We start from the raw sequence: 55,236 nt of genomic DNA, 5'->3' as shown, positions 1-55,236 counted from the left end.
CGGCATCGAGACCGTCGAGGCGCCCATCCACATCTCCAACGTCGCGCTCGTCGACCCCGAGTCCAAGAAGCCCACGCGAGTCGGCTTCCGGACCGAGACGGTCGAGAAGGACGGGGTCTCCAAGACCGTCCGCGTGCGCTACGCCAAGAAGTCAGGTAAGGACCTCTAGCAATGACCGACACCGCCACCGCTGGCACGGCCGAGAGCACGCCGCTCCCGCGCCTCAAGCAGAAGTACCGCTCCGAGATCGTCAGCCAGCTGACCGCTGATCTCGGCTTCACGAACGTGCACCAGGTGCCCGGGCTCACGAAGATCGTCGTGAACATGGGCGTCGGCGACGCGGCCCGTGACGGCAAGATCATCGACGGCGCGGTCGCCGACCTCACCAAGATCACCGGCCAGAAGCCGCAGGTCACGAAGGCCCGCAAGTCGATCGCCCAGTTCAAGCTGCGTGAGGGCCAGGCCATCGGCACCCACGTGACGCTGCGCGGCGACCGCATGTGGGAGTTCCTCGACCGCCTGCTGTCCCTCGCCCTGCCGCGCATCCGCGACTTCCGCGGGCTCAGCCCGAAGCAGTTCGACGGCAACGGCAACTACACGTTCGGCCTCAACGAGCAGAGCATGTTCCACGAGATCGACCAGGACCGCATCGACCGGGTCCGCGGCATGGACATCACGGTCGTCACGACCGCTCGGACGGACGACGAGGGACGCGCGCTGCTCAAGGCGCTCGGCTTCCCGTTCCAGACGCCCGAGAACACGCCGTAGCCTCTTCGGAGACGCAGCACCAGCTCCACCCGCACGACCAGCACCACCGCACGATCGGCGCCGGGCACCTCCGCCCGGCGCCGCCACCACCACAGGTCGTCATCCGTGTCCGGATGAACGAAACCAGGCGAGAGAGGCACCACCAGATATGACAATGACCGACCCGGTCGCTGACATGCTGACCCGACTCCGGAACGCGAACTCCGCGCACCACGACACGGTCTCCATGCCGCACTCCAAGCTCAAGTCGCACATCGCCGACATCCTCAAGTCCGAGGGCTTCATCGCCGGCTGGGACGTCGCGGACGCCCGCGTCGGCCAGACGCTGACGCTCAGCCTCAAGTTCGGCCCCGACCGCCAGCGCTCCATCCGGGGCATCAAGCGCGTGTCGAAGCCCGGACTGCGCGTGTACGCGAAGTCCGCGGAGATCCCCCAGGTCCTCGGTGGCCTCGGGGTCGCCATCCTGTCCACCTCCTCGGGGCTCCTCACGGACCGCCAGGCTGCGAAGAAGGGCGTGGGTGGGGAAGTCCTCGCCTACGTGTGGTAACGCCATGTCACGTATCGGAAGACTCCCCATCGACGTCCCCGCAGGGGTCGACGTCGCCGTGGACGGCCAGCTCGTCACGGTGAAGGGCCCGAAGGGCGAGCTCAGCCTCACCATCGCGCAGCCCATCCGCGCCGAGGTCCAGGACGGGCAGGTGCTCGTCTCCCGTCCGGACGACGAGCGCGAGTCGCGTTCGCTCCACGGCCTCACGCGCAGCCTCATCGCGAACAACATCATCGGCGTCACCACCGGCTACACCAAGGGCCTCGAGATCGTCGGCACGGGTTACCGCGTCGCGGTCAAGGACAAGGGCGTCGAGTTCGCGCTCGGCTTCTCCCACCCCGTGTACGTCGAGGCGCCCGAGGGCATCAGCTTCACCGTCGAGGGCGTCAACAAGATGACCGTCATCGGCATCGACAAGCAGCTCGTCGGCGAGACGGCCGCCAACATCCGCAAGATTCGCAAGCCCGAGCCCTACAAGGGCAAGGGCGTCCGCTACGCCGGCGAGAACGTTCGCCGCAAGGCCGGAAAGAGTGGTAAGTGATCATGGCTCTCGGAGTTAGAGGAAAAAGCAAGTCCGCCGCCCGCGGCCGCAGGCACGCACGCCTGCGCAAGAAGGTCGAGGGCACCGAGCTGCGTCCGCGCCTGGTCGTCACCCGTTCGGCCCGCCACGTCTTCGTGCAGGTCGTCGATGACAGCCGTGGTCACACCGTCGCGTCCGCATCGACCCTCGAGGCCGACATGCGCACGTTCGACGGCGACAAGACCGCCAAGTCGCGCAAGGTCGGCGAGCTCGTCGCCGAGCGCGCCAAGGCGGCCGGCGTGGAGAGCGTCGTATTCGATCGTGGTGGCAACCGCTACGCAGGACGCGTCGCGGCCATCGCCGAAGGAGCTCGAGAGGGTGGTCTGAGCCTGTGAGCGCAGCCGAGAACAACAACAAGGAGCCCGAGGTCGTGGCAGTGGCGGAGACGCCCGTCGAGACCGCGGCGTCCACCGCACCCGCGCAGAACGAGGGCCGCGAGGGCCGTCGTGGCGGACGCGACCGGAACCAGGGCGGCCGCGACAGCCGCGGTGGCCGTGATGCCGACAAGAGCCAGTTCCTGGAGCGCGTCGTCACCATCAACCGCGTGTCCAAGGTCGTCAAGGGCGGTCGTCGCTTCAGCTTCACCGCGCTCGTGATCGTCGGAGACGGCAACGGACTGGTGGGCGTCGGCTACGGCAAGGCCCGCGAGGTCCCGACCGCCATCTCCAAGGGCGTCGAGGAGGCGAAGAAGAACTTCTTCCGCGTCCCCCGCATCGGCCTGACCATCCCGCACGCCGTGCAGGGTGAGGCCTCCGCCGGAGTCGTCCTCCTGCGTCCCGCGTCCGCGGGTACCGGCGTCATCGCCGGTGGCCCCGTCCGTGCGGTGCTCGAGTGCGCCGGCATCCACGACGTGCTGAGCAAGTCGCTCGGCTCGTCCAACACGATCAACATCGTGCACGCCACGGTGGAGGCGCTGCAGCAGCTCGAGGAGCCGCGCGCGGTCGCCGCCCGTCGTGGGCTCGAGCTGGAGCAGGTCGTCCCGGCCCGCATCCTGCGCGCCCAGCGTGCCGAGGCCGACGCGAAGGCAGGTGTCTGATGGCTCAGCTCCGAGTGACGCAGATCAAGTCCAAGATCAGCGAGAAGCAGAACCAGCGCGACACCCTGCGGAGCCTCGGGCTCCGTCGCATCGGTGCCGTGGTGGTCCGAGAGGACAACGCCCAGAACCGCGGCTACGTCAACACCGTCGCGCACCTGGTGAAGGTGGAGGAGATCGACTGATGGCTGAGAAGAACGAGTCGGCCGAGACGCCCGTGAAGGCGTCCAAGGCCGCACCCAAGAAGACCGCGAAGGCCCCGGCCGCCGCCGCTTCCGCCGAGACGACCACGGTCGGCTCGACGGAGACGGTCAAGCGCGACCAGGTCCTCAAGGTCCACCACCTCCGTCCCGCTGCCGGGGCCAAGAAGGCACGCCAGCGTGTCGGCCGCGGTGAGGGCTCGAAGGGCAAGACCGCGGGTCGCGGCACCAAGGGCACGAAGGCCCGCTACACGGTGCGCGTCGGCTTCGAGGGTGGGCAGATGCCGCTGCACATGCGCACCCCGAAGCTCCGCGGGTTCAAGAACCCGTTCCGCGTCGAGTACCAGGTCGTGAACCTGGAGAAGCTCGCCGCGCTCTACCCCGACGGCGGCGACGTCACCACGAGCGACCTGGTCGCCAAGGGTGCGGTCCGCAAGAACGAGAAGGTCAAGGTCCTCGGGGACGGCGACATCTCGGTTAAGCTGACCGTTGCCGTCGACAAGGTCTCCGGTTCCGCTGCGGAGAAGATCGTCGCAGCAGGCGGCTCCGTCAAGTAGCACTGCAGGACGCTCAGGAGGGGCGGTCGGGGAACCGACCGCCCCTACTGGCACCTGGGGCCGCATCGGGTCGGCCCGACCCCCGCCTCCCGGCGGACCCTCCACAGAAAGCAGGACACCCTCCGTGTTGAGCGCCGTCGTCAGGATCTTCCGCACCCCCGACCTGCGTCGCAAGATCGGGTTCACGCTGGGCATCATCGCCCTCTTCCGCCTGGGCTCCTTCATCCCCGCGCCGTTCGTCGACTTCGCCAACGTGCAGTCGTGCCTCGCCGCCAACCAGGGCACGTCGGGCCTCTACGAGCTCGTCAACCTCTTCAGCGGCGGCGCGCTGCTGAAGCTCTCCATCTTCGCGCTGGGGATCATGCCGTACATCACGGCGTCGATCATCGTCCAGCTGCTCCGCGTGGTCATCCCGCACTTCGACACCCTCTACAAGGAGGGCCAGTCCGGCCAGGCCAAGCTCACGCAGTACACGCGCTACCTCACGATCGCGCTCGCGGTGCTCCAGTCCACGACGCTCATCACCGTCGCGCGCAGCGGCGCGCTGTTCGGCCAGACCAACGTCAGCGCCTGCACGCAGCTCGTCACGAACGACGCCTGGTACGCGATCATGCTCATGGTCATCACCATGACCGCCGGCACCGGCCTCATCATGTGGATGGGCGAGCTCATCACGGAGCGCGGCATCGGCAACGGCATGTCGCTCCTCATCTTCACGTCGGTCGCCGCGGCGTTCCCGACCTCGCTCATCGCGATCCAGCAGAGCCGCGGCTGGGAGGTCTTCGCCCTCGTCATCCTGGTCGGCCTGCTGGTCGTCGCCGCCGTCGTCTACGTCGAGCAGTCGCAGCGCCGCATCCCCGTCCAGTACGCCAAGCGCATGGTCGGGCGCCGCACCTACGGCGGCAACAACACGTACATCCCCATCAAGGTGAACATGGCCGGCGTCGTGCCCGTCATCTTCGCGTCGTCGCTGCTGTACCTGCCCGCGCTCGTCGCGCAGTTCAACCAGCCGCCCGTCGGCCAGCCGCCGGCACCGTGGGTGCAGTGGATCACCGACAACCTCACCACGGGCGACCACCCGCTCTACATGGCGATGTACTTCCTGCTCATCGTCGGGTTCACGTACTTCTACGTCGCCATCACCTTCAACCCGGAGGAGGTCGCCGACAACATGAAGAAGTACGGCGGCTTCATCCCCGGGATCCGCGCCGGGCGTCCGACGGCCGAGTACCTCGACTACGTGCTCACGCGCATCACGCTGCCGGGCTCGCTGTACCTCGGCCTCATCGCGCTCCTGCCGCTCATCGCCCTGTCGCTCGTCGGCGCCAACCAGAACTTCCCGTTCGGCGGCGCGAGCATCCTCATCGTCGTGGGCGTCGGCCTCGAGACGGTGAAGCAGATCGACTCGCAGCTGCAGCAGCGGCACTACGAGGGGCTGCTCAAGTGACCCGGCTCCTCATCGTCGGCCCTCCCGGGGCCGGCAAGGGAACGCAGGCCACGCGCATCGCCGCCGAGTACGGCATCCCGGACGTCTCGACCGGCGACATCTTCCGCCAGAACATCAAGGACGGCACCGAGCTCGGGCAGCAGGTCCAGGCGCTCGTCGACGCGGGCAACTACGTGCCGGACGAGCTGACCAACAGCCTCGTCACGGCACGCCTCCAGGAGGACGACGCGCGCGAGGGCTTCCTGCTGGACGGCTACCCGCGCACGCTCGCCCAGGTCGCGTACCTCGAGGACCTGCTCCAGGGCTGGGGCCACCAGCTCGACGCCGTGATCCAGCTCGTCGCCGACGAGGAGGAGGTCGTGGCCCGGCTCACCCGGCGCGCGGCCGAGCAGGGGCGCGCCGACGACGGCGAGGACGAGATCCGGCACCGCCAGGAGGTGTACGTCCGCGAGACGAGCCCCCTCATCGCCGTGTACCGCGACCGCGGTCTGCTGATCGAGATCGACGGCCTCGGCGACGTCGACGAGGTGGCGGCGCGCATCCGCACGGCCCTCGCCGAGCGCGGCGTCCGCCCCGTCTCCGACGCGGGCCGCGCCTAGCCCGTGGGAGCGCTCCGCCGCACGCCCGGCATCTACAAGACGCCGGACGAGATCCGCCGCATGGTCGCTCCGGGCCTCGCGACCGCCGCGTCGCTCGACGCCGTGCGCGGGCTCATCGCGCCGGGCGTCACCACGGGCGAGCTCGACGCGGCCGCCGACGCCGCCATCCGCGCGCTCGGCGGGCACTCGAACTTCCAGCTCGTGCCCGGGTACCGCCACACGGTGTGCGTCTCCGTGAACGACGAGGTCGTGCACGGCATCCCGGGCGACCGCGTGCTGCAGCCCGGCGACATCGTCTCGGTGGACAGCGGCGCGGAGATCGACGGCTGGAACGGCGACTCGGCGATGACCGTGGTCGTGCCGGACCCCGCGAACCCGGATGTCGTGGAGGCGCGCGAGCGCCTGTCCCGCGTCACCGAGGACTCCCTGTGGGCCGGCATCGCCCGGCTCGCGACCGCGTCGCACCTCAACGAGGTGGGCGAGGCCGTCGAGGAGAGCGTGGAGGCGGCCGGCTCCTTCGGCATCGTCATGGACTACACGGGGCACGGCATCGGCCGCAGCATGCACGAGGATCCGCCGGTGTTCAACTACCGCGTGCGGGGCAAGGGCCCCGCGGTGAAGCCGGGGCTCGTCGTCGCGATCGAGCCCATGATCACCGACGGCGAGGCGGAGACGCGCGTGCTCGACGACGACTGGACCGTCGCGACCGTCGACGGCAGCATGGCGTCGCACTGGGAGCACTCGGTCGCGGTGCACGCGCGCGGCATCTGGGTGCTCACGCTCGCGGACGGCGGCGCCTCGCGCCTCGTGCCGCTCGGCGTCACGCCCGTCGCCCCCTGACACGCTGATCCGCTGACCGTCGGCGGGCCCCCGCTCCGCCCGCTCAGGTGTCCATGACGTGCACGAGCTCCTCGATGAAGGAGCCGTGCGACCCGGACGCCCGCATGATCGCCTGCACGTCCCGGTGGTCGGAGAAGACCTCGACGAACTGGTCGAAGACGTGCTGGAAGCTCGAGCGCCCGCTCGCGCTGAAGGCCACGAGCGCGACCACGTGCACGCGGTTGCCGCCCCACTGCATCGCCTCGTCGTTGACGACGATGGCGATGGCCGTGCGGTGGGCGGTCATGGCGAGCGAGTGCGGCACGGCGAGCGTGTCGGTGAAGGCCGTGGACGAGAGCCGCTCGCGCTCGATCGCGCCCTCGATGTACTCGGGCTCGATGATGCCCTGCTCGACCATCCGCCCGCCGAGCAGCCGGATCATCGCCTCCTCGTCGGGGGCGTGCAGGTCGCGGAAGAAGAGCGACTCGTCGAGGAAGCGCAGCAGGTCGTGCTTCATCGCGCTGCGACGCGCGAGCCGGCGGACGCGCGCGACAGCACGGCGGATCGCCTCGATGTCGTCGGGCGTCGGCAGCGGCTGCACCACCACGACGGCGTCGCCGGGCGGGCGGGATCCCGTGGCGTCGATGACGAGGTCGACCCCGAGCGCGTCGGCGTCCGCGTCGGTGCGCGTGATCACCGCGTCCACGCTGATGTCCGCGCCGAGCGCCTGCTCGATCCGCGAGCGCATGATCTGGTGCAGGTCGTAGTAGTTCGGGCAGACGAGCGCGCACGCGACCCGGTCGTCGCGGCGGGCGACGCGCTCCCGGTGCGAGCCCACGTGCAGCGCGATGTAGGCGATCTCGTCGTCGTTGATCGCGATGCCCCGGCGCCGCTGCACCTCGCTCGCGATGAAGACCGCGATCTCGTAGGTCATCGGGTAGGACGTCTTGATGGACCGGGCGAGCGGGTTGCGCGAGAACGAGCGGTCGGCGGCGCGGGCGACGAGGTTGCCGAGGTGCAGCGAGAAGCGCACCGTGAAGTCCTCGTCCTCGAGGTCGACCAGGTACTCCTGCTTCACGCGGCGCACGATGGCGCGCACCACGTCGAGGTCGCTCTCGACCACGTGGTCGCGCATCACGGTGGCGAGGGGCTGCTCGTTCCCGGGCGTGACGACGCGCGTGCGGACGAGGAGCGCGAGGTAGGCGACGTCGCCCGCGGGGACGGGCACGTCGAAGTGGGCGCCGAGGAGCCGGGCGAGCACGTCGCGGATCGCGAGGGCCGTGGGATCCGCGGCGGGGGAGCCGGCGTCGGCCGCGTCCGCGTCCACGTCGACTGCCTCGGCGTCGGACACCGCGCCGGCCGGTTCCGCGTCCGCCCGCCGCGGCGCCCGTGCCAGCCGGTCCACCGCGATCGCGACGTGCAGCAGCACGTTGTCGACGCCGTACTCGTTGACGAAGAAGCCGCGCTCCGTGAGCTCGCGGATGAGGTCGGTCTTGAAGGCGCGCAGCGAGTCGGAGGCGAACTCGCGCTGCACGCTCTCGAGCGGCAGGAACCCCTGCGCGCTCTCGTCGCGGAACATGCGCGACAGCAGCCGCCGGAAGTCGCGCTCGGACCCCGCGAGCACGACCGCGGATCCGGTGCGACGGAGCGCGAGCCCGGCGTCCTCCACGAGGGCGCGCACCTTGCGGAGGTCGGCCTCGATCGTGGACTCGCTCACGTGCAGCTCGTCGGCCAGCGCGAAGACGTCGAGGCCGGCGGGGGCGTCGCCCAGGCGGCGCACGAGCGCGTGCAGCCGGTCGCGCGGCGTGCCCTGCGCATCGCCCGACGCGCGGCTGCCCCGGTGCCGGGCGTAGCTGCCGGCGTCGATGCGGTAGCCGTCGGGGGAGGAGGCGATCGCCACCTCCGAGCGCTCGCGCACCGCGGCCACGTAGCTCCGGACGCTGCGGGTGGTGACGCCCAGCCGGTCGGCGAGCTCCCCGGCCTCGACCCAGCGATCCGCCGTGGACAGGTAGTCCAGCAGCCTCTCCTGGTTGTCGCTGAGCATGCGCGTCCTCCCCGCGGCCGGGCGGATCCCGGGATCGAGGGGACGGGCGCGGCTCGCGTGCACGGTCGAGTCAACCATCCCCGGGTGCCGAGGGCGGTCCTCGCGGCCGCCCCGCCACCGGTCTTCCTACCGGGCGGAAGCGGATCTGCTGGTGGCGCGCCCCCGCCGCGGAGCACGATGGGACGACCAGCGACGACGCGAGGAGGCACAGCATGACCGGGAGGATCCTCGTCGTCTGCGGCTCCGGCGCATCCAGCACCTTCCTCGCCCACCGCCTCCGCTCCCTCGCCGAGGCCGACGGGCTCGAGATCGAGGCCGTCGCGGGATCCGTCGCGGACGTGCGCCTCGACGCCGCGGGCATGGACGTCGTCCTCCTCGGCGCCCACCTCGCCGACCGGATCGACCTCGTGCGCCGGGCCGCCGCCGACGAGGGCGCGACCGCCGTGCTCCTCGACGAGGCCGCCTCGCGTCCCGAGGGCGCCCGCGCCGCCCTCGACCGGGCCCTCGCCGCCATGCGCGCCGGCGGCCGCGCGATGGGGCTGGGCGCCTTGCCGGGCCGTCCCGTCGGGGGAGCGTCGCACCCCGCCTGACCGACCCGCCCGCCTCCGCGACCACCGGCGCCCGCGCCGACACCACCCGATCCCCCCCCCCCGCACGACAGCGACACCGCACGACCACCGCCCACCAGGGCCCCGCCGACGGGGCCGATCGAAGGAGCCACCATGGCAGAACGCACCGTCACCATCGCCTCGTCGCACGGGCTGCACGCCCGCCCCGCCTCGCTGTTCACGCAGGCTGCCGCGAAGGCCGGGATCCCCGTGCAGCTCGCCAAGGGCGACCGCAGCGTCAACGCCGCCAGCATCCTCGGCGTGATCTCGCTGGGCGTCGACACGGGCGACGAGGTCGTCGTCTCCGCCGAGGGCGAGAACGCTGAGCAGGTCGTCACCGATCTCGCCACGCTCCTCGAGTCCGACCTGGACGCCGCATGAGCTCCCGCAGCCTGAACGGCATCGGCATCGGCCGGGGATCCGCCGTCGGCCCCGTCATCCGGATGCCCGACCCGCTCCCCGAGCCCGCCGACACCGCGAGCACCCTGACCGCCGACGAGGAGCGCATCCGCGTGAGCGCGTCGCTCGCCGCGGTCGCCGCCGACATCCGCATCCGCGGCGAGAAGGCCGGCGGCGCCGCGAAGGACGTGCTCGAGGCGCAGGCCTTCATGGCGGAGGACCCGACGCTCGTCGACGACATCACCGCGCGCCTCGCGACCGGCCGCACCGCCGAGCGCGCCGTGCACGAGGCGTTCGCGGGCTTCCGCGACCTGCTCCTCAGCATGGGCGGCTACATGGGCGAGCGCGCCACCGACCTCGACGACGTCTCGCAGCGCGTCGTCGCGCACCTGCAGGGCGTCGCCGCCCCGGGCGTCCCGGATCCCGACCACGCCTTCGTGCTCGTCGCCCGCGACCTCGCGCCCGCCGACACCGCCCTCCTCGACCTCGACAAGGTGCTCGCGCTCATCACGACCGACGGCGGCCCCACCTCGCACACGGCGATCCTCGCCCGCGAGAAGGCGATCGTCGCGGTCGTCGGCGTCGCGGCCGCGGCCGACCTCGCCGACGGCCAGACCGTCGTGGTCGACGCCCTCACCGGCGCCGTCACCGTGGACCCGACGCCCGAGGAGGAGTCCGCCGCGCGTGACGCCATCGCGGCCCGCGGCGCCCGCGTCGCCGTGCCCACCGGCCCCGGCGCGCTCTCCGACGGCACGACGATCCCGCTGCTCGCGAACCTCGGATCCGCCGACGGCGCGGCCGACGCGGTCGAGAAGGGCGCCGAGGGCGTCGGCCTCTTCCGCACCGAGTTCCTCTTCCTCGACGCCACGAGCGCGCCGACCGTCGCCGAGCAGCAGGAGCACTACACGCGCCTGCTCCAGGCGTTCCCCGGCCGCAAGGTCGTGGTGCGGGCGCTCGACGCCGGCGCCGACAAGCCGCTCGCCTTCCTCAACGACGCCGACGAGGAGAACCCGGCCCTCGGGCTCCGCGGCCTCCGCGCGCTCCGGGCGAACGAGCAGATCCTCCGCGACCAGCTCACCGCGCTCGCGCAGGCCGACGCCGCCACCGAGGCCGACCTGTGGGTCATGGCGCCCATGGTCTCCACGGTGGAGGAGGCGCGCTACTTCTCGGCCCTCGGCCGCGAGCTCGGGCTGAAGACCGTCGGCGTGATGGTGGAGGTCCCGTCCTCCGCGCTCCTGGCCGACCGGATCCTCGGCGTCGCCGACTTCGCGAGCATCGGCACCAACGACCTCACGCAGTACACGCTCGCGGCCGACCGGCTGCTGGGATCCGTGGCCGCGTTCCAGGACCCGTGGCACCCCGCCGTCCTCCGCCTCGTGCAGGAGGTCGGCGCCGCCGGCCGCGCGCTCGGCAAGCCCGTCGGGATCTGCGGCGAGGCCGCGGCCGACCCGCTGCTCGCCGTCGTGCTGGTCGGCCTCGGCGCCACCAGCCTCTCGATGTCGCCGGCGGCCCTCGCCGACGTGCGCGCCGAGCTCGCCCTCCACTCGCGCGAGGAGGCGGAGGCCCTGGCCGCCGTCGCCCTCGCCGCCGACAGCGCCGTCGAGGCGCGCGCCGCGGTCACCGCGGCGTCGGCGCCCGTCACCGTCTGACCCGCCCCCTCACCGCACAGATCCCTCACCACCACCACCGCAGCAGGCGAGCCGACCGCAGGCCCGCCACCACCACGAACAGGAGCACCACCCCCATGACGACGACGTCACCCACCCGCAGCACGGGACAGTCCGTGCGGATCGGCGTGCAGAAGTTCGGCACGTTCCTCAGCGGCATGATCATGCCTAACATCGCGGCGTTCATCGCCTGGGGCCTGCTCACGGCCCTGTTCATCAAGGACGGCTACCTGCCCAACGCGGAGCTCGCCAGCCTGGTGAACCCGGTGCTGTTCTTCCTCCTCCCGCTGCTCATCGCGAACACCGGAGGCCGCATGGTCTACGACGCGCGCGGCGGCGTCGTGGCGAGCATCGCGACCATGGGCGTCATCGCCGGCACCATCGGCACCCCGTACTTCGACGGCGGCAGCCCGATGTTCCTCGGCGCCATGATCACGGGCCCGCTCGCGGCGTACCTGCTCAAGGTCATCGAGCGGCTCTGGATCGACCGGATCCGCCCCGGCTTCGAGATGCTCGTCAACAACTTCTCCGCCGGCATCCTCGGCGCGATCTTCGCGATCGGCGCGTACTTCGGCCTCACCCCGGTGATCCGCGGCATCACGTCGGTGCTCGGCGGCGGCGTCGGCTTCCTCGTGGACAACCACCTGCTGCCCCTCACGAGCATCGTCATCGAGCCGGCGAAGGTGCTGTTCCTCAACAACGCCATCAACCAGGGCATCCTCACGCCGCTCGGCACCGAGGAGGCGACCCGCACCGGCAAGAGCATCCTGTTCCTGCTCGAGGCGAACCCCGGCCCCGGCCTCGGCGTGCTCCTCGCGTTCACGATCTTCGGCGCGGGCGTCGCCCGCAGCACGGCCCCCGGCGCGATCCTCATCCAGTTCGTCGGCGGCATCCACGAGATCTACTTCCCGTACGTGCTCTCCAAGCCGCTCCTGTTCCTCGCGGTCATCGCGGGTGGCGCGTCCGGCGTCGCGACCAACGTCGCGTTCGGCTCCGGCCTCCGCGGCCCGGCCTCGCCCGGCAGCATCATCGCCGTGCTCGGCCAGACCGAGCGCAACAGCTTCCTCGGCGTGATCCTCTCGGTGCTCATCTCCGCGGCCGTCACCTTCGTCGTCGCCGCGGTCATCCTCCGCACCGGCAAGAAGTCCGAGGGCGACTTCGGCGCCGCGGTCGCCGCGACGCAGGCCAACAAGGGCACGGAGTCCTCGATCCTCTCGGGTCTCGGCGCCGAGACCGGCACCGCGGGCACGGTCGGCGGCCTCGCCGACGGCGCCACGGCCACGGGCGCGGGCACGGACGGCGGCACGGCCACGGCCACCCGCATCCAGGACATCGTCTTCGCCTGCGACGCCGGCATGGGCTCGTCCGCCATGGGGGCCTCGGTCCTCCGCAACAAGATGAAGAAGGCCGGCGTCACCGGCGTCACCGTCGTCAACAAGTCGATCGCGGCCCTCGACGGCACGGCCGACCTCGTGATCACGCAGCGCGAGCTCACCGACCGGGCCCGCGAGAAGAGCCCGGCCTCGGAGCACGTCTCGGTCGACAGCTTCATGAACTCGCCGCGCTACGACGAGATCGTGGAGCTGGTCCAGAGGCAGCGCTCGGACAGCTGATCACCCGGGTCCGCCCCCGCGGCGGATCCCGCACCACCGCAATCGCGGGGCCGGGCCAGGCTGGAAGGCGCGGTCCGGCCCCGCACCACGCACACACGTCAGGAGCACCATGTCGAACGTCCTCGAACCCGCCCAGATCCGCGTCGGCGGCACCGCCGCGAGCGTGGAGGAGGCCATCGCCGAGGCGGCGGGCATCCTCGTCGCCGCGGGCGCCGTCACCCCCGAGTACCAGGGCTACATGCTCGAGCGCGAGAAGAGCGTCTCGACCTACATGGGCAACCTGCTCGCCATCCCGCACGGCACCAACGAGGGCAAGGACACGATCCTCGACTCCGCCCTCTCCTTCGTCCGCTACGACGCCCCCATCGACTGGGCGGGCAACGAGGTCCGGTTCGTCGTCGGCATCGCCGGCAAGGACAACGGGCACCTCGACATCCTCAGCAAGATCGCCATCATCTTCAGCGACGACGACGAGGTGCAGAAGCTCCTCGACGCCCCCGACGCCGCCGCGCTGTACGCGCTCCTGGCCGAGGTGAACGAGGCGTGAAGGCCGTCCACTTCGGCGCCGGCAACATCGGGCGCGGCTTCGTGGGGCTGATCCTGCACGAGGCCGGGTACGAGGTCGTCTTCGCCGACGTCAACGCCGAGCTCATCGGGCACCTCGCCGCCGCGGACTCGTACCGCGTCACCGAGGTCGGGCCGCATGCGCGCGACTGGACCGTGACGGGCTTCCGCGCGATCGACAGCGCCGCCGACGGCGAGGCGCTCATCGCCGAGCTCGCGACCGCGGACGTCGTCACCACGGCCGTGGGGCCGAACATCCTCCGCTTCGTCGCCCCGGCCATCGCCGCCGGCCTCCGCGCGCGCTCGGCCGACCTCGGTCCCGTCGCCGTCATGGCGTGCGAGAACGCGATCAACGCCACGGACGCGCTCCGCGCCGAGATCCGGGCGGCCCTCGTCGACGAGCCCGACGCGATCGGCCGCGCGATCTTCGCGAACACGGCCGTCGACCGCATCGTGCCGAACCAGGACCCCGCCGCGGGCCTCGACGTCACCGTCGAGGACTTCTCGGAGTGGGTCGTGGAGCGCGGCCCGTTCGGCGACGCCGTCCCGGAGATCGCGGGCGCCACGTTCGTCGACGACCTCGCGCCCTACATCGAGCGGAAGCTCTTCACGGTGAACACCGGGCACGCGACCGTGGCGTACCACGGCTACGCGCGCGGCGCCGTGAGCCAGTCGGACGCGATGGCGATCCCCGAGGTCGCCGACGAGGTCCGCCAGGTCCTGGAGGAGACCAGCGCGCTGCTGGTCGCCAAGCACGGGCTCGACGAGGCCGAGCAGGCGGCGTACCGCGAGAAGAACCTCGCGCGCTTCGCCAACGCCGCCCTCGCCGACACGGTCGAGCGCGTCGGCCGCCAGCCGCTGCGCAAGCTCTCCCGCGAGGAGCGCTTCGTGGGTCCCGCGTCGCAGCTCGCCGAGCGCGGCCTGCCGCACGAGGCGCTCGTCCGGGCGATGGGCCAGGCGCTCCGCTTCGACCCCGCGGGCGACCCGCAGGCGCTCGAGCTCCAGGAGCTCCTGCAGACGGACACCGCGGCCGACCTCGTCCGACGCGTCACCGGGCTCGACGACGTGCACCCGCTCACCGCGGACCTGGTCGCCGTGGTGGACGCCGCCCAGGCCGACCGCCGCAGCGCGCCGCGCCACCGCGCGGAGTAGCCGGGCGGGAGCCGCACGACGGCATGGGCACGGGCCGGGCGGGCGACCGCCCGGCCCGTGCGCATGCTCCCGACGGCGGTGGCGCTCCGTGGGCGCAGGCGCCGCCGCTAGCGCAGGATCCGCGGATCCGACCGCGACACGCGGGGAGAATTGCGACACGCCCGGGGATGCCGTACTCTCGACCCTTGGTGCGCGGCCGCCTCCCGGCGAGCCGTCCCCACCATGCGCGCTCCACCTGATGCGCATCCGCACGACCAGCAGACACCACCTCTAGCGACAGTGAGTATATGGCCAAGAAAGACGGCGTCATCGAGATCGAAGGCGGAGTTGTCGAAGCTCTGCCGAACGCGATGTTCCGCGTTGAGCTGAGCAACGGGCACAAGGTCCTCGCCCACATCTCGGGCAAGATGCGTCAGCACTACATCCGCATCCTCCCCGAGGACCGCGTGATCGTGGAGCTGAGCCCGTACGACCTCACGCGCGGCCGGATCGTCTACCGCTACAAGTAGGCCTGCTGCACAAGGAACGGCCCCGCAGCCGCGGGGTACGAGGCCAGCGAAGAACACATAAGGAAGCGTCATGAAGGTCAACCCGAGCGTCAAGCCGATCTGCGAGAAGTGCAAGGTCATCCGACGCAATGGAAACGTGATGGTCATCTGCACGAACCCGCGCCACAAGCAGCGCCAGGGCTGATCAGACCCATCGCACGGCACCACCCGCACCACCCATAAGAAGCACGACAGCAGCGCCGGAAGCCGGGGCCCGCGAGGGTCCGGGGGACACCATCGGTCGGAGGCCGATGCACAGGCTCTGCTGCAGACCTCCACCCATCACCAGGAGAAGCCTCAATGGCACGTCTAGCAGGCGTCGACCTCCCGCGCGACAAGCGCGTCGAGATCGCACTCACGTACATCTACGGCGTCGGCCGCACCTCGAGCGTCAAGACGCTCGCGGACACCGGCATCGACAAGAACATCCGCGTCAAGGACCTCAGCGACGACCAGCTCATCGCGCTCCGCGACTACATCGAGGGCAACTTCAAGGTGGAGGGAGACCTCCGCCGCGAGGTCGCCGCCGACATCCGCCGCAAGGTCGAGATCGGCAGCTACGAGGGCATCCGCCACCGCCGCGGCCTCCCTGTCCACGGGCAGCGCACGAAGACCAACGCTCGCACCCGCAAGGGCCCGAAGCGCACCGTAGCCGGCAAGAAGAAGGCGCGCTAGGCCTCCGGCCCGCGCCTCGCCACCCGTAGATTCAGGAGAATTCCATGGCAGCACCCAAGTCGGCTGTTCGCAAGCCGCGCCGCAAGGACAAGAAGAACATCGCCGTGGGCCAGGCCCACATCAAGAGCACCTTCAACAACACCATCGTCTCGATCACGGACCCCACCGGTGCCGTCATCAGCTGGGCGTCGTCGGGCGTCGTGGGCTACAACGGCTCGCGCAAGTCCACGCCGTTCGCCGCGCAGCTCGCCGCCGAGTCGGCCGCCCGCCAGGCGCAGGAGCACGGCATGAAGAAGGTCGACGTGTTCGTCAAGGGACCGGGCTCCGGCCGCGAGACCGCGATCCGCTCGCTCCAGGCCGCCGGCCTCGAGGTGGGCTCGATCAACGACGTCACCCCGCAGGCGCACAACGGCTGCCGTCCCCCCAAGCGCCGCCGCGTCTAGCTCGCGCTGATCGGCCGCTGCCGTCCCGCTCCACCAGGAGGGGACGGCGTCGGCCGATCCGCCGTGTGTCCGTTCGACCACCTCCACCACCCGCCCGGGCCGCCACCCGGGGGGCATCGCAGACGTCATATAGCGGACGCCTCGCCGAAAGGAAACAACACAGTGCTCATTGCACAGCGCCCCACGCTCACCGAGGAGACCATCTCGGAGTTCCGCTCGCGGTTCGTCATCGAGCCGCTGGAGCCCGGCTTCGGCTACACGCTCGGCAACTCCCTCCGCCGCACCCTCCTGTCGTCCATTCCCGGCGCGGCCGTCACCAGCATCCGGATCGACGGGGTGCTGCACGAGTTCAGCACCGTCCCCGGCGTGAAGGAGGACGTGACCGAGATCATCCTCAACATCAAGGGCCTCGTCGTCTCCAGCGAGCACGACGAGCCGATCACCGCGTACCTGCGCAAGCAGGGTGCGGGCCAGGTCACGGCCGCCGACATCTCCGCTCCCGCGGGCGTCGAGATCCACAACCCCGAGCTCGTCATCGCCACGCTCAACGAGAAGGCGAAGTTCGAGCTGGAGCTGACGATCGAGCGCGGCCGCGGCTACGTCTCGGCGACCCAGAACCGCAGCGAGTTCAGCGAGGCCGGCCAGATCCCGGTCGACTCGATCTACTCGCCCGTGCTCAAGGTCACCTACCGCGTCGAGGCCACCCGCGCCGGCGAGCGCACCGACTTCGACCGCCTCGTGGTCGACGTCGAGACCAAGTCGGCCATCACGCCGCGCGACGCCATCGCGTCCGCCGGCCGCACGCTCACCGAGCTCTTCGGCCTGGCGCGCGAGCTCAACTCGGCCGCCGAGGGCATCGAGATCGGCCCCGCGCCGGTCGACGCCGTCCTCAGCTCCGAGCTGTCGATGCCCATCGAGGACCTCGACCTCTCGGTGCGGTCGTACAACTGCCTCAAGCGCGAGGGCATCAACAACGTCAGCGAGCTCGTCGCCCTCTCGGAGACGCAGCTCATGAACATCCGCAACTTCGGTCAGAAGTCCGTGGATGAGGTCAAGGACAAGCTGGTCGAGCTGGGTCTGTCGCTGAAGGACGCCGTCCCCGGCTTCGATGGCGCGCACTACTACAGCTACGACGAGGACGAGACCACCACCACCTGATCGTCCGGCCCCGGCCCGACTTCCTTTCGACCATTACGGAGACATAGACCATGCCCAAGCCCACCAAGGGTCCCCGCCTCGGAGGCGGCCCGGCGCACGAGCGCCTGATGCTCGCGAACCTGGCCCAGAGCCTCTTCGAGCACAAGTCCATCAAGACGACCGAGACGAAGGCCAAGCGCCTGCGTCCCGTCGCCGAGCGCCTGGTGACCTTCGCCAAGCGCGGCGACCTGCACGCCCGGCGCCGCGTCATGGGGATCATCCCCGACAAGAGCGTCGTCCACGAGCTCTTCACGGAGATCGCGCCCCTCGTCGCCGAGCGCGACGGCGGCTACACCCGTATCACGAAGCTCGGCTTCCGCAAGGGCGACAACGCCCCCATGGTGCAGATCGAGCTCGTGCTCGAGCCGGTGACCCCGAAGGTCCGCTCCACGCGCACCGCGACCGCGACGGCTCCCGCCGCGGCGCCGGTCGCCGAGGAGTCCGACGTGCCGGTCGAGGAGACCGACGCCGTCGAGCACACCGACGCTCCCGCCGAGGAGGCGACCGACGCGGCCGCCGCCGAGGTCGAGGCCGACGCCGCGGAGAAGTCCGACAAGTAGGACGCTCCACCGCACCACACGAGGACCCCCGTCGCCCTGCGCGACGGGGGTCCTCGTGCGTCCGGGGCCGCCGGGGCGCCCGGGAGGCGAGGAGGGCGGATCCGGCCGCGGGGCGCGGATCCGGCCCCGGTAGCCTGGGAGCATGACCGACAGCAGCACGACCATGCCGGACGCCCCCTCCTCCACCGCGCCGGTCCCGCTCCCTGAGGGGCCCGACGGGATCACCTGGCGCCCCATGTCCCCGGACGACGTCGACGCGCTCGTCGAGCTCATGGGCGACGTGGCCGACGCCGACCACCCCGAGCACCGCGCCACCCGCGAGGAGATCGCGATGGCGCAGGGCTTCTCCTTCGTCGACCTCGCGCGGGACACGATCGTGGCCGTCGACGTCGACGGGCGCCTCGTGGCCGAGGGCGTCGCCGTCGTGAAGCCGGACGACGAGGCCGTCGTCCGCGCGAACGTGTCCGGATCCGTCCGCCCCGACGCCCGGCGTCGCGGCATCGGCGGTCGGCTGCTCGACTGGCAGGTCGCCCGCGCCACGCGCACCCTCGAGACCGCGCAGCCGGCCCCGCACGTCCGGGAGCCCGTGCCGACGCGCATGGGCTCGGAGGTGTCGGTGGACTCCGCCGGCGCGGTCGCGCTCCTCGAGTCGCGCGGGTTCACGCCGGGTCGCTACTTCATCGAGATGCACCGCGACCTGGCCGAGGAGCTGCCCGACGTGGCCGCGCCCGAGGGGCTCCGGCTCGTGCCCGTCACGCCCGAGTGGTCGGAGCGCACGCGGCTCGCCAAGAACGAGGTGTTCCGCGACCACTGGGGCTCCGAGCCCGTCAGCGTCGAGCGCTGGGAGGCGTACGCGTCGCTGCCGACCGCGCGCCACGACCTGTCCGTCATCGCGGTGACGGGGGACGGCGAGGACGCCGTCGTCGCCGGGTTCGCGCTGGCCGAGGTGTACCCGGACAACTGGGATGCCGCGGGCTACAGCTCCGCGTACATCGCCCTCGTCGGCGTGCGCCGCGAGTTCCGCGGACGTCGGCTCGCGCAGGCGCTGCTCTCCACCGCGCTCGCGGGGTTCCGCGCCGAGGGGCTCCAGCGCGCTGTGCTCGACGTGGACTCCGACAGCCCCACGGGCGCGCTCGGCCTGTACGAGCACCTCGGCTTCACGGAGGCGAGCCGCTCGGCCGTGTACGAGCGCGAGGTCGGCATGACGCGTCCGCGGGGATCCGCCGACCGATGACCGGGGACGCGGCGGAGACCGGCGGCGCGCGCATCCGCCTCGACGTCGCGTACGACGGCACGGGCTTCGCGGGCTGGGCGAAGCAGCCGGGCCTCCGGACGGTGCAGGGCGCGCTCGAGGACGCGATCGCGCAGCTCCTCGCCCGCACACCGCCCGCGCCGGGACTCGTCGTCGCGGGCCGGACCGACGCCGGGGTGCACGCCACGGGCCAGGTCGCGCACCTCGACCTGACGGACGCGCAGGTCGCGTCCCTCGACCGCCCGCCGCGGGGGAGGGAGGCCGCCGGCCCCGCCGGGGGAGCGGGGCACGTCCCCTCCGCCGAGCGGGCGGCGGCCGCGCTCGCCCGGCGGATGAACGGCGTGCTCGGCGCGCGCTCCGACGTGGTCGTCACCGGCTCCTCCCCGGCGCCGGCCGGCTTCGACGCGCGCTTCTCCGCCACCTGGCGCGCCTACCGGTACCGGATCTCCGACGCGTCCGGCCCCCGCGACCCGCTGCAGCGGCACCGCACGGTCGAGGTGCCGGTCGAGCTCGACGCGGCCGTGCTCCAGCAGGCGGCCGACGCGCTGCTCGGCCTCCACGACTTCGCGGCCTACTGCAAGCCGCGCGAGGGGGCATCCACCATCCGCACGCTGCAGGAGCTCACCTGGACGCGCGCTCCCGACGGCGCGCTCGAGGCCGTCGTGCGGGCGGACGCCTTCTGCCACAGCATGGTGCGCGCGCTCGTCGGCGCGTGCGTCGCCGCCGCATCCGGCCGCGCGACGGTCGCGCGGCTCCGGGAGCTGCTGGAGATCCGCGAGCGGACCAGCGAGTTCAGCGTCATGCCCGCCCGCGGCCTCGTGCTCGAGCGCGTGGGCTATCCGGCCGACGACGAGCTCGAGGCGCGCAACGCGATCACCCGGAACAGGCGCCGGGCGCACGAGGTGGACCCGGCCGCGGAGGGCGCCGCGGGGGCCGCACGCGCCCTCGCCCGGTTCGCCGACACGCCCGGGATTGCCTGATCCGCTCCGATCGCGTACTCTGAACCGGTTGTCAGCACGTCTGCGTGCGGCACGTACAAGGTTGAGCCCTCCACCGGATGCGTTCTCGTCAGAACGCCCACGGAGCGGGATCCACGACCATCTCACCTCGAAAAGAAGGCAGTCAGATCAATGACGCGCACCTATTCCCCCAAGGCCAGTGAGGTCCAGCACGACTGGGTCGTCATCGACGCCACGGACATCGTCCTCGGCCGTCTCGCCAGCCACGCCGCCGCGCTCCTGCGCGGCAAGCACAAGGCCACCTTCGCCCAGCACATGGACATGGGCGACTTCGTGATCATCGTCAACGCCGAGAAGGTGGCGCTCACGGGCCAGAAGCTCGAGAAGAAGCTGGCCTACCGCCACTCCGGCTACCCGGGCGGACTCACGGCCACCACCTACGTCGAGATGCTCGAGAAGCACCCCACGCGCGCGGTCGAGAAGGCCATCCGCGGCATGCTGCCGAAGAACTCGCTGGGTGCGGCGCAGCTGAAGAAGCTCAAGGTCTACGCGGGCCCCGAGCACCCCCACGCTGCTCAGCAGCCCACCCCGTACACCCTCGGCCAGGTCGCTCAGTAGCTCCGGCTGCCGACAGCGACGACCAAAGACCTCAGAAGGAATCGAACCCAGTGGCTCAGATCTCAGACTCCCTCGACGTGGCTCCCGAGAGCTTCTCGACCGAGACCCCGAACGAGGAGGCCCCCAAGGCCCCCCGCGCGGTCCTCAACGTGTCCGGCGGCGCCGTCGGACGACGCAAGCAGGCCATCGCCCGCGTGCGCCTCGTCCCCGGCTCCGGCTCCATCACGGTCAACGGCCGTGAGTTCGCGGACTACTTCCCCAACAAGCTGCACCAGCAGCTCGTGAATGACCCGTTCAAGGTCCTCGACCTGCTCGGCAGCTACGACGTCGTCGCGCGCATCTCCGGCGGCGGCCCCTCCGGCCAGGCCGGCGCGCTGCGCCTCGGCATCGCCCGGGCCCTCAACGAGATCGACGAGGAGAACAACCGCGCCACGCTGAAGAAGAACGGCTTCCTCAGCCGCGACGCGCGCGTCAAGGAGCGCAAGAAGGCCGGACTCAAGAAGGCCCGCAAGGCGCCCCAGTTCTCGAAGCGCTAAGGCGCTCGGGCACACCGGCAGCCATGCCCCGGCTCTTCGGCACCGACGGCGTCCGCGGACTCGCCAACGGCGAGACCATCACCGCGGACCTCGCCCTGCGCCTGGCCCAGGCCGCCGCGCACGTGCTCGGCCAGGACACGCGGGATTCCGGACGACGACCCACCGCGGTCGTCGCCCGGGATCCCCGCGTCTCCGGCGAGTTCATCGCGGCGGCCGTGGCCGCCGGCCTCGCGAGCTCCGGCGTCGACGTGTTCGACGCCGGGGTCATCCCGACGCCGGCCGCCGCCTACCTCATCGCGGACGTCCACGCCGACTTCGGCGTGATGATCTCCGCGTCGCACAACCCCGCCCCCGACAACGGGATCAAGATCTTCGCCGCCGGCGGCCGCAAGCTCGCGGACGAGCTCGAGGACCGCATCGAGGCGCAGCTGAGCCAGCCCGTCCTGCTCCCCACGGGAGCCGACGTCGGCCGCATCCGCCGCTTCGCCGACGCCGAGGACCGCTACGTCCTCCACCTGCTCGGCACGCTGCAGCACCGGCTCGACGGGATCCACGTGGTCCTCGACTGCGCGCACGGCGCCGCCGCGGGCATCAGCCCCGAGGTCTTCACGGACGCGGGCGCCCGCGTGACCGTCATCGGCAACGACCCCGACGGCATGAACATCAACGACCGGGTCGGATCCACGCACCTCGACCTGCTCGCGGACGCCGTCCTCGCGCACGGCGCCGACGTGGGCATCGCGCACGACGGCGACGCCGATCGCTGCCTCGCGGTCGACCACACCGGCCAGATCATCGACGGCGACCAGATCATGGCCGTCCTCGCGCTCTCCATGGCCCGCCGCGGACTGCTCGCGGAGCGCACGCTGGTGGCCACGGTCATGAGCAACCTCGGCCTCCGCATCGCCATGGCCGAGAACGACGTCACCGTCCTGCAGACGCGCGTGGGCGACCGCTACGTGCTCGAGGCCATGAACGAGGGCGGCTACTCCCTCGGCGGCGAGCAGTCGGGCCACCTCGTCATCGCGGAGCACGCGACGACCGGCGACGGCATCCTCACGGGCATCCAGCTGCTCGGCGAGATGGCGGCCACGGGCAAGACCCTCCGCGAGCTCGCGTCCGTCATGACCGTGTACCCGCAGGTGATGATCAACGTCCGCGGCGTCGACCGCGAGCGCGTGGGCGACGACGCGGAGCTCGCCGCCGCGGTCGCGCGCGCGGAGGCGGAGCTCGGCGACACCGGGCGCATCCTCCTGCGCGCGTCGGGCACCGAGCCGATGATCCGCGTGATGGTGGAGGCCGCCGACCAGGTGACCGCCGAGCGTCACGCGCAGCAGCTCGCCGCGCTCGTCACGGAGCGCCTCGCCATCTGACGCCCCACCGGCCGGCGGGGTCCGCGACGCCGTCGGCCGGGCGCGCCCGCCTCAGAGCTTGCGGAGCGCCACGCTCGTCACGGAGTGGTCCGCGCCCTTGCGCAGCACGAGCGTCGCGCGCGAGCGGGTCGGGCGGATGTTCTGCTCGAGGTTCGGCTCGTTGATGCTCGACCAGATCCGCCGCGCGTGCGCCACCGCCTCGTCCACGCTGAGGTCGGCGTAGCGGTGGAAGTACGAGCGCGGGTTGCTGAAGGCGCCGCGTTGGAGGCTCAGGAAGCGCTCCTCGTACCACTGCGCGATGTCGTGCGTGCGGGCGTCCACGTAGATGGAGAAGTCGAAGAGGTCGCTGACGGCGAGCTTCGCGCCCGAGGCCGACGGCTGCAGGACGTTCAGGCCCTCGATGATGAGCACGTCCGGCTGCCGCACGACGACCTCGGCGCCCGGCACGATGTCGTAGGCGAGGTGCGAGTAGAACGGCGCGCGCACCTCGGGGACGCCGCTCTTCACCTGCGTGACGAACCGCAGCAGCGCACGCCGGTCGTACGACTCCGGGAAGCCCTTCCTCTCCATGAGGCCGCGGCGCTCGAGCTCGGCGTTCGGGTGCAGGAAGCCGTCGGTGGTCACGAGCTCGACGCGCGGGGTGTCGTCCCAGCGGGCGAGCATCTCGCGCAGAAGGCGCGCGACCGTGGACTTGCCGACGGCCACGGATCCCGCGACGCCGATGACGAACGGCGTGCTCTTGGCGCGCTCGCCGAGGAACGCGCTCGTCTCGCGGTGGAGCTTCTTGGTGCCGGAGACGTAGAGGTTGAGCAGCCGGCTGAGCGGGAGGTAGACGTCGCCGACCTCGCGCATGTCGAGCCGGTCGCCGATCCCGCGCAGCTGCACGACCTCCGTCTCCCGGAGCGGGAGGTGCGTGGCGGGGGCGAGGGCGGCCCAGTCGGCCCGGGCGATCTCCACGAACGGGGAGACGTTGCCATGGCTCGTCGGGTGTCCCGTCGCGGTGTCTGGCATGGCGATCCCATCCTACGGCGGGGCTCCGGCGGCGTCCGGGCCGCGGGGGCGCGCCGCGGCGCCGGGCGCGCAGGGGAACCCGATCCGGACGACTAAAGTGGTGCCCCATGTGCGGAATCGTGGGATACGTCGGTGAGTCCAAGAGCCTCGAGGTGCTCCTCGGGGGGCTGCGGAGGCTCGAGTACCGGGGTTACGACTCCGCGGGGGTCGCGGTCCTCGACGCCGACGGCACGCTCGGCGTCCGCAAGCGCGCCGGCAAGCTCGACCGCCTCCTGGAGGACCTCGAGGCGTCGCCGCTGCCGAACGGATCCACCGGCATCGGCCACACCCGCTGGGCGACCCACGGCGGCCCGACCGACCGCAACGCGCACCCGCACCTGGGCGACGACGGCAAGCTCGCCCTCATCCACAACGGCATCATCGAGAACTTCGCGGAGCTCAAGGACGACCTCCTCGCGGACGGCTACGAGTTCCACAGCGACACCGACACCGAGGTCGCCGCGCAGCTGCTCGGCCGCGAGTACGGCATCACGCACGACCTCGAGCAGGCGTTCCGCAACACCGTGAGCCGCCTCGAGGGCGCGTTCACGCTCCTCGCGGTGCACCGCGACCAGCCCGGCCTCGTGGTCGGCGCGCGTCGCAACTCGCCGCTCGTCATCGGCCTGGGCGAGGGCGAGAACTTCCTCGGATCCGACGTCGCGGCCTTCGTGGAGTTCACGCGCCGCGCGGTCGCCATCGGCCAGGACCAGATGGTCGCCATCCGACCCGACTCCGTCACGGTCACCGACTTCCACGGCGCGCTCGTCGAGACGCACGAGTTCGAGATCGCCTGGGACGCCTCCGCATCCGAGAAGGGCGGCTGGTCGAGCTTCATGGCGAAGGAGATCAGCGAGGGCCCGGACGCCGTGGCGAACACGCTGCGCGGCCGCATCGTCGACGGCGTCGTCGTGCTCCCCGACCTCGACGCGATCGGCGAGGTCGACCTCGCCGACATCTCGCGCATCGTCATCGTCGCGTGCGGCACGGCCGCGTACTCCGGCATCCTCGGCAAGTACGCCATCGAGAAGTGGGCCCGCGTCCCCGTCGAGGTGGAGCTCGCGCACGAGTTCCGCTACCGCGACCCGGTGCTCGACAGCACGACGCTCGTCATCTCCATCAGCCAGTCCGGCGAGACCATGGACACGCTGCTCGCCGTCCGCTACGCCCGCGAGGCCGGGGCGCGCGTGCTGTCCATCTGCAACACGCAGGGCGCCACGATCCCGCGGGAGTCCGAGGCGGTCGTCTACACGCACGCCGGTCCCGAGGTGGCGGTCGCGTCGACCAAGGCGTTCGTCGCGCAGGTCGCCGCGCTCTACCTCTTCGGCCTGCACCTCGCGCGCATCCGCGGCACGCTGTCGGCCGACGAGATCGTCGAGAACACCGAGGAGCTGCTCGCGGTCCCCGAGAAGCTCCAGGCCGTCGTGGAGCAGGGCGAGAAGATCAGCCAGCTCGCCGGGTGGATGGCGGACACGCGCGCCGTCCTCTTCCTCGGTCGCAACGTGGGCTTCCCCGTCGCGCTCGAGGGCGCGCTGAAGCTCAAGGAGCTCGCGTACATCCACGCGGAGGGCTTCGCCGCGGGCGAGCTCAAGCACGGGCCCATCGCGCTCATCGAGCCGGGCCAGCCCGTGTTCGTCATCGTCCCGAGCCCGGTGCACCAGCTCGCGCTGCACAAGAAGGTCATCTCCAACATCGAGGAGATCCGCGCGCGCGGCGCCCGGGTCATCGCGATCGCCGAGCAGGGTGACGCGTTCGTCCTCCCGCACGCCGACGAGGTCATCCCGATCCCGCTCGCCGCGCCGCTGTTCGAGCCGCTGCTCGCGGTCACGCCGCTCCAGATCTTCGCGATGGAGCTCGCGGCGGCCAAGGGCCTCGACGTCGACCAGCCGCGCAACCTCGCGAAGTCCGTCACCGTCGAGTGACCGGCCGCGCGTGATCAGGGGCATCGGCGTCGACGTCGTCGACGTCGTGCGCTTCGCCCGGAGCGCCGAGCGCACGCCGGGCCTCGTGCCGCGCCTGTTCGCGCCGGACGAGCGCCCCCTGCCCGCGCGCTCGCTGGCGGCGCGGTTCGCGGCCAAGGAGGCGCTGATCAAGGCGCTCGGCGGACCGGGCGGCATCAGCTGGCAGGACATGGAGGTCGTGCGCGACGACCACGGCGATCCGTCGTTCCGGGTGCGCGGCGCCGTGGCGGAGGTCGCGGCCGCGCGCGGCGTGACGCGCATCCACCTGAGCATGAGCCACGACGCCGGCCTCGCGACCGCGTTCGTGGTGACCGAGGGGGAGGGCGCATGACCGACGAGGCCACCGTCCAGCTCCCCGCGGCCCTCCGCCGCGAGGCGCGCATCGACGCCGGCGCCATCTCCGCGAACGTCCGCACCCTGCGCGCCACCACGGGCGCGCCGCTCGTCATGGCCGTGGTCAAGGCCGACGGCTACGGGCACGGCGCGGTCGCGTCCGCGCGCGCGGCGCTGGCGGGCGGGGCCGACCGGCTCGGCGTCGTCGACATCCGCGAGGCGCTCGCGCTGCGGGCGGCGGGCATCGAGGCGCCGATCCTCACCTGGATGCACGCGCCCGGCGCCGACTTCGCCGCCGCGATCGCGCAGGGCGTCGACCTCGGCCTCAGCAGCCTCCGTCAGGTGCGGGAGGCCGCCGCGGCCGCGCGCGCGATCGGCCGGCCCGCCGAGATCCACGTCAAGGTCGACACCGGGCTCGGCCGCAACGGCGTCACGCAGGCGGAGTGGCCGGGCGTCGTCGCGGAGGTCGCGCGGCTCGTCGACGAGGGCGCGCTGCGGCTGGGCGGCGTCTTCAGCCACCTCGCCAACGCCGGCGCCGAGGAGGACCTCGCGCAGGTGCGCGCGTTCGAGGCGGCCCTCGACGCGGTGCGGTCCGCGGGGCTCGAGCCCGGCATCCGCCACCTCGCCGCCACCGCGGGAGCCCTGCGCGTGCCCGAGGCGCGGTTCGACATGGTGCGTCTGGGCATCGGGATCTACGGCATCTCCCCGCTCGACGGCGTCACTTCGGCCGACCTCGGCCTCGTGCCCGCGATGACCCTCGTCGGCAGCGTCGTCGCGGTCAAGCGCGTGCCCGCCGACACGGGCGTCTCCTACGGCTACACCTACCGCACCACCCGGGCCACGACCCTGGCGCTCGTCTCGCTCGGCTTCGCCGACGGCGTGCCGCGCCTCGCCAGCAACCGCGCGCCCGTCGCGATCCACGGCGCCCGCTTCCGGGTGAGCGGCCGGATCGCCATGGACCAGTTCGTGGTCGACGTGGGCGACGGCCTGATCGACGGGCGGCAGGTGGCCGTGGGCGACGACGCCGTGCTGTTCGGGGATCCGGCCACCGGCGCCCCCTCGGTGGAGGAGTGGGCCGAGGCGACCGGCACCATCGGCTACGAGATCGTCACGCGCGTCGCCGGCCGCGTGACCCGGAGGCTCGTCCCATGACCGGATCCGCGCACGCCGCCGACGCCGCCCCCGCCGCTGCCGCCCCGCTCGCTCCCGCCGCCCCGCAGGCCCCCGGCCGCCGCGCCGTGGTCGACCTCGATGCGATCCGCCACAACGTCCGCACGCTCGCCGCGCTCGCGGCGCCCGCGCGCACGATGGTCGCGGTGAAGGCCGACGCGTACGGCCACGGCGCCCTGCAGGTCGCCCGCGCCGCGCTCGAGGCCGGGGCCGAGAGCCTCGCGGTGCTCGACGTCGCGTCCGCGGTCGAGCTGCGTCGCGCCGGGATCACCGCCCGCCTCCTCGCCTGGCTGCACGGGGTGGACACCGACTTCCGCGTCGCGGTCGAGGAGGGCATCGACCTCGGCGTCTCGGCGCTGTGGGAGCTGGAGCGCATCGCCGCGGCCGGCCGCGCCACGGGGATCCGCGCCCGCGTGCACCTCAAGGCCGACACCGGGCTCAGCCGCAACGGCGCCACCCCCGAGATGTGGCCCGACCTCGTGCGCGCGGCCGTCGCCGCCGACGCCGCGGGCGAGCTCACGCTGCACGCGCTCTGGTCGCACCTCGCCGACGCCTCGCCCGAGGACGACGACGCCGCGCTCGCCCGCTTCCACGAGGCCGTCCGCGTGGCCGAGGAGCTGGGCGCGCGGCCGGTCGAGAAGCACCTGGCGGCGAGCTCCGCCGGGATCCGCCTGCCCGCCGCCCGCTTCGACATGGTGCGCTTCGGCATCGCCGTCTACGGCATCTCCCCGTTCGACGACCGCTCGGGCCGCGACCTCGGCCTGATCCCGGCGATGACGCTCGAGGCCGACGTCGTCTCCGTGAAGCGCGTCGAGGCGGGGCAGGGCGTCTCGTACGGCCTCGACCATCGCACCGCCGGCCCCTCGACGCTGGCGCTCGTGCCGCTGGGCTACGCCGACGGGATCCCGCGCATCGCCGGCCCTCGCGCCTCGGTGCTCCTGAACGGCCGCCGCTTCCCGATCGCCGGGCGCATCGCCATGGACCAGCTCGTGCTCGACGTGGGCGACCTGCCCGTCGCGGTCGGCGACACCGCCGTGATCCTCGGCACGGGCGACCGCGGCGAGCCCACGGCCGAGGAGTGGGCCGGCTGGGCCGAGACCATCGGCGACGAGATCGTGACGCGCGTCGGGCCGCGCGCGGACCGGGTCCACCTGCACGCGCGCGACGCATCGGCCGCGACCGGAGCGGCCTCCGCCGACGAGGTCCTCTCCGACGAGCTCGTCCCCGTCCCCACCCCGGACGCGATGGAGGAGCTCGGCCGCGCCTTCGCCGGCGAGCTCGGCGCGGGCGACCTCGTCGTCCTCTCCGGCCCGCTCGGCGCCGGCAAGACCACCTTCACGCGGGGGCTCGGCGCGGGTCTCGGCGTCCGCGGTCCGGTCACGAGCCCCACGTTCGTGCTCGCCCGCACGCACCCGAGCCTCGTCGACGGGCCGCCGCTCGTGCACGTCGACGCCTACCGCCTCGCCGACGCCCGCGAGCTCGACGACCTCGACATCGACTTCGCGCGCTCCGTCGTGGTGGTCGAGTGGGGCGAGGGCAAGCTCGACGGCGTCGCCGAGGAGTGGTGGGACCTCCACATCGCGCGGCCCACGGGCGCCGGCGACGTCCACGCGGACGACGCCGCGGACGACGGCGAGGAGCCCGCGGATCCCGACGACGCCCCCGAGGAGCCGCGCACCGTCCGGGTCCGCCGTCTGCGCGCGCGCCCCCGCGCCTAGACTCATCCAGTGCTCCTCGCGATCGACACCTCCGCCGGAACGGGCGTCGCCGTGATCGACCCCGACGGCCGCGTGCTCGCCGAGCGCCAGGAGGCCGACACCATGCGGCACGCCGAGGTCATCGGCACCCTCCTCGACGAGTGCCTCTCCGCGTCCGGCGTCGAGCGCTGCGACATCCGCGTCGTCGTCGCCGGCATGGGCCCGGGTCCCTTCACGGGCCTCCGCGTCGGCATCGCCGCGGCCCGCGTGCTCGCGACCGGCCTCGACGTCCGCGTGATCCCGGTCGTCAGCCACGACGCCGTGGCGCACGACCACTACGCGGCGGGCGCCACCGGATCGCTCGTCGTCGTCACCGACGCCCGCCGCCGGGAGCTGTACTGGTCGGTCTACCGCGCCCCCGTCGACGGCGGCGTCGCCGAGCGCACCGCGGGTCCCGGCCTCAGCAAGCCCGACGACGTGCCCGCCGCCGACCATCGCATCGACGCCGCCGGGATCCGCGCCGCCTCCCTCGCGCAGGTCGCCCGCCGCATGGACGAGCTCGACCTGCCCTTCGCCGCCGACGAGGCCCTGTACCTCCGCTCGCCCGACGTCACGGTGTCGACCGGCCCGAAGCGGGTCACGTCGTGACCGTACTGTTCCGCCCGGCGACCATCGACGACCTCGCCGCGCTCATGCACCTGGAGACGACCACGTTCGTCACCGACGCGTGGTCGTCCGACGCGATGCGCGGCGAGCTCACCTCCCGTCACGGCTGGTACGTCGTGGCTGCCGACGAGGCCGACGGCGGGATCCTCGGCTACGCCGGCTTGTCCTGCCCGCGGGGGGCGCAGGCGGCCGACGTGCAGACCATCGCCGTCGCCGAGTCCGCCCGGGGCCGCGGCATCGGCCGCGCACTGCTCACGCGCCTCGTCGCCGAGGCCCACGCCCGCGGCGCGCGCGAGGTGCTGCTGGAGGTGCGCGCGGACAACCCTGTCGCCCAGGCGCTCTACACCTCGCTCGGCTTCGAGCCCATCGCCGTCCGCCCGCACTACTACCAGCCCGACGACGTGGACGCGGTCGTGATGCGCGTCGCCCTCGGCGGCACCCCGCCGTCGATCGCCGAGCCCCGCGACGCCGCGGCCTCCGCCACGGGCGGTCCCGGAGTCGGCACGGAGGCGCGAGCCGACGACGACGCCTGCGTCGACGAGGACGAGTGCGACGCGACCGCCGGCCCCCTCGTCCTCGGCATCGAGACCTCCTGCGACGAGACGGGCATCGGCATCGTCCGCGGCCAGACCCTCCTCGCCAACGTCATCTCCAGCTCCATGGACGAGCACGCGCGCTACGGCGGTGTCGTGCCCGAGGTCGCGGCCCGCGCGCACCTCGAGGCGCTGACCCCGGCCATCGACGCGGCCCTCGAGGACGCCGGCGTCACGCTCCGCGAGCTCGACGCGATCGCGGTCACCGCGGGCCCCGGCCTCTCGGGCGCGCTGATGGTGGGCGTCGGCGCGGCGAAGGCGCTCGCCGTGGCCCTCGACATCCCGCTGCACGGCGTCAACCACCTCGTCGGCCACGTCGGCGCCGACCTGCTCAGCCTCGACGGCGGATCCGGCCGCCCGCTCGAGACCCCGTCCATCGCGCTCCTCGTCTCCGGCGGACACACCTCGCTGCTGCTCGTGCGCGACCTGGTCGACGACGTCGAGCTCCTCGGCGAGACCATCGACGACGCCGCGGGCGAGGCGTTCGACAAGGTCGCCCGCGTCCTCGGCCTGCCGTACCCCGGCGGCCCGCACATCGACCGGGTCGCGGCCGACGGCGACCCGAGGGCGATCCGCTTCCCCCGTGGCCTCTCCCTCCCCAAGGACATGGAGCGCCACCGCTACGACTTCTCGTTCTCCGGTCTCAAGACCGCGGTCGCCCGCTGGGTCGAGAAGCGCCAGGACGCGGGCGAGCCCGTGCCGGTCGCCGACGTCGCCGCGAGCTTCCGCGAGGCCGTGGTCGACGTGCTGCTCACGAAGGCCGTCGCCGCGTGCGTCGACCACGGGATCCCGCGCCTGCTGCTGGGCGGCGGCGTCGTCGCGAACGCGCGCGTGCGGGAGCTCGCGGCGGAGCGGTGCGCGGCCGCGGGCATCGAGCTGCGGATCCCGCCGCTGTCCCTCTGCACCGACAACGGCGCGATGATCGCGGCCCTCGGCGCCCGCCTCGTCACCTCCGGGCGTGCGCCGTCCGGCCTCGCGTTCGGCGCCGACTCCACGCTCCCCGTCACCGTCGTGCAGGTCGGCTGAGCCGGCGCACTGCAGCGACGCGCCGTGCGCATTGCATCCATTGCGCGCGTCCTCTCGCGCCGGGCCCGGAACACGGTATGTTCCCAGGGACGAAAGGAACCACCATGACCGATCCGCAGAATCCGGACCGCTCCTCCGACGACTTCCCGCCCGCACCGAGCCAGCCCTCCTACCCGGCGGCGCCCGCGGCCGGATCCGGCTCGCCCTACGCGGCCCCCTACCAGCCCGGCCAGGGCGGTGCGCCCAAGAAGGGCCTCGCCATCACGTCGCTGGTGCTCGGCATCGTGTCGCTGGTGCTCTCGATCCCCCTTTGGTTCCTCACGTTCTTCGTGGGCATCGCGGCGATCGTCACGGGCGTCCTCGCGCGCAAGCGCAACCCCGGCACCAAGGGCTTCTGGCTCACCGGCCTCATCCTCGGCATCGTCGGCGTGCTGGTCAGCGTGCTGATCGGCATCTTCGCGCTCGTGGTCCTCAACGCCATCAGCACCGGCCAGATCAACGGCACGCCGATCCCGATGCCGTCCGGGCGCTAGCACGCACCACCGCATCACACGCGCGGCCGTCCCCTCGGGGCGGCCGCGTCGTCGTGTCCGGGCAGCGGCCCGGCGGTCGGGCGTCAGCCCGCGTGCACCCCGTGCCGGTCCGCGAGGATCGCCACGCGCCGCCCGCCCACGCGCGTCGCGATGAGCGTCGCCGACGCGTCGCCCTTCAGCTGGAGTCGCGTCCGCAGCCGCGCCGGATCCACGTCGACTCCGCGCTTCTTGATCTCGAGCGTCCCGATGCCGCGCGCCCGCAGCTCGCGCTTCAGCCGCTGCTCGTCGAGCGGGAGCACCTCGCGCACCCGGAAGCCGCGCGCGAACGGCGTCGCCTGCTCCCGGTCCGCGGTGATCCAGGCGATGCCCTCGCCCACCATCCGCCCGTCGAGCGAGCGCGCGAGGTCGCCGATGAGGCGCGCGCGGATCACGGCGCCGTCCGGCTCGTACAGGTGCTCGCCGAGCTCGCCGAGCTCCGCGTCCGCGCTGTCGGCCGCCGCGGTGAGCTCCGCGTGCGACCCGCCGCTGATCACGAGCGCCGCCCGTCGCACGCCGTCGCGCCGCGTCGGCCCGAACCACAGGCCCATCTCCACGGCCTGCCCGTCGACCGACACCCACTGCGCCTCCGCCTCCGCGGGGATGAGGTCGCGGTCGAGGCCCGGGCCGAGCTTGATGCCGGCGGCGCGCCCCGCCGCCCGCTCGAACGCGGCGGCGAGCGTGGGGGAGTAGGCGTCCGGATCCGAGATGCGCCGCGTCGACGAGTGCCCCTCCGTGCGCCGCGCCGGATCGAGGTAGACGCCGTCCACGCGACCCACGTCGAACGCCTCGGCCGTGCCCTGCTCGACGACCGCCTCGGGGAACGGCGCGAGGTTCCAGCCGGCGATCGCCGCGGTCACCTCGTCGCGCTCGACCGCCGTGACGCGGATCCCGATGGCCGCCATCGCCATCGCGTCCCCGCCGATCCCGCAGCCGAGGTCGGCGACGTGCGCGACGCCGGCCTGCTGGAAGCGGCCCGCGTGCTGCGCGGCGACCGGCAGCCGGGTGGCCTGCTCGAGCCCGGCCTCCGTGAACAGCATGCGCTCGGCGAAGTCGCCGAACTTCCCCCGCGCCTTCGCGCGCAGGCGGGACTGCGTGAGCACCGCGCGCACCCGCTCGGGGGAGTGGCCCTCGGCGCGCAGGGCGCTCACGATCCGCACGGCGTCATCGCCGGGCTGAGGCTCGGGCAGGGAGTCGAGCAGGCGGAGCCCCTCGAGGGAGAGGACCTCGCGGAGGTCGGTCTGATCCATCCGCCCACCGTATCGGGGCCGCTCCCCACCGATTGGCACTCGCGTTGCGCGAGTGCAAGCGCGGCCCGTAGAATCTCACCTGGCACTCTCCCCCGGAGATTGCCAATGAAGTCTTGTCCCTTAGTCACGAAGGAAGAGGTCAACCGTGTCGGTCTCCATCAAGCCGCTCGAGGATCGCATCGTCATCCAGCAGGTCGAAGCCGAGCAGACCACCGCGTCTGGTCTGGTCATCCCCGACACCGCCAAGGAGAAGCCCCAGGAGGGCGAGGTCGTGGCCGTGGGCCCCGGCCGCATCGACGACAACGGCAACCGCGTCCCCCTCGACGTCGCCGTCGGCGACAAGGTCATCTACTCCAAGTACGGCGGCACCGAGGTCAAGTACGACGGCAAGGACCTCCTCGTCCTCTCCGCGCGCGACGTGCTCGCCGTCATCGAGCGCTGACGCTCCGCACGCAGCGACACCGCACCACGCACCATCGCACCACGCGAGAGCCCGGCCGACACGTTCGGCCGGGCTCCTGTGCGTGCGGGGCCGACGGTCGCACGCCGATGCCCTCAATGGGATCCCGCAGCTGTGGGGGAACACCGACCGGGTGCCTGGGATCTGTGACACTCGTCGAGTGCATGCCGTCCCGATCCTCGCCGCCTCCGCTCTACTCGCCCTCGCCTCCGACGACTCAGCGAGCCGCAGCCTGCTGGCCTCCGCTGTCACCGCGGCCCTCATGGGCCTGGTCTTCCTCGGAGTGGGTGCTCTGGCGTATTCCGGTGTGTGGCGATGGTGGGCCCGCATGAAGCGCCCCATCGTCACCATGTTCTACTTCCCGTACTTGCCCTTGGCGATCGGCTGGCTGGGCGTGGGTCTTCTGATCATCGGTGCTTTCATCCTCTTCCCGCCAGCCGCTCGCTTGCCCGTCATCTACCTCGGGATCTTCGTGGAGATCCTCGCGGTGTGCAGCGCCATGTGGATGCCTCGTGCGCTCCTGCCTCGGTGGTACCGGGCCGCGAAGGGGCTGGACGGAAGCACGTCGAGCGATCGTCGCTACCCGATCTCGGCGGGCAGCCCGTCGCCGACGCAAGCGGGGGCTGGACCGGCCGCTCAGGGCGGCGCGTCCGGGAAAGACGAGACCGCTGTCAATGACGCGGTCAGCCGGACGTTCGGCTCGGCGGACTGAGCCGAGGCTGACGTGGAGGAGATCGTCTGCTCACGGACGCTGTCGTGATGCGGTCGGCCGCAGGAGTAGTCCACGCCCTCGTCGTCGCGGGAGGTGCCCCGAGCGGCGACACGTCTGCTTCGATCTACGTCGAGTCCTTCCTCGTCGGTGTGGTGATGGTGGCGATCGGGGCGGTCGCGTACACCGGGCTGTGGCGTGCGTGGTCGAGGAACCGATATACCTATCCTTTGGGAATCGGTGTCATGGGAGTGGGAGCCCTCGCCGTATCCGCCGGCAGAGTGCTCCCACCCTTCCTCAGCTCGGTCTTCCTGTACCTCGGGCTGGGCATCGGCGTGGTGGGTGCCATGTCGATGATCGGGGTCCCGAGGGTCCTGCTCCCTGCGTGGTACCGAGCGCGGATGGACATGGACTCTGATCGGAACGGTGAGGACCCGGTCGATCGGCCCTGAACGGCCCCGGCGATCGACGTGACATGCGCTGGCAAGTGTGGAAGCTCGGTCGAGTCGATCACCTGGACCCTATTGCTGGCGAATGCCCTCTCGCCTCAGCAGGTGAGGTGGAAAGGTGCTCAGGCTGTGGGCGACAGCCGGCGCAATTCCCACCATCTGCGAGGCTCAGCAGGTGCTCCCGTTCCGGTCGTCTCCTGCGTATTCATTCAGAGCGATGCTGAGCGAGACGAGCGGCGCGAGCGGAGGCATGTCCTCCCTCGGCATCGCGGCTGAAGGACTCGTGATGGCCATCGTGTTTCTCGCCATCGGGCTGCTGGCATTCTCCGGACTGTGGAGGTGGTGGGCTCGCTTGAAGCCCCCTGTGGTGAGCATCTACTACTTCCCGTATCTGCCGCTCGGCATCGGGTGGATGGGGGTGGGCTACGCGGTCATGGCTCCAGGGTTGTTCCTGCCTCCGGCGATCGAGATGCCGGTCATCTACCTCGGCGTGGCGATCGTGTTTCTCGGCTTGATCGGTATGCGCTTCATGCCCCGGGCGCTCCTGCCTCGGTGGTACAGGGCCGCGAAGGGCCTCGACCGCCGAGCGGCGGATGCGTCTCTAGGCGCCACATTCTCACGCGACTCGCCCAACGGGCGGGCGGGCGACGAGCGCGCATGCCCGGGTGCTGAGTCGCCGACGGGGACACGAGACGGCGTCGCGATGGAAGAAGTGATGAGGAAGGCCTTCGGGTCATCCGACTGAGTCGAGGTGTCGCTCCTCTCGCGCCCGGGAGGCGCCCATGCGTGCGTCGCTTCGGAAGGGACATCGAGCGGCGGCGAGACGCCTACATCGATGACTCTCCGGTGGGGCCCGTTCGTCGAGGTGATGGCTCGGAGCCGAGCCCGATGTCGACACCTTTTCCGGGGTCGGAGGAGGCGCGCACGAGGGTTGTGCTCCTGAGCGACCGCCGGCTCTCGAGGGCAGGGGGTGTGGGGGACGGCCGACGGGGTTCCCCCGATTTGTGAGACTCGGCAGGTGCTGCTGCTTCTGCTCCCGATCTCCGCTTCGTCATCCTCGACCGCGATCGTCGGCATGACGAGTGCCTCGAGCCAGGACGCGTCTTCCCTTGGCATAGCGGCCCGGTTGCTCGTCCCGGCGATCGTCTTCCTCACTGTGGGTGCTCTCGCCTACTCTGGACTTTGGAGGTCGTGGGCTCGGTGGAAGCCACCTGTGGTGAGCATCTACTACTTCCCGTACCTACCGTTGGGCATCGGCTGGACGGGAGTGGGCCTTCTCCTCGGGGCTGTGGCGCTCGTCCTGCCTCCTCCGGCTCAGATGCCGGTTGCATTCCTCGTAGTAGCCATCGTGGTGCTAGGCCTGATCGGCATGGGGTTCATGCCCCGCGTGCTCCTGCCTCGGTGGTACAGGGCCGCGAAGGGCCTCGACCGCCGAGCGTCGGAGTCATCTCGAGGTGCTGCTGTCTCACGCGATGCGTCCGCTGTGCGGTCGACCGTCGCGGGTTCGGAGCAGGACGCCCCGTCGCCGAAGGGGACACGAGACGGCGTCCCCTTGGAAGAAGTGATGAGGAAGACGTTCGGCTCAGCTGACTGATCGAGTCCTCGCGAAGGGTGCGGCGGCCCTACGTGCGAGATTCGGCCGCTCAGGGCGCTGAGCGGACTGCCTCACGTTCCGGCTCCCCCCAGAGCGGAAGTAGCTCGACGCCTCCCCTGTGCACAAGAGCGGTGCCGAACTCCTACCGCGTGTAAGGCTCCGCCCGTGTCCAGAATCTCGCCGATCATGCTTGCCTCGATTGCTACCGTCTCTCCTATCGTCGCGTCCGTCAGCGGTCGTCGTCACTTCGCGGCGGGACACCGGCCCACTGTGACGAACTCGTCCTCCTGGGAAGGCCGCGCGGCATGACCGGGCAGACCAGCGGCAACGGCTGGAGGATCGATCCCGACACGGTGAGGACCGTCCTCACCGCCACGCGCAATGACCTGTCCGGGCTGGACACCGCCAAGGCGGCAGTCACGAAGGCCATCGAAGGTGCCTCTGCTGTCGTCGGACCCAAGACAGCGGCAGCGCTCGCCCTCATCAGCGGGAATCCTCTCCTGTCCCAGATCGCCGCGGTCGACTCCGCAGTGGGCAAGGTCATCGACCAGACGCAGCTCGCCCTTGACGCTTACGCCCAAGGCGACGACGAGATGGCCACCAACCTCTCCCAGGGGGCGGGCCGATGACGTCATCCGATCCCGCGGACCGGCTGTCGGACATACCGAGCGCGGCCGATGTCGAGACTGCGGCTGCCGCCTTCGACAAGATCGGCGCGGCGATGGACGAGGCCATGCAGTCAATCACCCGATCATGGTCAGGCCTCTCGGCTGTCGACGTATTCGACACCCCTGACTCCGCACGACTATTCGATGCCCTCTCCTCCGCGCAGACGCTCTCGAGGACCCTTGGTGAGGATGCCGCCGCGGCGAAAGCGGCGCTCCTCGCCTATTCGACGTCTCTCGCCGACCTGCCGGCCAAGCGCAAGGAGGCGGCGGATTCCCTGGCGGCGGACAAATCATCCGAGGTTGCCACCGCGATTCCGCTCGCCCCGGGCATCATCGACGGATTCAACAACGAAGTCGACCATGCCGACGAGGAATGTGCAGAGGCTCTGCTCAAGCTGACGCGATACGCAGGCGATGCGCTCGTGGATGCGGTGCAGGGGATCGGCGAGACGCTGGAGCAGCCGGCCCTGAAGCTCGGGATCGATGGTGGTACGGACCTCATTAAGGATTCGCCGAAGGTCAAAGACGCATTTCACGCCGTGACGGACTTATTGGGGATCACGGAACAAGACGGCAACCACACTGCGGAGCCAGTCGTCGACGGCGCGCAACCTGCCTCTGAGCGTCTGACTGCGGCGGGCGACGAGGCCCTGGGTAGGCGTGTCGCCGAAGTCGGTGCTGCGGGGGAAGGAATCGCCCGAGGCTTAGGGGCCGCAGGCGTGCTGGTATCGGGTGCGGCGGCATTCGCCAATACGTACGACCACGATGAGGCGGAACATCCCGACTGGAATCCTACCGAGCGGGCCACACACGCGACGACGCATGCTGCGGTAGTTGCGGTAGGAGGAGTGGCGGGCAGCATAGTCGGCGGCGAGATAGGCACAGTCGCCGGAGAAGGCCTGGGCGCTGTGGTCGGCAGTGCAGTCTTTCCTCCGCTGGGTACCGTGGTCGGTGCGGAGATCGGTGGTTTCCTCGGCGGCCTTGCCGGAGGATATATCGGCGATAAAATAGGATCGACTTCAGGAGAGGGCTTCACCAACTTCGTTGATCACTTCTTCGGATGACGCGCGCGAGGCGATACGGCTACTTGAGTACTGAGAAAGCGATGAAATGACAGAGGACTGGACGGGCATCGAGACCCCGTGGCTGCACATGGAGATGCCCCCGACGTGGGAGAGGCTGCCGTCAGATGATGACCGCGCCGTCGCCATCGCGAACCCGAGCACGCCCGACGAGGGATTCCGGGCGAACGTCATCGTCGTGGTGCGCGCCTCGACGGAGACCGTGATCCAGCTCGGCGCGCGGAGCATCGCGGAGGGCCTGGTGTACCCGGGCTGGTCGCACGTGGTCTCGGACTCCGAATGGCGGCGTCCCGACACGACCGGGCGCGTGGTGAACTTCGTCCATGAGACCGCCGGGAGGTGCGTCGCCGTGACGCGCTCCGCGCTGGTCACCGGCTCGCACGTCCTCGAGGTGACGGCGAGCTGCGACATCGTCGACCGCTTGCGCTTCGAGGATCTGTTCAAGACGATCGCGCGCACTGCGCGAGTGGCGGTGCAGGCATGACCGGCATCAGGCTGGACGAAGAGGCCGTGGCACGCGGCGACGGCAGGCCGTTCGAGCTGGTCACCCGGGTCGCCGGGATGCAGCCGTACCCGGCCAGCTCGATCCTGCTCAGCCCGGCGGCGTGGGAGAAGCTGTGGTCGATCCGCAGGCGCGGGATCTTCGCGCGTCTCGGCGGCGACCCCGCGGAGGTGGCGGAGCTGTCCCGTGCGGGTCTGCTCGACCGGAGGGGTGGCCTGTCGGTGGCGAGCGAGGACCTCTTGCGTGTCCGCGCAACCGCGGTCCTGAACTTCGGCGGCACGGCAGACGCGCACGGTAAGCGGCGCACCTTCACCGGGTGGTACGTCGGCCGTGACGCGCTCGTCGCCGCGGAGATCCCTCAGGAAGACGGGTCGACGGTCATGTCCATCCACCGCACGACCTTCTCCGCGTCGCTGGGCCTGCTCATCTCGTGGCTCCGGATCGGGCCGGCATGGACCTTCGGTCACGACATCGGCGACGGCACGCACGATGCCGCTGCGGTGAAGCGGCGCATCGGCGCGGCGCCGGATGCGGAGATCCCGCTTCCCTCGGATGCCAGCCAGACCACGACCCGTGCGTGGCGCGCGGGGGAGTGGACCAGCTACTACGTCGGGTCTCCCGCCGCGGACATGGCGTTCCACCGGATCCGGACCGGAGAGGTCGGCTGGTTCAAGCCGGAGGAGCTGCCGGACGGCCGCGTCAGGCTGGCACCCGAGTCACCCCTCGACGTCATGCGCGACGTCGTCGGCCTGTTCCTGCAGGCGGTGCGCGCGACGCGCTGACCGAGGCTGGTCCATATGCGCGACGCTCCGGCGGTGTCGATGCCACCGTGACCTCTCGTCCAGGAAGCGGCAGGTCATCGGAGACGAGTCGGCTGACGTGAAGACGGAAGGTCAGAGGAGATGGATGCCCACCCACGATGACGCCCTGATGCAGGACTGGGCGACGATCGAGAGCTCGCTGGCGACGGTCGAGATCCCCGACTTCTGGGAGGCTCTGCCCTCCGAGGACGACCGTGTGCTCACGGTCGCCGAGCGAACCGGGCGGAAGAGCACCTTCCGGGCGAACATCGTGGTGGTAGTGCGCCCTTCCATCGAGACGGTGGAGCAGCTGGGTGCGCGTTCGGTCGCCGAGGCGCTGGCGCTCCCGGGCTGGTCCCATGTCGTGGCCGACAAGGAGTGGCTGTACCCGGGGCTCACGGGGCGCTACGTCAAGTTCCTCTACGAGGCGTCCGGGGTGTGCGTGGAGGTCACGCGCCGAGCTCTCGTCACCGAAACCCAGGTGATGGAGGTCACCGCCAGCTGCGACGTCATGGACACGCTGCAGTTCGAGGTCGTGTTCAGCCGGATATCGCGCACCGCACAGCTGAAGGGCATCGCATGATCGACATCGCATTGGATGACGAGGCGAGCTCCCAGAACGAGGGCAAGCCCTTCGAGCAGCTCGTCGGCGTCGCGTCCCAGCAGCCTTTCCCGCTCGGCGAGATGCGGATGAGCCGCGCTGCCTGGGATCAGTTGTGGCTCATCAGGCGACGCGGCATCTTCGCCCGGGTCGGACGAGCCCCGGGCGAGACCGACGAGCTCCGCGCCCTCGGCCTCCTCGATCGACTCGGCGGGCTGACCCCCGCGGGAGAGGGTCTGCTGCGCGTCCGTGCGACCGCGAAGATCGTGTTCGGGGTGCTCGCGGACACCGGCCGACGACGCCGGATCCTCAACAGCTGGTACTCCGGCAGGGAGGCCTTGGTCGTCGCCGAGCTCCCCCTTCCCGACGGCTCCACCGTCATGTCCATCCACTCCACGACCATGTCGGCGTCCTTCGGCCTCCTCATCTCCTGGATGCGCATCGGTCCCGCGTGGGCCTTCCCCCACGGAGAAGGGCGGGGCGAGTTCGACGCTGACCTGATCACCCACCGCATCGACGCGGCGCCCGGCAACGAGCCGGCAGTCCCCGAAGGCGCGAGCTGGATGACCGCCCGAGCCTGGGCTGCCGGGGAGTGGACTCGATACACCGTCGCCTCGCCCCAGGCCGGCATCAAGTACGAGGCCATCCGGACAGGCGACGTCGGCTGGTTCCAGCCGGAGGACCTGCCGGACGGACGCGTGCGACTCGCCGTCGTGTCCGGCACCGATGTGATGCGGAGCGCCCTCGAGCTGTTCTTCGACACCATGGCCGCTCTCCGCAGGTGAGGCCGCGGCAAGAGCGCGCTCGGGTGACGCGTGGACCAGTCGCGGAGCACCTCTCGGACCGCTCGAGCGCGCGCTAGCCTCACGGATGTGACACCCGAACCGCGCGACACCCCCACCCGCACCGGCCTCCTCGCGGCGATCGGCGCCTACGGTCTCTGGGGCGTCCTCCCGGTGTTCTTCCTCCTGCTGGTGCCGGCGGGCGCGTTCGAGATCGTCGGCTGGCGGATCCTCTTCTCGCTCGTCGTGTGCGCCCTGGTCATCACGCTCGCGCGGCGGTGGCCGCACCTGGTCGCCATCGCGCGGCAGCCGCGGCTCCTGTTCGGCCTCGCCCTCGCCGGGCACCTGATCCTCGTCAACTGGACCGTCTACGTGTACGGCACGCTGTCCGGCCACGTGGTCGAGACCGCGCTCGGCTACTTCATCAACCCGATCGTCACGGTGCTGCTCGGCGTGATCCTCCTGCGCGAGCGCCTGCGTGCGCTGCAGTGGGCGGCGGTCGGCCTGTCCGCGGTCGCGGTGGCGGTCATCGCGATCGGCTACGGGCAGCTGCCGTGGGTGTCGCTCGCGCTCGCCGGGTCCTTCGGCCTCTACGGGCTCGTGAAGAAGCGCGTCAGCGGGGGAGCGGACGCGCTCTCCGGCCTCGCGCTCGAGACCGCGTGGCTCGTCCCCGCGGCGACGGTGATGCTCGTGATCACGGGTGCGGGCGCCGGGCTCACCATCGGCACGGTCTCGCTCGGGCACACGCTGCTCCTCGTGAGCACGGGCGTGGTCACCGCGGGCCCGCTCCTCCTGTTCGGCTTCGCCGCGGGCCGGCTCCCGCTCTCCGTCATCGGCCTCACGCAGTACCTGGCGCCGCTGCTGCAGTTCGCGTTCGGGGTGTTCGTGCTGCACGAGGCGATGCCGCCCGAGCGCTGGGCCGGCTTCGCGATCGTCTGGGCCGCGCTCGTGCTGCTCACCGTGGACATGCTCCGGGCGTCTCGTCGGCCGGGCATGGCGTCGACGCCCATCCGGAGGGATTCAGCGGTCGTCGACGGCATCTGATGCGGATCCCGTCGCGCATCGCGCGAACGGTAACGATCCGGTCGCGTTACACGACGGAAATGCCGATGCATTGTGCCCGTCTCATCCGCGCCCTAGGGTCGCACCAGGCGAGGCGCGCATTCGCGGGCCTCATGCACCACATTCCCGAGCATCACCACACACATCCATAAGGAGCACCATGAGCGCATTCGGCAGGGTCTCATCCTCCCGCTCACGATCTGCCCGCACAGCCCTCAGCGCGGTGACCATCGCGGTCGCCGGCGCCCTCGTCCTCGCCGGCTGCTCCGGCGGCGGCGGCAGCGGCGGCACCACCGCGAGCGGCGACCTGGACCTCAAGATCGGCACGATCCTGCCGCAGACGGGCTCCCTCGCCGTGCTCGGCCCGCCCGAGATCGCGGGCGTCGGGCTCGCCGAGAAGGACATCAACGATGCCAAGGCCGGCATCCAGGTGACCGTCACCGACAAGGACTCGGGCGACACCACGACCGACATCGCCAGCCAGTCGGCCACCTCGCTCATCGCGGACGGCAACAGCGCCATCATCGGCGCGGCGTCCTCTGGCGTCTCGAAGACCTTCATCGACCAGGTGACCCAGGCCGGCGTCGTCCAGCTGTCGCCCGCGAACACCTCGCCCGACTTCTCGACCTACAAGGACGACGGATACTTCTGGCGCACCGCCCCCTCGGACGTGCTCCAGGGCCGCATCCTCGGCAACAAGATCCTGAAGGACGGCAAGACCAACGTCTCGATCCTCTACATGAACGACGCCTACGGCACGGGCCTCGAGGCGAACATCAAGAAGACGCTCGAGGACAACGGCGCCACCATCGCGGCCGAGCAGGTGTTCGAGCCGTCCGCGACGGACTTCAACAGCGCCATCACGTCCGTGCTCGCGCCGAACCCCGACGCGCTCGTCGTGATCTCGTTCGACGAGGTCAAGACCATCGCCGACCAGCTCGCGTCGAAGGGCTTCGACTTCAACAAGTTCTACGGCACGGACGGGAACTACGGCATCATCACCGAGGCCGACACCAACGTCGACATCGCGGGTGCGCAGTTCACGAACCCCGGCGTCGAGGCCAAGGAGGACTTCCAGTCCCGCCTCCAGGACATGGTGAAGGCCGAAGGCGACCCCGCCCTCACGGTCTTCAGCTACTCGGCCGAGTCGTACGACGGCACCGTGCTCCTCGCGCTCGCCGCTCTCCAGGGCAAGAGCACCGACGGCGCGACGCTGAAGGCCAACCTGAAGTCGGTCTCCGAGGGCGGCACCAAGTGCGAGTCGTTCGCCGACTGCGCGAAGCTCATCAAGGAGGGCACCGACATCGACTACGACGGCCTCTCCGGCCCGATCACGTTCGATGACAACGGCGACCCGACCGAGGCGTACGTCTCCGTCTACAAGTACGGCCAGGGCAACACGCGCACCTTCTCCGAGCAGGTCTACGGCAAGCTGAACTAGCACCCGCACCACGCACTGCTGAGGGCCCGGTCCGCATGGACCGGGCCCTCCGGCGTGCTCGGGGTGGAGCCGAGGCCCCGCGGGCGTGCGGCGGCGTCCACCACGGCGATCGCGGGATCACCCACCGGCCCGTGCGCCTCGCCGTCGACGTGCTCCCGCTCCCCGCCCCGCCCCCGACACGACGACGCGGCACCCCCGGAGGGATGCCGCGTCGCGTGGTGCGGGAGGGCGGATCAGGGCTGGGGCGCCACCTTCGCCTTCTCCTGGTCGGCCGCGAGGGTGCCGAGGTACAGCTCGATGACCTTCGGGTCGTTCATGAGCTCGCGCCCCCGGCCCTCGTACGCGTCCTTGCCCTGGTCGAGGACGTAGCCGCGGTCGCAGATCTGCAGCGCGCGGCGGGCGTTCTGCTCCACGATCATCACGGAGACGCCCGCGCGGTTGATCTGCGCGACGTTGATGAACGTCTCGTCCTGGCGCACGGGGGAGAGGCCCGCCGACGGCTCGTCGAGGAGCAGCACCGTCGGGTCCATCATCAGCGCGCGCGACATGGCGACCATCTGGCGCTCGCCGCCGGAGAGGGATCCGGCGCGCTGCTTCAGCCGCTTGCCGAGCTCCGGGAACAGGTCGGTGACGAACGCCAGCCGCTCCTTGTACATCTTGGGCTTCTGGTAGGCGCCCATCTGCAGGTTCTCGTCGATGGTGAGGGTGGGGAACACGTTGTTGTTCTGCGGCACCATGCCGACGCCCCGCGAGACGAGCTTGTCGGCCTTGAGCCCGGTGATGTCCTGGCCGTTCAGCTCGATGCTGCCGCCGCGCACGTCCACCTGGCCGAAGATCGCCTTGAGGAGCGTGGACTTGCCGGCGCCGTTCGGGCCGATGATGCCGACGAGCTCGCCCTTGTCGACGTGCACGTTGCATCCGTTGAGGATGTTGACGCCGGGCAGGTAGCCCGCGTGGAGGTCGGTGGTCTGGAGGACCCGCTCTGTCGTCACTTCTCTGCCGCTTCCTTCTCGATCTCGTCCTTGACGAGGTCGGACTCCATGTCCTTCGCCACCTCGCGCTGGCCCGTGAGCGTGCCGAGGTCGGTGTCGTGGTGAGCGCCGAGGTAGGCGTCGATGACGGCCGGGTCGCTCATCACCGTCGAGGGCGGGCCCTCGGCGACGATGCGGCCCTCGGCCATGACGACCACCCAGTCGGCGATCTCGTTGACCATGTGCATGTCGTGCTCGACGAACAGCACGGTCATGCCCTCGGTCTTGAGGTCGAGGATGTGGTGGAGCAGCGACTGCGTGAGCGCCGGGTTCACGCCGGCCATGGGCTCGTCGAGCATCACCAGCTCGGGCTCGGTCATGAGCGCGCGGGCCATCTCGAGGAGCTTCCGCTGGCCGCCGGAGAGGCTGGCCGCGTAGTCCTCCTCCTTGGCGTCGAGCTTGAACTTCTTCAGGAGCCCGCGGGCGCGCTCCGTGATCGCGTCCTCCTTCGTGCGCCACAGCGGGCGGATCAGCGCGGAGAAGAAGTTCTCGCCGCCCTGGCCGGTGGCGCCGAGGCGCATGTTCTCCAGCACGGTCATGCCGCCGAGGGCCTTGGTGAGCTGGAAGGTGCGCACCATGCCGAGGCGGGCCACGCGGAACGCGCTCATCCCGGCGAGGTCCCTGCCGGAGAACTCCCACGTGCCGGTGTTCGGCTTGTCGAAGCCGGTCAGCAGGTTGAAGAACGTGGTCTTGCCGGCGCCGTTCGGGCCGATGAGCGCGGTGATGGAGCCGCGCGGGATCTCCAGGTGCTCCACGTCGACCGCCGTGAGGCCGCCGAACTGGCGGCTGACGCCGTGCGCGACGATGATCGGGTCCTTCTTGGCGCAGCCGGGCCCGGCGTCGCCGTCGAGGATGGCCGAGACCGGGGTCTTGTCAGGCAAAGTGCGTCTCCTTCTTCTTCCCGAAGATGCCCTGTGGTCGGAAGATCACGAGCAGCATGAGCGCGACGCCCACGATGATGAAGCGGATCGGGCCCTGCTGGGTGCTCGAGATGGGCAGCCAGCCGTTGGTGACCGCGAGGCTGAGCAGGCCGTCCGAGAGCGACAGCGTGACCCAGAAGATGATCGAGCCGATGACGGGGCCGAAGATGGTCGCGGCGCCGCCCAGCAGCATGATCGTGTAGAGGAAGAACGTGAGCTGCGTGCCGTAGTTGTCGGGCTGCAGCGACCTCGGGAGGATGAAGACCACGCCCGCGAGCCCGCCGAACACGCCGCCGAGCACGAGCGCCTGCATCTTGTAGGAGTACACGTTCTTGCCGAGCGCGCGGACGGCGTCCTCGTCCTCGCGCACGCCCTTCAGCACGCGGCCCCAGGGGCTGCGCATGAGGAGGAACACGAGGAGGCAGGCGATGCCCACGAGGCCCCAGCCGACGATGCGGATCCACCACTGGTCGGAGGAGTACGTGAGCACGCCGGCGCCGAAGCGGCCCTCGGGCAGCGGGTTCAGCTCGTTGAAGCCGACGGCCGCGCCGTTGATGCCCTCGGAGCCGCCCGTGACGTCCGAGAACTCGGGTGTCTTGACGCTCAACCGGATGATCTCCGCGGCCGCGATGGTCACGATGCTGAGGTAGTCCGCCCGCAGCCGCAGCGTCGGGATGCCGAGGATGAGCGCGAACACGGTCGACGCCAGGATGGCCATGAGGAGGGACGCCCACACGGGCCAGCCGTAGATGACCGCAGTGACGGCGAACGCGTATCCGCCGATGGCCATGAACCCGGCCTGTCCGAAGTTGAGCAGTCCCGTGAAGCCGAAGTGCACCACGAGGCCGACCGTCGCGAGCGCGTACGCCGCGGTGGTGGGCGAGAAGATCTCGCCGATCGCCAGGAAGATGAAGTTGGTGTTCATGCGCGGCTAACCGATCCGATCTTTCCGGCCCAGGATGCCCTGGGGCCTGATGAGCAGGATGACGATCATGACCACGAGCGCGGCCACGTACTTCATGTTCTCGGGCAGGACCATGGTGCTGACGTTGATGAACACGCCGATCACGATCGAGCCGATGAGGGCGCCGAACGCCGTCCCGAGCCCGCCGAGCACGACGGCGGAGAAGACGAGCAGCAGGATGGACGCGCCCGTGTCCCAGCGCAGCGACTGGTAGTAGGCGATGAAGACGCCCGACAGCGCGGCGAGGGCGGCGCCGCCGACCCAGACCACGCGGATCACACGCTCCACGTCGATGCCGGACGCGGCCGCGAGCGAGCGGTTGTCGGAGACGGCGCGGGTGGCCTTGCCGATCTTCGTGTAGAGCAGCACGTACGCGACCGCCAGGAGCAGCACGATCGAGACGATCGCGCCGGCGACGTCGGTGAACTTGAGGCTCACCGGCCCGACCACGAGGAACGGCGCGGGGCTGTTGGGGAGCGTCAGGCGGTCGGCGCCGAAGATGAACTGGAAGAGGTAGCGCAGGGCGAGCGAGAGGCCTATGGTGACGATCATCAGCGGCACGAGCCCGAGGCTCCGCTTCCGCAGCGGCTTCCAGATGAGCCAGTCCTGCGCGTACCCGAACGCCCCGCCGAGGACCACCGTGATCGCGATCGCGAGCACGGGGTTGAGCCCGAGCAGGTTGCTGAAGAGGTACGCCATCAGCGCGCCGAAGGTGACGAGCTCGCCGTGCGCGAAGTTGTTGAGGCCCGTGGTGCCGTAGATGAGGGAGAGCCCGATGGCCGCGAGGGCGAGGAGGAGGCCGAAGATGAGGCCGGTCACCACCTTGGGCCAGAAGATCTTCCAGAAGTTGTTCTGGGTCACGGGCTCCGCGGTGCCGGAGACCGCGCCGGTCTCGGTGTCCGGCGCGGCCGTCTCGCCCCCGGTGGGGGTGGACGCGCCGGCCCCGGCGCTCGCGCTCGGCGCGGGGGTCGACCCGCCGGAGCCGCCCGCCGCCGCGTCGGGCGAGACGAAGAAGAAGGCCGGGACGCCCTTGTTGCCCGGGGAGACGTCGATCTCGCGCGGGCTCGAGCCGGCGCGGGGGACGCCGGCGCCCTGCGGGATGGTCGACTCGTCGACCTGGACGGTGAACGACCCCGGCGCGGCGAGCCCGACCTCGGCCTTGCCGTCGGCGCCGGTGACGCCCGTGGTCTCGACGCCGCCGCCGGTCACCGTGACGGTGACGCCGGCGATGCCCGTCTTGTCGGCGTCGGCCCGCACCCAGACGAGCAGCGACTGCTCGGCGGTGGCCGGGTCGACCGCCTGCGGTGCCCCGCGCGGATCCGCGTGGGCGCCGGCCGGGGCCGAGAGGACGAGCGCGGCGCAGGCGAACGCCACCGCGAGAATCAGGGCCCAGACGCGCTGCGCGCGCGCTCCGGCCGAACCAGTGGCTATCACTAGACCTCCATGGGGGGAGCCGGCGGATGGTGAGATCCGCGCAGGCGCCGCGACTACCGTCAGGACGACGTTGGTTGACAGTACGTGCTGATTATGTCCTGGATGTTTCAGCCGTGTGCCGCGTGGCGGCGTGCTACGGCGGGAATGCGCACCGGCTACGGCGGTTAACATCGACACACCGGTTGCCGACGCGGTCCCCCGGCCCCACCACCCGCCTCTCATCCCCCTGGAGGGAACTTGGATCAGTCCGACCCGTTCGGCGTCATCGGCCTCACCTACGACGACGTCATGCTCCTGCCGGGGCACACCGACGTCATCCCGAGCGAGGCGGACACCACCTCCCGGCTGACGCGCAACATCAGCGTCGCCGCCCCCCTCCTCTCCTCCGCCATGGACACCGTCACCGAGGCGCGCATGGCCATCGCGATGGCGCGCCAGGGCGGCCTCGGCGTGATCCACCGCAACCTCTCCATCGAGGACCAGGCCGCCTTCGTCGACAAGGTGAAGCGCAGCGAGTCGGGCATGATCACCAACCCCGTCACCACGCGCCCCGACGCCACGGTCGCCGAGGTCGACGCGCTCTGCGGCCAGTTCCGCGTCTCCGGCCTCCCGGTCGTGGAGTCGGACGGCACGCTCGTCGGCATAATCACGAACCGCGACATGCGCTTCGTGTCGCCCGTGCAGGCGGCGACCACCCTCGTGCGCGACGTCATGACCCGCACGCCGCTCATCACCGGCCGCGTCGGCATCGACCCGGACCACGCCATCGCGATCTTCGCGGAGCACAAGATCGAGAAGCTCCCGCTCGTCGACGACGCGGGCAAGCTGCGCGGCCTCATCACGGTCAAGGACTTCGACAAGTCGGAGCAGTACCCCGACGCGACGAAGGACGCCGAGGGGCGCCTCCGCGTCGGCGCGGCCATCGGCTTCTTCGGGGATGCCTGGCAGCGCGGCATGGCCCTCGTGGACGCGGGCGTCGACGTGCTCGTCGTCGACACGGCCAACGGCGACAGCAAGGGCGTGCTCGACATCATCCGCCGCCTCAAGTCCGACCCCGCGTCGGCGCACGTCGACGTGATCGGCGGCAACGTCGCCACGCGCTCGGGTGCCCAGGCGCTCATCGACGCGGGCGCCGACGCGATCAAGGTGGGTGTCGGCCCCGGATCCATCTGCACCACGCGCGTCGTCGCGGGCGTGGGCGTGCCGCAGGTCACCGCGGTCTACGAGGCGTCGCTGGCGGCGCGCGCGGCGGGCATCCCCGTCATCGCCGACGGCGGGCTGCAGTACTCGGGCGACATCGCGAAGGCGCTCGTCGCCGGCGCGGACACCGTCATGCTCGGCAGCCTCCTCGCCGGCTGCGACGAGAGCCCCGGCGACCTCATGTTCGTCGGCGGCAAGCAGTTCAAGAGCTACCGCGGCATGGGCTCGCTCGGCGCCCTGCAGACGCGCGGATCCAAGACCTCGTACTCGAAGGACCGCTACTTCCAGTCCGACGTGCCGAGCGACGACAAGCTCATCCCCGAGGGCATCGAGGGCCAGGTGCCCTACCGCGGGTCCCTCGCGAACGTGGTGTACCAGCTCACGGGCGGCCTCCGGCAGTCGATGTTCTACGTCGGCGCCCGCACGGTCGGCGAGCTGAAGGACCGCGGCCGCTTCGTGCGGATCACGGCGGCGGGGCTCAAGGAGTCGCACCCGCACGACGTGCAGATGGTCGTCGAGGCGCCCAACTACCGGCGCTGACGCGGGAGCGGGCGGGAGCCGCTCGGGTCCCGCGCGGCCGAGGAGGGGCCGGTGCATCGTGCGCCGGCCCCTCCTCCGCGTCCCGGGCCTCCCTCACAGGCGACGGGCGGCCACGCGCGTCCGGCGCGTCGTCGACGAGCGGCCCACCGCATCGGCGACGCGGCGACACTGCCCGCATGCCCTCGCATCCGCCCTCCTGCTGCCCGCCTCCCCCTCCACCCGTCCCCGGCCTCCGCGCGTGGGCGCTCGGTCCGCCCGGTGTGGTCCTGATCCTCTCGGGGCCCCCGGCGGCGGCTCCGGCAGCAGGCGCGGGCACGGCGGTCGCCGCGGTCGAGGAACGCGCCGAGGCCGCCACGGTGGCGCGTGCCGAGGCGCGCGGCGAGCTCGTGCGGCTGCGCGCCGGCGTGCACGTGGACCGGCGAGCGTGGGAGGCGGTGTCGGCGCGGGAGCGGCACCTCCTGCGCATCCGCGCGCTGGCCCGCGTCTCGACGACGCCCGTGGTGCTGGGCGGGGCGTCGGCGGCGGCCGTGCACGACCTGCCGCGCATCGCGCCCTGGCCCGCGCTCGTGACGCTGCTCGACGCGCCGGGCACGTCCCCGGGCCGCCGGGCCGGCACGCGCGTCGTGCGGGACCCGGCGGAGGGGCGGTCCCCGCTGGTAACCGTCGCCGACGCAGTCCGCGCGCCGGGCCTGGCCGCCGCCGCGCTCGCCGCCTCCCACGACGCGGCGATGGAGGCCGTCCGATCCGCCGCGCCGCGCGGTCCCGGCTGGTTCGCGCACGGGCTCGTCGCTCTCGACGCGGCGCTCGCCGAGGAGCGGCCCGGGCGCGCCGCCCGCTCCGAGCTGGAGGCGGAGCGCGCGCTGCGCGGGCCCGGCCCCTGGAGCCGACGCTCCGAGATGCTCGTCGCGGCGGCCGACGGGGCCGCTGCCTCCGCGGTCGAGTCCGTCGCCCGCGGCGTCGTCCACGAGGCGGGACTCCCCGCCCCCGTCGTCGCGCCGCTCGTGCCGGGGCACGCGCGGCTCGCCCTGGCGTGGCCGCGCGAGCGGGTGGCTCTGCGGATCCTCGGCGGGTCCCCTCGCGACGCTCCGACGGCCGCGCCGGCGACGGGGCCGACGGGCGACTCGGAGGGATCGGACGGCGGCTGGCGCGTCATCGAGGTCGCCGAGCGCGACGTCCTGGGGGCAGGGCGCCTGAGGGCGCTCCTCCTCCACGCCGGCCTCGAGCCGGAGCGGCGGTCCGCGCCCGCCGGGGTCCCGGGTGGTCGCGGCGGCCCGGCCGACGACCGGCCGCGCAGGAGCCCGCCGCTAGGCTGTGGGGGTGAGTGATGTAGAGATCGGCCGCGCCAAGCGCGCCCGCCGCGTGTACGCGTTCGACGACATCGCCATCGTCCCGTCGAGGCGCACGCGCGACCCGCAGGACGTCTCGGTCTCGTGGTCCATCGACGCGTACCAGTTCGAGATCCCGATCCTCGCGGCGCCCATGGACTCCGTGGTCTCCCCGACCACGGCCATCGCGATGGGCCGCTTCGGCGGCGTCGGCGTCCTCGACCTCGAGGGCCTCTGGACCCGGTACGAGCACCCCGAGCGGCTGCTCGAGGAGATCCGCTCGCTCCCGCCCGAGTCGGCCACCGCGCGCATGCAGCAGATCTACGCCGAGCCGATCAAGCCCGAGCTCATCACCGCGCGCATCGCCGAGATCCGCGCGGCCGGCGTCGTCGTCGCCGCCGCGCTCTCGCCCCAGCGCACCGCCGACCACTACGAGACGGTCGTCGCAGCGGGCGTCGACCTCTTCGTCATCCGCGGCACCACCGTCTCCGCCGAGCACGTCTCCAAGGGCGCGGCGCCGCTCAACCTCAAGAAGTTCATCTACGAGCTCGATGTGCCCGTCATCGTCGGGGGCGCGGCCACCTACACGGCGGCCCTGCACCTCATGCGCACGGGCGCGGCCGGCGTGCTCGTCGGGTTCGGCGGGGGAGCGGCGTCCACCACCCGGTCCACCCTCGGGATCCACGCGCCCATGGCTACCGCGCTCTCCGACGTCGCCGGCGCTCGCCGCGACTACATGGACGAGTCCGGCGGCCGCTACGTGCACGTCATCGCGGACGGCGGTCTCGGCAGCTCGGGCGACATCGTCAAGGCCATCGCGGTCGGCGCCGACGCGGTCATGCTCGGGAGCACGCTCGCCCGCGCCACCGATGCGCCCGGCCAGGGCTACCACTGGGGCGCCGAGGCGCACCACTCCGAGCTCCCGCGCGGGCACCGCGTGCGGGTCGACCAGGTGGCGCCCCTCGAGCAGATCCTCTACGGCCCGTCCACCACTGCCGACGGGAGTGCCAACCTGGTCGGCGCGCTCCGTCGTGCCATGGCCACCACCGGCTACTCCGACCTCAAGGAGTTCCAGCGCGTCGAGGTCGTCGTCGCGCCGTACGGCAAGTAGCCCGCGTCCGGCCGCCCGGCCGGTCCGGATCGCGCAGGCGGCACGGGAACATGCGGGGCGCGGCCCGCGTTGTGAACCACAGGAAGAGGGAGGTGCGCGCATGGCGGAGGTCCGTCGCGTCAAGCTGCCGGGTGTCGGCGTGCTGCACACCTTCATCACGGACGATGGGGGCAAGGTCGGCGTCATCGCCCACCGCTCCGGCCACAGCGACCTGATCACCTTCTCCGAGGAGCAGGACGGGCCCGACACGCAGAAGGTGTCGCTCCGCCTCAGCGAGGACGAGGCCCACACGCTCGCCGAGCTCCTCGGCGGCACGCGCATCACGGAGTCGCTCGACAAGCTCGACCAGATCCCCGGCCTCAGCATCGACTGGTTCACGGTCGACTACGACGACCACATCGCCGGACAGGCGCTCGGCAACCTCGCGTCCCGCGGCGTCGTCGGCCTCACGGTGGTCGCGGTCGTCCGCGGCGAGTCCGCGAACCCGGCACCGTCCGACGACTTCACCGTCTACCCGGGCGACACGCTCGTGGTGGCCGGATCCCCCGAGAAGGTCGCCAAGGCCTTCGCGTTCTACCGGACGGGCGCGTTCCCGCACCGCCCCGCCTCCGGCTCCGCGCCGGACGGAGGGTAGCGGGTGCATCACGGCCTCGACCTCATCGTCCTCGGCCTGCTGTTCGTCCTCGCCTACGCGTTCGGCCAGCTCGGCAAGCGCATCGGCCTGCCCGCGATCCCCATCTACATGCTCGTCGGGCTCCTCGCGAGCCCGAGCGTGGAGTGGTTCCCGCTCGACTTCGCCTCGGGCGACATCGAGCTCATCGCCGTCTTCGGCCTGATCCTGCTGCTGTTCAACCTGGGCCTCGAGTTCGACCAGGACGAGTTCTTCGGCAACGCCGGCAAGCTCATCGTCTCGGGCGGCTCGTACGTGCTCATCAACATGGGCGTCGGGTTCGCGTTCGGCTTCGCCCTCGGCTGGGGCACGCGCGAGGCGCTCGTCATCGCGGGCATGACGGCGACCTCGTCGAGCGCCATCGTCACGAAGCTCCTCATCGAGCTGAACCGCCTCGCGAACGACGAGACGCCCATGATCCTGGGCGTCACCGTGGTCGAGGACATCTTCATCGCCGTGTACCTCGCCATCGTGTCGGTCGTCCTGAGCGGCCAGACGGAGCCGTGGGCCGTGGTCGGGCAGCTGGCGATCTCGTTCGCGTTCCTCGTGGTCATGTTCACGGTCGCGCGGAAGGGCGGCGCGTTCCTGTCGCGCTTCATGCGCACGCGCGACGTGGAGCTCTTCACGGTGCTGTTCTTCGGCCTCGCGATCCTGTTCGGCGGCATCGGCGAGGTGCTCGGCGTCACGGACGCGATCGGCGCGTTCCTCATCGGCCTCGTGCTCGGGGCGACGCGCATGCGCAACCGCATCGAGCAGATCGCCATCCCGCTCCGCGACGTCTTCGGCGCGTTCTTCTTCCTCAACTTCGGCCTCGCGCTCGACCCGCGGGAGTTCCCCACCGTCCTGATCCCGGTGCTCGTCGCCGTGCTGATGACCGTCGCGCTGAACCTCATCGCCGGCCAGTTCGTCGCCTGGCTGAACGGGCACGGCGCGCAGGCCGGTATCAACACGGCCTTCATCCTGCAGAACCGGGGGGAGTTCGCGCTCATCCTGGCGACGCTCTCGCTCTCGGCGGGGCTCGACGAGCGCATCCAGCCGTTCGCGGGCCTCTACGTCCTCGTGATGGCGATCATGGGGCCGCTGCTCGCCGCCAACTCGGTGCGCATCGGCACGGCCGTGCTGCCCACCCGCTACCGCTCCGCCACCAAGCGGGCCGCCGCCAAGGCCGAGCGCGACGCGGAGCGGGCGGACGCGCTGGCGCTGTTCGAGGCGGCCGAGCGCGGCGAGGCGCGTGGCGACGCGGCCTCCGAGGCGTACGACGACGGCCTCGCGGTGACGGGATCCCGTCCGGGCACGGCCGCCCGCGGCATGGCGCCGGGCACCGGCCCGGAGGCCGACGGCGCCCGCCGACCGACCGCCGCGGCGGTCGGCCCCGACGCCGGTGCGCCCGACGACGACGACGCCGACGGGCACCCCGCCCCCGACCGGCGTCGCGCCGAGCAGGCCGGCCAGCAGTCCGACCACGACACCTGGACACCGCCCACCCGCGAACGGGAACCCGACTACTGATGACGCACGCACCCGAGCCCCGCCCCGGCCCCGCCGCCGGATCCGCGCACCTCGCCGACGAGGCGGACCCCGTTGCTCCCACCGTCGGCCAGGTCGCCCGCCGACCCCGCTTCATCGCGCTGCTCGCGCTGGCGCTCCTCATCGCCGCGGGCTTCGCCGCCCTCGGGCAGTGGCAGCTGGCGCGCGCGGTCGAGTCCGGCGTCGTCATCGAGCGCGACACCGAGACCGCGCTGCCGCTCGGCACGCTCGTCGAGCCGCAGGGCTACGTGACGGACCGGTCGGCGGGTCACCTGGTCACGGTGTCGGGATCCCTGGTGCCCGGCGACTACGTCGTCGTGTCCGACCGCCTCAACGACGGACGCACGGGCGCCTGGGTCGTCGGCCACCTCGCCATCTCGGACGCGGGCGCGCCCGGGGGAGACACCGACGGCGGCCTCCCGGACAGCGTGCCCGTCGCCCTCGGCTGGGCCGCCACGGACGCCGATGCCGCGGGCGTCGCCGCCGCGCTGAACGCGGGCGTCGGCGCGCCGACGGGCGACGCCGAGCTCGTCGGCCGCTTCCTCCCGAGCGAGTCGCCCGAGCCGCCCGGATCCGGCCAGGACCCCGCGCGCATGACGCGCCTCGCCACCTCCGCGCTCGTCAACCTCTGGCCGGGCGACGTGGGCGACGTCTACAACGGCTTCATCGTCGCGTCGACCCCGGTCGCCGGCCTCCAGGCCATCGACTCGCCGCCGCCGAGCGAGGCCGTGCAGCTCAACTGGCTCAACATCTTCTACGCGGCCGAGTGGGCCGTCTTCGCGATCTTCGCCATCGTCATCTGGTACCGCACCGTCCGCGACGCGTGGACGCGCGAGCAGCCCGGCTACCGCGAGGACGACGAGGACGAGGACGACGAGGATCCGCTCCCCGAGGATGCCGACGACGAGGTCTCCGGCGCTCCCCGCCGCGGGAGCCGCGCAGACGCCGACCGGTAGGATCCACGCATGGCCTACGGACTCAAGCGCTCCGACGTCCCGCAGATCCGGAGGGTCCTCGGCTTCTACCGCGTCATGGCGTTCATCACCGGCGCGTTCCTGCTCCTCCTCGTCGTGGAGATGGGCTTCAAGTACCTGCCGGGCTTCCAGTTCGTCGACGGATCCCTGCAGTACCTCGCGGGCGCCGGCTACGAGCTCGAGCTGAACGGCCCGTCCGGCTTCCTGGCGCTGTCGCCGGCCGACACCCTCACGGGCACGAACCTCAGCCTCATCATCCAGATCGTCCACGGCAACATCTACGTGGTCTACCTCATCAGCGACTTCCTGCTCTGGCAGAA

At 71.5% G+C, this 55,236-nt stretch carries 63 protein-coding genes (2 of these 63 cut by a window edge); 55 read left to right on the top strand and 8 right to left on the bottom strand.

Going from position 1 to position 55,236, the window contains the following annotated elements; all coding sequences use genetic code 11:
* The 11 genes from rplX to map all read left to right on the top strand — a co-directional run.
* Positions 1-169 carry the final stretch of a 50S ribosomal protein L24 gene (rplX, locus tag ACU4ZT_RS13810; RefSeq protein WP_063070796.1) on the top strand. The gene continues 191 nt to the left of window position 1, outside the view, so only the last 169 of its 360 coding nucleotides appear in the window; its start codon lies beyond the left edge, outside the window; it ends in the stop codon at positions 167-169.
* Positions 170-171: 2 nt separating this feature from the next.
* Positions 172-768 carry a 50S ribosomal protein L5 gene (rplE, locus tag ACU4ZT_RS13805; RefSeq protein ID WP_063070797.1) on the top strand — a complete coding sequence of 199 codons (597 nt, stop codon included), beginning with the start codon at positions 172-174 and terminating at the stop codon, positions 766-768.
* 148 nt (positions 769-916) lie between these two features.
* Positions 917-1,315 carry a 30S ribosomal protein S8 gene (rpsH, locus tag ACU4ZT_RS13800; RefSeq protein ID WP_063070798.1) on the top strand — a complete coding sequence of 133 codons (399 nt, stop codon included), beginning with the start codon at positions 917-919 and terminating at the stop codon, positions 1,313-1,315.
* A 4-nt stretch (positions 1,316-1,319) separates the two neighbouring features.
* Positions 1,320-1,856, top strand: a complete 537-nt coding sequence (gene rplF, locus ACU4ZT_RS13795; RefSeq protein ID WP_445337374.1) for a 50S ribosomal protein L6 — start codon at positions 1,320-1,322, stop codon at positions 1,854-1,856.
* Between the two features lie 2 nt (positions 1,857-1,858).
* On the top strand, positions 1,859-2,230 hold the full coding sequence (rplR, locus tag ACU4ZT_RS13790) for a 50S ribosomal protein L18 (RefSeq protein WP_012039291.1): 372 nt from the start codon (positions 1,859-1,861) through the stop codon (positions 2,228-2,230).
* 35 nt (positions 2,231-2,265) lie between these two features.
* On the top strand, positions 2,266-2,931 hold the full coding sequence (gene rpsE, locus ACU4ZT_RS13785; protein ID WP_063070807.1) for a 30S ribosomal protein S5: 666 nt from the start codon (positions 2,266-2,268) through the stop codon (positions 2,929-2,931).
* Entirely contained in the window at positions 2,931-3,113 is a 183-nt protein-coding gene (rpmD, locus tag ACU4ZT_RS13780; protein ID WP_012039289.1) for a 50S ribosomal protein L30, read from the top strand. The genes rpsE and rpmD overlap by 1 nt, the downstream gene beginning before the upstream one ends.
* Entirely contained in the window at positions 3,113-3,685 is a 573-nt protein-coding gene (rplO, locus tag ACU4ZT_RS13775; RefSeq protein ID WP_063070800.1) for a 50S ribosomal protein L15, read from the top strand. The genes rpmD and rplO overlap by 1 nt, the downstream gene beginning before the upstream one ends.
* Before the next feature lie 124 nt (positions 3,686-3,809).
* Complete coding sequence (secY, locus tag ACU4ZT_RS13770) at positions 3,810-5,132, top strand: preprotein translocase subunit SecY (RefSeq protein WP_063070801.1); 1,323 nt, start codon at positions 3,810-3,812, stop codon at positions 5,130-5,132.
* Positions 5,129-5,731: an adenylate kinase gene (locus ACU4ZT_RS13765; protein WP_414748694.1), complete on the top strand. Its 603-nt coding sequence runs from the start codon at positions 5,129-5,131 to the stop codon at positions 5,729-5,731. The genes secY and ACU4ZT_RS13765 overlap by 4 nt, the downstream gene beginning before the upstream one ends.
* A 3-nt stretch (positions 5,732-5,734) precedes the next feature.
* Complete coding sequence (gene map / locus ACU4ZT_RS13760) at positions 5,735-6,571, top strand: type I methionyl aminopeptidase (RefSeq protein ID WP_063070803.1); 837 nt, start codon at positions 5,735-5,737, stop codon at positions 6,569-6,571.
* 43 nt (positions 6,572-6,614) lie between these two features.
* On the opposite strand, the gene ACU4ZT_RS13755 is transcribed toward map, so the two are convergent.
* Entirely contained in the window at positions 6,615-8,594 is a 1,980-nt protein-coding gene (locus ACU4ZT_RS13755; RefSeq protein WP_414764020.1) for a BglG family transcription antiterminator, read from the bottom strand.
* 212 nt (positions 8,595-8,806) lie between these two features.
* Between ACU4ZT_RS13755 and ACU4ZT_RS13750 the strand changes: the two genes are divergently transcribed.
* The 3 genes from ACU4ZT_RS13750 to ptsP all read left to right on the top strand — a co-directional run bounded on the left by ACU4ZT_RS13750 (position 8,807) and on the right by ptsP (position 11,250).
* Positions 8,807-9,184: a PTS sugar transporter subunit IIB gene (locus ACU4ZT_RS13750; protein WP_445337373.1), complete on the top strand. Its 378-nt coding sequence runs from the start codon at positions 8,807-8,809 to the stop codon at positions 9,182-9,184.
* Positions 9,185-9,316: 132 nt separating this feature from the next.
* Positions 9,317-9,583 carry an HPr family phosphocarrier protein gene (locus ACU4ZT_RS13745; protein ID WP_012039282.1) on the top strand — a complete coding sequence of 89 codons (267 nt, stop codon included), beginning with the start codon at positions 9,317-9,319 and terminating at the stop codon, positions 9,581-9,583.
* Positions 9,580-11,250, top strand: a complete 1,671-nt coding sequence (ptsP, locus tag ACU4ZT_RS13740; RefSeq protein WP_414763994.1) for a phosphoenolpyruvate--protein phosphotransferase — start codon at positions 9,580-9,582, stop codon at positions 11,248-11,250. The genes ACU4ZT_RS13745 and ptsP overlap by 4 nt, the downstream gene beginning before the upstream one ends.
* Before the next feature lie 25 nt (positions 11,251-11,275).
* Here ptsP and ACU4ZT_RS13735 read toward each other — a convergent pair whose 3' ends face one another.
* A complete protein-coding gene (locus tag ACU4ZT_RS13735; protein WP_445337372.1) occupies positions 11,276-11,428 on the bottom strand; it encodes a hypothetical protein in 153 nt (50 codons plus the stop codon).
* Between ACU4ZT_RS13735 and ACU4ZT_RS13730 the strand changes: the two genes are divergently transcribed.
* The 14 genes from ACU4ZT_RS13730 to glmM all read left to right on the top strand — a co-directional run bounded on the left by ACU4ZT_RS13730 (position 11,427) and on the right by glmM (position 22,758).
* Positions 11,427-12,881: a PTS mannitol transporter subunit IIBC gene (locus tag ACU4ZT_RS13730; RefSeq protein WP_445337371.1), complete on the top strand. Its 1,455-nt coding sequence runs from the start codon at positions 11,427-11,429 to the stop codon at positions 12,879-12,881. The two genes, ACU4ZT_RS13735 and ACU4ZT_RS13730, sit on opposite strands and share 2 nt — an antisense overlap.
* Before the next feature lie 109 nt (positions 12,882-12,990).
* A complete protein-coding gene (locus ACU4ZT_RS13725; RefSeq protein WP_063070810.1) occupies positions 12,991-13,428 on the top strand; it encodes a PTS mannitol transporter subunit IIA in 438 nt (145 codons plus the stop codon).
* Entirely contained in the window at positions 13,425-14,597 is a 1,173-nt protein-coding gene (locus tag ACU4ZT_RS13720; RefSeq protein ID WP_063070811.1) for a mannitol-1-phosphate 5-dehydrogenase, read from the top strand. Before ACU4ZT_RS13725 ends, ACU4ZT_RS13720 begins: the two co-directional genes overlap by 4 nt.
* A gap of 287 nt (positions 14,598-14,884) precedes the next feature.
* Positions 14,885-15,106 carry a translation initiation factor IF-1 gene (infA, locus tag ACU4ZT_RS13715; protein ID WP_012039277.1) on the top strand — a complete coding sequence of 74 codons (222 nt, stop codon included), beginning with the start codon at positions 14,885-14,887 and terminating at the stop codon, positions 15,104-15,106.
* 70 nt (positions 15,107-15,176) lie between these two features.
* Positions 15,177-15,290, top strand: a complete 114-nt coding sequence (rpmJ, locus tag ACU4ZT_RS13710) for a 50S ribosomal protein L36 (RefSeq protein ID WP_063070812.1) — start codon at positions 15,177-15,179, stop codon at positions 15,288-15,290.
* 155 nt (positions 15,291-15,445) lie between these two features.
* Positions 15,446-15,820 (top strand): 30S ribosomal protein S13, encoded by a 375-nt coding sequence (gene rpsM / locus ACU4ZT_RS13705; protein WP_063070813.1) that lies wholly within the window; start codon positions 15,446-15,448, stop codon positions 15,818-15,820.
* 44 nt (positions 15,821-15,864) lie between these two features.
* Entirely contained in the window at positions 15,865-16,263 is a 399-nt protein-coding gene (gene rpsK / locus ACU4ZT_RS13700; RefSeq protein ID WP_012039274.1) for a 30S ribosomal protein S11, read from the top strand.
* 162 nt (positions 16,264-16,425) lie between these two features.
* Complete coding sequence (locus tag ACU4ZT_RS13695; RefSeq protein WP_063070814.1) at positions 16,426-17,421, top strand: DNA-directed RNA polymerase subunit alpha; 996 nt, start codon at positions 16,426-16,428, stop codon at positions 17,419-17,421.
* A 50-nt stretch (positions 17,422-17,471) separates the two neighbouring features.
* Positions 17,472-18,020 carry a 50S ribosomal protein L17 gene (gene rplQ, locus ACU4ZT_RS13690; RefSeq protein WP_445337370.1) on the top strand — a complete coding sequence of 183 codons (549 nt, stop codon included), beginning with the start codon at positions 17,472-17,474 and terminating at the stop codon, positions 18,018-18,020.
* Between the two features lie 142 nt (positions 18,021-18,162).
* On the top strand, positions 18,163-19,254 hold the full coding sequence (locus ACU4ZT_RS13685) for a GNAT family N-acetyltransferase (protein ID WP_254654465.1): 1,092 nt from the start codon (positions 18,163-18,165) through the stop codon (positions 19,252-19,254).
* Entirely contained in the window at positions 19,251-20,252 is a 1,002-nt protein-coding gene (locus ACU4ZT_RS13680; RefSeq protein ID WP_063070816.1) for a tRNA pseudouridine synthase A, read from the top strand. The genes ACU4ZT_RS13685 and ACU4ZT_RS13680 overlap by 4 nt, the downstream gene beginning before the upstream one ends.
* A 150-nt stretch (positions 20,253-20,402) precedes the next feature.
* Positions 20,403-20,849, top strand: coding sequence for a 50S ribosomal protein L13 (gene rplM, locus ACU4ZT_RS13675; RefSeq protein ID WP_063070817.1), 447 nt, complete (start codon positions 20,403-20,405; stop codon positions 20,847-20,849).
* Between the two features lie 50 nt (positions 20,850-20,899).
* Positions 20,900-21,385: a 30S ribosomal protein S9 gene (gene rpsI / locus ACU4ZT_RS13670; protein WP_043668864.1), complete on the top strand. Its 486-nt coding sequence runs from the start codon at positions 20,900-20,902 to the stop codon at positions 21,383-21,385.
* A 23-nt stretch (positions 21,386-21,408) separates the two neighbouring features.
* Positions 21,409-22,758 carry a phosphoglucosamine mutase gene (glmM, locus tag ACU4ZT_RS13665; protein ID WP_414763998.1) on the top strand — a complete coding sequence of 450 codons (1,350 nt, stop codon included), beginning with the start codon at positions 21,409-21,411 and terminating at the stop codon, positions 22,756-22,758.
* Between the two features lie 51 nt (positions 22,759-22,809).
* Here glmM and coaA read toward each other — a convergent pair whose 3' ends face one another.
* Positions 22,810-23,769, bottom strand: a complete 960-nt coding sequence (gene coaA / locus ACU4ZT_RS13660; RefSeq protein ID WP_063070861.1) for a type I pantothenate kinase — start codon at positions 23,767-23,769, stop codon at positions 22,810-22,812.
* Between the two features lie 107 nt (positions 23,770-23,876).
* On the opposite strand from coaA, the gene glmS reads away from it, so the two are divergent.
* The 7 genes from glmS (at position 23,877) to ACU4ZT_RS13625 (ending at position 31,784) form a co-directional block, all read left to right on the top strand.
* Positions 23,877-25,727 (top strand): glutamine--fructose-6-phosphate transaminase (isomerizing), encoded by a 1,851-nt coding sequence (glmS, locus tag ACU4ZT_RS13655; RefSeq protein ID WP_445337369.1) that lies wholly within the window; start codon positions 23,877-23,879, stop codon positions 25,725-25,727.
* A gap of 10 nt (positions 25,728-25,737) precedes the next feature.
* Positions 25,738-26,097 carry a holo-ACP synthase gene (locus ACU4ZT_RS13650; RefSeq protein WP_063070820.1) on the top strand — a complete coding sequence of 120 codons (360 nt, stop codon included), beginning with the start codon at positions 25,738-25,740 and terminating at the stop codon, positions 26,095-26,097.
* On the top strand, positions 26,094-27,251 hold the full coding sequence (alr, locus tag ACU4ZT_RS13645) for an alanine racemase (RefSeq protein WP_445337368.1): 1,158 nt from the start codon (positions 26,094-26,096) through the stop codon (positions 27,249-27,251). The genes ACU4ZT_RS13650 and alr (ACU4ZT_RS13645) overlap by 4 nt, the downstream gene beginning before the upstream one ends.
* Positions 27,248-28,987: an alanine racemase gene (gene alr, locus ACU4ZT_RS13640; RefSeq protein WP_445337367.1), complete on the top strand. Its 1,740-nt coding sequence runs from the start codon at positions 27,248-27,250 to the stop codon at positions 28,985-28,987. Before alr (ACU4ZT_RS13645) ends, alr (ACU4ZT_RS13640) begins: the two co-directional genes overlap by 4 nt.
* A gap of 9 nt (positions 28,988-28,996) precedes the next feature.
* On the top strand, positions 28,997-29,614 hold the full coding sequence (gene tsaB, locus ACU4ZT_RS13635) for a tRNA (adenosine(37)-N6)-threonylcarbamoyltransferase complex dimerization subunit type 1 TsaB (protein ID WP_445337366.1): 618 nt from the start codon (positions 28,997-28,999) through the stop codon (positions 29,612-29,614).
* Entirely contained in the window at positions 29,611-31,251 is a 1,641-nt protein-coding gene (gene tsaD, locus ACU4ZT_RS13630) for a tRNA (adenosine(37)-N6)-threonylcarbamoyltransferase complex transferase subunit TsaD (protein WP_445337365.1), read from the top strand. Before tsaB ends, tsaD begins: the two co-directional genes overlap by 4 nt.
* Before the next feature lie 104 nt (positions 31,252-31,355).
* Positions 31,356-31,784, top strand: a complete 429-nt coding sequence (locus ACU4ZT_RS13625; RefSeq protein WP_063070825.1) for a DUF4190 domain-containing protein — start codon at positions 31,356-31,358, stop codon at positions 31,782-31,784.
* An 83-nt stretch (positions 31,785-31,867) separates the two neighbouring features.
* Here ACU4ZT_RS13625 and ACU4ZT_RS13620 read toward each other — a convergent pair whose 3' ends face one another.
* Complete coding sequence (locus ACU4ZT_RS13620; protein WP_445337364.1) at positions 31,868-33,070, bottom strand: class I SAM-dependent methyltransferase; 1,203 nt, start codon at positions 33,068-33,070, stop codon at positions 31,868-31,870.
* A 145-nt stretch (positions 33,071-33,215) separates the two neighbouring features.
* On the opposite strand from ACU4ZT_RS13620, the gene groES reads away from it, so the two are divergent.
* The 13 genes from groES to ACU4ZT_RS13555 all read left to right on the top strand — a co-directional run bounded on the left by groES (position 33,216) and on the right by ACU4ZT_RS13555 (position 43,220).
* On the top strand, positions 33,216-33,512 hold the full coding sequence (gene groES / locus ACU4ZT_RS13615) for a co-chaperone GroES (protein ID WP_063070827.1): 297 nt from the start codon (positions 33,216-33,218) through the stop codon (positions 33,510-33,512).
* A gap of 178 nt (positions 33,513-33,690) precedes the next feature.
* On the top strand, positions 33,691-34,242 hold the full coding sequence (locus tag ACU4ZT_RS13610; RefSeq protein WP_445337363.1) for a hypothetical protein: 552 nt from the start codon (positions 33,691-33,693) through the stop codon (positions 34,240-34,242).
* 47 nt (positions 34,243-34,289) lie between these two features.
* Entirely contained in the window at positions 34,290-34,691 is a 402-nt protein-coding gene (locus tag ACU4ZT_RS13605) for a hypothetical protein (protein ID WP_445337362.1), read from the top strand.
* A 214-nt stretch (positions 34,692-34,905) separates the two neighbouring features.
* The gene (locus tag ACU4ZT_RS13600; RefSeq protein WP_270981786.1) at positions 34,906-35,433 is read left to right on the top strand and encodes a hypothetical protein; all 528 of its coding nucleotides are present in this window, start codon (positions 34,906-34,908) and stop codon (positions 35,431-35,433) included.
* 273 nt (positions 35,434-35,706) lie between these two features.
* On the top strand, positions 35,707-36,282 hold the full coding sequence (locus tag ACU4ZT_RS13595) for a hypothetical protein (protein ID WP_131798097.1): 576 nt from the start codon (positions 35,707-35,709) through the stop codon (positions 36,280-36,282).
* A 305-nt stretch (positions 36,283-36,587) separates the two neighbouring features.
* Entirely contained in the window at positions 36,588-36,911 is a 324-nt protein-coding gene (locus tag ACU4ZT_RS13590; protein ID WP_445337361.1) for a DUF6507 family protein, read from the top strand.
* A complete protein-coding gene (locus tag ACU4ZT_RS13585) occupies positions 36,908-38,014 on the top strand; it encodes a hypothetical protein (protein ID WP_063070833.1) in 1,107 nt (368 codons plus the stop codon). Before ACU4ZT_RS13590 ends, ACU4ZT_RS13585 begins: the two co-directional genes overlap by 4 nt.
* Positions 38,015-38,060: 46 nt before the next feature.
* Entirely contained in the window at positions 38,061-38,516 is a 456-nt protein-coding gene (locus ACU4ZT_RS13580) for a hypothetical protein (protein WP_063070834.1), read from the top strand.
* Positions 38,517-38,542: 26 nt separating this feature from the next.
* Positions 38,543-39,316, top strand: coding sequence for a hypothetical protein (locus ACU4ZT_RS13575; RefSeq protein WP_445337360.1), 774 nt, complete (start codon positions 38,543-38,545; stop codon positions 39,314-39,316).
* A 124-nt stretch (positions 39,317-39,440) separates the two neighbouring features.
* Entirely contained in the window at positions 39,441-39,917 is a 477-nt protein-coding gene (locus ACU4ZT_RS13570; protein ID WP_445337359.1) for a hypothetical protein, read from the top strand.
* Positions 39,914-40,720 (top strand): hypothetical protein, encoded by an 807-nt coding sequence (locus ACU4ZT_RS13565; RefSeq protein WP_445337358.1) that lies wholly within the window; start codon positions 39,914-39,916, stop codon positions 40,718-40,720. The genes ACU4ZT_RS13570 and ACU4ZT_RS13565 overlap by 4 nt, the downstream gene beginning before the upstream one ends.
* Positions 40,721-40,807: 87 nt before the next feature.
* Positions 40,808-41,761 (top strand): EamA family transporter RarD, encoded by a 954-nt coding sequence (gene rarD / locus ACU4ZT_RS13560; protein ID WP_445337357.1) that lies wholly within the window; start codon positions 40,808-40,810, stop codon positions 41,759-41,761.
* A 241-nt stretch (positions 41,762-42,002) separates the two neighbouring features.
* Positions 42,003-43,220, top strand: coding sequence for an ABC transporter substrate-binding protein (locus tag ACU4ZT_RS13555; protein WP_270981790.1), 1,218 nt, complete (start codon positions 42,003-42,005; stop codon positions 43,218-43,220).
* Between the two features lie 233 nt (positions 43,221-43,453).
* On the opposite strand, the gene ACU4ZT_RS13550 is transcribed toward ACU4ZT_RS13555, so the two are convergent.
* From ACU4ZT_RS13550 to ACU4ZT_RS13535, 4 genes are read right to left on the bottom strand one after another with little or no spacing between them, the layout of a single operon-like run.
* The gene (locus ACU4ZT_RS13550) at positions 43,454-44,212 is read right to left on the bottom strand and encodes an ABC transporter ATP-binding protein (protein ID WP_445337356.1); all 759 of its coding nucleotides are present in this window, start codon (positions 44,210-44,212) and stop codon (positions 43,454-43,456) included.
* Positions 44,209-45,132, bottom strand: a complete 924-nt coding sequence (locus tag ACU4ZT_RS13545; protein ID WP_063070841.1) for an ABC transporter ATP-binding protein — start codon at positions 45,130-45,132, stop codon at positions 44,209-44,211. Before ACU4ZT_RS13545 ends, ACU4ZT_RS13550 begins: the two co-directional genes overlap by 4 nt.
* The gene (locus ACU4ZT_RS13540; protein ID WP_063070842.1) at positions 45,125-46,096 is read right to left on the bottom strand and encodes a branched-chain amino acid ABC transporter permease; all 972 of its coding nucleotides are present in this window, start codon (positions 46,094-46,096) and stop codon (positions 45,125-45,127) included. Before ACU4ZT_RS13540 ends, ACU4ZT_RS13545 begins: the two co-directional genes overlap by 8 nt.
* Before the next feature lie 6 nt (positions 46,097-46,102).
* The gene (locus ACU4ZT_RS13535) at positions 46,103-47,569 is read right to left on the bottom strand and encodes a branched-chain amino acid ABC transporter permease (protein ID WP_270981791.1); all 1,467 of its coding nucleotides are present in this window, start codon (positions 47,567-47,569) and stop codon (positions 46,103-46,105) included.
* A gap of 237 nt (positions 47,570-47,806) precedes the next feature.
* On the opposite strand from ACU4ZT_RS13535, the gene guaB reads away from it, so the two are divergent.
* From guaB to ACU4ZT_RS13500, 7 genes are all read left to right on the top strand, one after another.
* Positions 47,807-49,309 (top strand): IMP dehydrogenase, encoded by a 1,503-nt coding sequence (gene guaB, locus ACU4ZT_RS13530; RefSeq protein ID WP_063070844.1) that lies wholly within the window; start codon positions 47,807-47,809, stop codon positions 49,307-49,309.
* A gap of 176 nt (positions 49,310-49,485) precedes the next feature.
* Positions 49,486-50,634 (top strand): hypothetical protein, encoded by a 1,149-nt coding sequence (locus tag ACU4ZT_RS13525; RefSeq protein ID WP_414764010.1) that lies wholly within the window; start codon positions 49,486-49,488, stop codon positions 50,632-50,634.
* The gene (locus ACU4ZT_RS13520; RefSeq protein ID WP_414748674.1) at positions 50,627-51,745 is read left to right on the top strand and encodes a GuaB3 family IMP dehydrogenase-related protein; all 1,119 of its coding nucleotides are present in this window, start codon (positions 50,627-50,629) and stop codon (positions 51,743-51,745) included. The genes ACU4ZT_RS13525 and ACU4ZT_RS13520 overlap by 8 nt, the downstream gene beginning before the upstream one ends.
* Positions 51,746-51,845: 100 nt before the next feature.
* A complete protein-coding gene (locus tag ACU4ZT_RS13515; RefSeq protein WP_445337355.1) occupies positions 51,846-52,379 on the top strand; it encodes a cation:proton antiporter regulatory subunit in 534 nt (177 codons plus the stop codon).
* A gap of 3 nt (positions 52,380-52,382) precedes the next feature.
* Positions 52,383-53,924, top strand: a complete 1,542-nt coding sequence (locus ACU4ZT_RS13510; protein WP_270981793.1) for a cation:proton antiporter — start codon at positions 52,383-52,385, stop codon at positions 53,922-53,924.
* Positions 53,924-54,898, top strand: coding sequence for an SURF1 family cytochrome oxidase biogenesis protein (locus tag ACU4ZT_RS13505; protein WP_270981794.1), 975 nt, complete (start codon positions 53,924-53,926; stop codon positions 54,896-54,898). Before ACU4ZT_RS13510 ends, ACU4ZT_RS13505 begins: the two co-directional genes overlap by 1 nt.
* 9 nt (positions 54,899-54,907) lie before the next feature.
* Positions 54,908-55,236: the 5' portion of a DUF3817 domain-containing protein gene (locus tag ACU4ZT_RS13500; RefSeq protein ID WP_063070849.1), read on the top strand. Its footprint extends 208 nt past the window's final position; the window shows 329 of its 537 coding nt (coding positions 1-329); it begins with the start codon at positions 54,908-54,910; its stop codon lies off the right edge, out of view.

The organism is Clavibacter davisi, from assembly GCF_052751415.1.
Note: the sequence above shows the minus strand (reverse complement) of the source record. Positions and strands in the feature narration are given on the sequence as shown.

Coding starts and splice junctions, on each gene's coding strand:
- ACU4ZT_RS13625 (WP_063070825.1), top strand. CDS start 31,356: ATGACCGATCCGCAGAATCCGGACCGCTCCTCCGACGACTTCCCGCCC.
- ACU4ZT_RS13525 (WP_414764010.1), top strand. CDS start 49,486: ATGCCCTCGCATCCGCCCTCCTGCTGCCCGCCTCCCCCTCCACCCGTC.
- ACU4ZT_RS13565 (WP_445337358.1), top strand. CDS start 39,914: ATGATCGACATCGCATTGGATGACGAGGCGAGCTCCCAGAACGAGGGC.
- infA (WP_012039277.1), top strand. CDS start 14,885: ATGGCCAAGAAAGACGGCGTCATCGAGATCGAAGGCGGAGTTGTCGAA.
- ACU4ZT_RS13685 (WP_254654465.1), top strand. CDS start 18,163: ATGACCGACAGCAGCACGACCATGCCGGACGCCCCCTCCTCCACCGCG.
- ACU4ZT_RS13605 (WP_445337362.1), top strand. CDS start 34,290: ATGCGGTCGGCCGCAGGAGTAGTCCACGCCCTCGTCGTCGCGGGAGGT.
- ptsP (WP_414763994.1), top strand. CDS start 9,580: ATGAGCTCCCGCAGCCTGAACGGCATCGGCATCGGCCGGGGATCCGCC.
- rplQ (WP_445337370.1), top strand. CDS start 17,472: ATGCCCAAGCCCACCAAGGGTCCCCGCCTCGGAGGCGGCCCGGCGCAC.
- ACU4ZT_RS13580 (WP_063070834.1), top strand. CDS start 38,061: ATGACAGAGGACTGGACGGGCATCGAGACCCCGTGGCTGCACATGGAG.
- glmS (WP_445337369.1), top strand. CDS start 23,877: ATGTGCGGAATCGTGGGATACGTCGGTGAGTCCAAGAGCCTCGAGGTG.
- ACU4ZT_RS13620 (WP_445337364.1), bottom strand. CDS start 33,070: ATGGATCAGACCGACCTCCGCGAGGTCCTCTCCCTCGAGGGGCTCCGC.
- ACU4ZT_RS13515 (WP_445337355.1), top strand. CDS start 51,846: ATGGCGGAGGTCCGTCGCGTCAAGCTGCCGGGTGTCGGCGTGCTGCAC.
- ACU4ZT_RS13725 (WP_063070810.1), top strand. CDS start 12,991: ATGTCGAACGTCCTCGAACCCGCCCAGATCCGCGTCGGCGGCACCGCC.
- rplR (WP_012039291.1), top strand. CDS start 1,859: ATGGCTCTCGGAGTTAGAGGAAAAAGCAAGTCCGCCGCCCGCGGCCGC.
- ACU4ZT_RS13750 (WP_445337373.1), top strand. CDS start 8,807: ATGACCGGGAGGATCCTCGTCGTCTGCGGCTCCGGCGCATCCAGCACC.
- ACU4ZT_RS13505 (WP_270981794.1), top strand. CDS start 53,924: ATGACGCACGCACCCGAGCCCCGCCCCGGCCCCGCCGCCGGATCCGCG.
- ACU4ZT_RS13585 (WP_063070833.1), top strand. CDS start 36,908: ATGACGTCATCCGATCCCGCGGACCGGCTGTCGGACATACCGAGCGCG.
- ACU4ZT_RS13600 (WP_270981786.1), top strand. CDS start 34,906: ATGCTGAGCGAGACGAGCGGCGCGAGCGGAGGCATGTCCTCCCTCGGC.
- glmM (WP_414763998.1), top strand. CDS start 21,409: ATGCCCCGGCTCTTCGGCACCGACGGCGTCCGCGGACTCGCCAACGGC.
- rplO (WP_063070800.1), top strand. CDS start 3,113: ATGGCTGAGAAGAACGAGTCGGCCGAGACGCCCGTGAAGGCGTCCAAG.
- rpmJ (WP_063070812.1), top strand. CDS start 15,177: ATGAAGGTCAACCCGAGCGTCAAGCCGATCTGCGAGAAGTGCAAGGTC.
- alr (WP_445337368.1), top strand. CDS start 26,094: ATGACCGACGAGGCCACCGTCCAGCTCCCCGCGGCCCTCCGCCGCGAG.
- rpsK (WP_012039274.1), top strand. CDS start 15,865: ATGGCAGCACCCAAGTCGGCTGTTCGCAAGCCGCGCCGCAAGGACAAG.
- rplF (WP_445337374.1), top strand. CDS start 1,320: ATGTCACGTATCGGAAGACTCCCCATCGACGTCCCCGCAGGGGTCGAC.
- coaA (WP_063070861.1), bottom strand. CDS start 23,769: ATGCCAGACACCGCGACGGGACACCCGACGAGCCATGGCAACGTCTCC.
- ACU4ZT_RS13755 (WP_414764020.1), bottom strand. CDS start 8,594: ATGCTCAGCGACAACCAGGAGAGGCTGCTGGACTACCTGTCCACGGCG.
- alr (WP_445337367.1), top strand. CDS start 27,248: ATGACCGGATCCGCGCACGCCGCCGACGCCGCCCCCGCCGCTGCCGCC.
- ACU4ZT_RS13680 (WP_063070816.1), top strand. CDS start 19,251: ATGACCGGGGACGCGGCGGAGACCGGCGGCGCGCGCATCCGCCTCGAC.
- ACU4ZT_RS13745 (WP_012039282.1), top strand. CDS start 9,317: ATGGCAGAACGCACCGTCACCATCGCCTCGTCGCACGGGCTGCACGCC.
- ACU4ZT_RS13570 (WP_445337359.1), top strand. CDS start 39,441: ATGCCCACCCACGATGACGCCCTGATGCAGGACTGGGCGACGATCGAG.
- rplE (WP_063070797.1), top strand. CDS start 172: ATGACCGACACCGCCACCGCTGGCACGGCCGAGAGCACGCCGCTCCCG.
- rpmD (WP_012039289.1), top strand. CDS start 2,931: ATGGCTCAGCTCCGAGTGACGCAGATCAAGTCCAAGATCAGCGAGAAG.
- ACU4ZT_RS13540 (WP_063070842.1), bottom strand. CDS start 46,096: ATGAACACCAACTTCATCTTCCTGGCGATCGGCGAGATCTTCTCGCCC.
- rpsM (WP_063070813.1), top strand. CDS start 15,446: ATGGCACGTCTAGCAGGCGTCGACCTCCCGCGCGACAAGCGCGTCGAG.
- ACU4ZT_RS13590 (WP_445337361.1), top strand. CDS start 36,588: ATGACCGGGCAGACCAGCGGCAACGGCTGGAGGATCGATCCCGACACG.
- ACU4ZT_RS13730 (WP_445337371.1), top strand. CDS start 11,427: ATGATCATGCCTAACATCGCGGCGTTCATCGCCTGGGGCCTGCTCACG.
- rpsH (WP_063070798.1), top strand. CDS start 917: ATGACAATGACCGACCCGGTCGCTGACATGCTGACCCGACTCCGGAAC.
- ACU4ZT_RS13735 (WP_445337372.1), bottom strand. CDS start 11,428: ATGCCGCTGAGGAACGTGCCGAACTTCTGCACGCCGATCCGCACGGAC.
- rplM (WP_063070817.1), top strand. CDS start 20,403: ATGACGCGCACCTATTCCCCCAAGGCCAGTGAGGTCCAGCACGACTGG.